This window comes from Acidovorax benzenivorans (genome assembly GCF_028680575.1).
Classification (GTDB): domain Bacteria; phylum Pseudomonadota; class Gammaproteobacteria; order Burkholderiales; family Burkholderiaceae_C; genus Acidovorax; species Acidovorax benzenivorans.
On sequence record NZ_JAPCKI010000012.1, the window covers coordinates 1 to 57671 of the forward strand.

Sequence of the window (57671 nt, forward strand, 5' to 3'; positions counted from 1 at the left end):
CCCAGGGTGTCGTTCAAGTCTTTGAAGTTATCCAGGTCGATGAACAGCAGGGCGCCGAGGTTCTTGCTGCGCTGGCAGGCGGCGATGGAGCGTTGCAGGCGATCGAGCAGCAGGCGCCGGTTGGGCAAACCCGTGAGCGCGTCAAAGAAGGCCAGGCGTTCGATCTCCTGTTCTGCTCGCTTGCGGTCTGTGATGTCACGGCACACGCCCAGCAGGCCGGTCACGCCGCCATGCAGGTCGCGGATGGGCGTCTTGATGGTCTCGAACTGGCCCTGGTAGCCGTCGTCGGCAAAGGTGAGCGTCTCTTCATACACCACAGGCTGCCAAGCCTGCATGGCGCGCTGGTCGTACTTGCGAAAGCGCTCAGCGTCGGCAGGAGGGAAAAGGTCGTAGTCATTGCATCCCACAATCAGTCGCTCGGGCCTACCCGCAAACCGCTCGCACACCGGGTTCGCCGATAGGTACACCCCGTTGGCGTCCTTCAGAAACACCATGTCGGGCATGGCGTTGACCACGCTGGCCAGGTGCGCCTTTTGCTGCGCCAGCTCCTGTTCGATGCGTTTGAGGGCCGTCAGATCGTAAGCAAACAACACCACGGCCGCCACCCCTTGCGCGGTGACACTTTCTGGCGCGATGGTGGTGTGGCGAAACTGCGTGCCATCAGGGCCATCGATGCGGTTTTCAAACACTGCTGTCTCGCCCGCAAAGGCTTTGTCCAGGTGCGGCTTGATGCGCGCAAACACTTCGGGCGGAATCACATCCTGGAGCCGCTGCCCTTCCAGGTCCTGCGGCGTGGTGAACAACCAGAGTGCCTGCTGTTCGTTGACGTACAACACGCGCAAATCCCGATCAATCCGCGACACACCGCCCGGCACATGGCGCAGTGTGTTGGCCATGAGCGCTTGTTGGGCGTGTGCGGCCTCTTCAGCCTGGTGGTGGGCGGTGATGTCGGTTTGCACGCCGTCCCACAGCACGCGTCCATCCTGCAACCGGCGCGGTGACGAACTCAGGTGCATCCAGCGCACCTGGCCGTCGGTGCGCCGCAACCGAAAGACCGCCTCCAGACTGGTCATGGACAGGTAGGACTGACGTTCGGCCTGGCGCAAGCGATCAATGTCCTCCGGGAGGATCTGCCGGTACAGCACGCGTGGGTCCTGCAGCACGTCTTCGACACTCACCCCGTTGAGCCGCTCGATGGCTTCGCCCATGTGCACAAAGTGCACCCGGCCATCTAGTTCGCGCACGACCTGGAACAACACGCTGTGCGGCAGGTTGCGCCCCAGCAACGACAAGCGGCCCTCGCTCTCTCGCAAACGGCTCTCGGCCTCCTGAATGCGCGCAAAGGGGCGGCGGATGCCCGCGTCAAACACCGCCTGGTACAGCAGTGCGTAGGCTACCACCCGAAAGCCATGGGCCAGCACCCCACCCAGCGTCGAATGTCCGCCCAGCACGCCCACAGTAACCTCGCCGCACACAAACGCCCCTGCCGCCCAGGCAAACAGGCGCTCGCGCGGGGCCGCATCGTGGCGGCTGCGGCGATGCAACAACACCGCGCTGGCGGCCAGCGCCAGGGCGAGCACCACGGCCACCACTTGGCGTAAGGCGCCGTCGGCGGCATGGGCAAACCACTGCGGAAGCGGCCCCAGCAACGAGCCTGCCAGCACCAGCGTGATGGCCCCCGCCACGCCCAGCCAGGCGCGGGCCGGGCCGGGGGCCGACAAGCGTGTGGCGGTGAGCCCCAAAGTCAGGACTTCGGCCACACGCGCCCAACTGCTCAACCACAACGACATATCGGCACTGCCCGAGGACATGTGCACAGGGCCGGAATGCACCAGCATCGCGTGCAGAAAATTGCAGGCCGCCGCCACGCCAAAACCCCCCACCAGCACATTGGCGCGCGCCTGCTCCTGCGCCTCCAGGGCATGCATAGACACCGACACCACCAGCAGCCCCAGCAGCACCGCCACCAGCTCCAGAAACGGCTCCAGCCCCTGCTGGGCACCAGCCCCGTCGCCCATCATTTGCGCCAGCGGCACCACGACCAACGCCAGCACTGCCACCACCAGCACCACGGTGATGGCGGGCGCATCCAACCAAGGCATGCGCACTGCCGAAGATCTGTTGGGAGGGGGCATGGGCAAAAGGGTGAAAGGCAGTGCCAGCAAAATGGCCGCACAACGCCACAAGTGTATCGACGCGTAAGGAAATGACCAGAGCGCCCGCCCCATGAAAAACGGGGCCGAAGCCCCGTCTGGGATAGCCTGGGACGGCGGTACACCCCGGCGTTGCGCGCACGCATCAGCGCAGGGCGCGACGCAGTGCTGCAGGAGGGTGCAGCGCGCCCTCAACCCTCCAGCAGTTGGCGCAGCACAAAGGGCAAGATGCCTCCGGCCTGGTAGTAGTCCACCTCGATGGGCGTGTCGATGCGCAGGGTTACCGTCACCTCCTGGCGTGTGCCGTCGGCACGGTGGATGACCAGCTTCGCGTCGCTCTGCGGGGTGAGTGCGGCGTCGGGCACCACGTCAATCACCTCGTTGCCCGTCAGGCCCAGGGCCTCCCACGAGTCGCCCGCCTTGAACTGCAGCGGCAGCACGCCCATACCTACCAGGTTGGACCGGTGGATGCGCTCAAAGCTGCGCGCCACCACAGCCTTGATGCCCAAGAGCTGCGTGCCCTTGGCGGCCCAGTCGCGACTGGAGCCTGTGCCGTACTCTTCCCCCGCAAAAATCACGGTGGGCGTGCTCTGCGCCATGTACTGCATGGCCGCGTCAAAGATGAACATCTTCTCGCCCTGCAGTGCACCCTCGTTCTGGAACACCGTCACACCCCCCTCCTCGCGCGAGCCATCGGCGGTGGCCGGGATCATCAGGTTCTTGATGCGCACATTGGCAAAGGTGCCACGCATCATCACGTCATGGTTGCCCCGGCGAGCGCCGTAGCTGTTGAAGTCCGCCTTTTGCACGCCGTGCTGCAGCAGCCACTGGCCTGCGGGTGAGCTCTCCTTGATGGAGCCTGCGGGCGAGATGTGGTCCGTGGTGATGGAATCGCCAAACAGCGCCATGATGCGCGCCCCCTGCACCGTCGACACCGCCGCCGCGCCCTTGTCGAGCGCGAACTGGGCAAAAAACGGCGGCTCGGCAATGTAGGTGCTGGCGGGCCAGGTATAGGCCGTGCCACTCACGCCCTTGATCTTTTCCCACAGCTTTCCGGGGTCGGTGGCCACCTTGGCGTAGTTCTCGCGGAAGGCCTTGCCGTTCATCGCGAATTGGAGCAGGGCGTGGACTTCGTCGCTGGTGGGCCAGATGTCGCCCAGGTAGATGTCTTTGCCGCCCTTGCCCTTGCCCACGGGTTCGGTCATCAGGTCCTTGAGTACCGTGCCCGCAATGGCATACGCCACCACCAGCGGCGGGCTGGCCAAAAAATTGGCCTTGAGGTTGGGATGAATGCGCGCCTCGAAGTTGCGGTTGCCCGACAGCACGGCCGCACAGACCAGGTCGTTGCTAGTGATGACCTCGTTCAACTCAGGCGTGAGGTCGCCCGCGTTGCCGATGCAGGTGGTGCAGCCGTAGCCCGCCAGCGCAAAGCCCAGCTTTTCCAGATAAGGCAACAGCCCGGTCTGCGTGAGGTATTCGGTGACGATGCGCGAGCCGGGCGCCAGCGAGGTCTTGATGTGCGGTTGCACCTTGAGGCCCGCCTCCACCGCCTTCTTGGCCAAGAGGCCTGCGGCCAGCAACACGCTGGGGTTGCTGGTGTTGGTGCAGCTGGTGATGGCGGCAATCAACACGTCGCCATTGCCCACGGTGGGGTCGGCCCCTTTGGTGGGCAGCGTGGCCAGGCGGGCTTCGTCGTGCGCAGTGGCCAGTGCAGGTTTGTTGGCCTCCATCTCCACCACCGAGCGCGGAGCGCCGACCGGCGTGGGCTTGCCGTCTGGCGTGGCCTCTTCGGCCACAGCTTCGCCATGGCGGTGGATGTGATGGCGCGTGTGCAGCAGTTCGGCCGGGCGGTTGAAGCCATTTTGTGCATTGGGCTTGCTGAACAGGTCGGCAAACTGGCTGCTGACCTTGCCCAGTTCGATGCGGTCTTGCGGGCGCTTGGGGCCCGCAAGGCTGGGGGTGACGCTGCCGAGATCGAGCTTGACGACCTGCGAGTAATCCACCTCACCGGCCAGCGGCACGCCAAACAGCCCCTGGGCCTTGAAGTAGGCCTCGAAGGCTTCGATTTCGCCCTTGGTACGGCCCGTGCCCTTGAAGTAGTCGATGGTCTTTTCGTCCACCGGGAAGAAACCCATGGTGGCGCCGTATTCGGGCGCCATGTTGCCGATGGTGGCGCGGTCGGGCAGCGCCAGGGTACGCGTGCCTTCGCCAAAGAACTCGACAAACTTGCCCACCACCTTGTGCTGGCGCAGCAGCTCGGTCACCGTCAGCACCAGGTCGGTGGCGGTCACGCCTTCGCGCAGTTGGCCGGTCATCTCAAAGCCCACCACATCGGGCGTGAGGAAATACACCGGCTGGCCCAGCATGGCGGCCTCGGCTTCGATGCCGCCCACGCCCCAGCCCACCACGCCAATGCCGTTGATCATGGTGGTGTGGCTGTCGGTGCCCACCAGGGTGTCGGGGTAGTACACGCCGTCCTTGCGCTTGTGCACGCCACGCGCCAGGTATTCGAGGTTGACCTGGTGCACGATGCCAAAGCCCGGGGGCACCACGCCAAAGGTGTCAAAGGCCTGCATGCCCCACTTCATGAACTCGTAGCGCTCTTTGTTGCGCTGAAATTCGAGCTTCATGTTCAGGTCGAGCGAATTTTTCTTGCCGTAGTGGTCGACCATGATGGAGTGGTCCACCACCAAGTCCACAGGCACGAGTGGTTCGATTTTCTTGGGATTCTTGCCGAGCTTGGCGGCCACGCTGCGCATGGCAGCCAGGTCGGCCAACAGTGGCACGCCGGTGAAGTCCTGCAGCACCACGCGCGAGACAACAAACGGGATCTCGTCGGTGCGCACGGCATTCGGCACCCAGTGCGCGAGCTGCTGCACATGTTCGGCCGTGACCTTGCGGCCATCGCAGTTGCGCAGCACCGATTCGAGCACGATGCGGATCGACACCGGCAGGCGCTGGATCTGCGGGAACTGCTTGGCCAGCGCGGGCAGCGAGTAGAACTGCCCTGCTTTGCCAGACGCTGTCTTGAAGCTCTTGAGGGTGTTGGCAAACGCGTGGCGGGCGGGCTTGGGCGACAACTTGCGTGATACGGCCATGGCGAACTCCTGTGAAAGGCAACAAGGCCTATTCTGGCAGTCCTGCATGACGATGCAATCGTGGGGCCATGCAAGCCCGGCCCCAAGCCCATGCGGCGCGGTGGGGGCGCTCAGCCCACGCCGCCCGCATCCAGAATCCGCATCAAAACCGCCCTTAGCGCTTGTTGTATAAGCGCATATAGCTATATATTTAGGAGCAATCAGCAGCGACCCATCAAGCTGCGGCCCAGGTAGGCAGGCGGAGCACCCCCATCCACTGCAGCTCGGCAATGAGTGCCACCGACACCACGTGCACCACCAAGTACGCCTGGCCCAGGAACGTGGGTGCCACGGCGTTACCCAGCAGCAGCGCCAGGCTGGCCAGCGCCCAGGCAAAGTTGCCCACGATCAGCACCCACAGCCAGCCACGCGGCATGGGCTCGGACCGCGCAACCGCAATGGCTATGGCGGCGTAGCCGAGCAGCATGGCGCCCGTCACCTGCAGCAGCCCCGGCGACAGACCGAGCGACTCGGCGAGGGGCTCGGTCAGCAGCAGATGCAGGGCACCGAGCAGAACCCCCGTGGAGGCGTCAAACCAGACCACGGCGCGCAGGAATCGGGGGGAGGACATCAGCTTGAACATGGAAAACTCCTTGGTTGAGGAAGAAAGAAGGCTCCATCGTTCCCGCCACGGCGCACCGCGTCGATGACCTGCCAGGTAATGGCCCGTGTGCGGTTAGCGCCTAGGATGGCGGCCATGACCTCCACCGCACCGTCCTCCCACCGCTCCCCGCGCCATCCTTTGCCGCACCGCGCGGCACCGGCGGGGCCCACCTCGTTTGGCGACCACCTGCGCACCTGGCGCCAGCAGCGGCACCTGAGCCAGCTGGAGCTGGCCGACGAGGCGGACATCTCCACGCGCCACGTGAGCTTCATGGAAACCGGCCGCACCAACCCCAGCCGCGACATGGTGCTGCGCCTGTGCGAGCGCCTGGCCATCCCGCTGCGCGAGCGCAACGCCCTGCTGGTCGCTGCAGGCTACGCCCCTATGTACCGCGAACGCGCGCTGGACGACCCAGCACTGGCGGCAGCGCGCCAGGCGGTGGAGTTGGTCCTTAAAGGGCATGAGCCTTGCCCCGCCATTGCGCTGGACCGCTGCTGGAACGTCATGGCCGCCAACCGCGCCGCGCAGGCCTTGTTGGCCGCGCATGTGAGCCCCGAACTGCTCGCGCCCCCCGTCAACGTGTTCCGCCTGAGCCTGCACCCACAGGGCCTGGCATCACGCATTGCCAATCTGGCGCAATGGCGCCACCACCTTTTCGAGCGCCTTCGCCAGCAGATTCAAGCCACGGCCGACCCGGCATTGCTCGCATTGCAAAGCGAATTGCTGGAATACCCCGTCCCCGATGAATCCGCCCCACTCGTCATGGAGGGAGAAATGCTGGGCGTGGTGATGCCCTTTTGTTTTGAGAGCGTGCACGGCATGCTGTCACTCATCAGCACCACCACGATATTCGGCACCCCGGTGGACGTGACGCTGCAGGAGCTGGCGGTGGAATCGTTTTTCCCGGCCGATGCATTTACTGCCCAGGTACTGCGGGAGATGGCGCAACAATATGGCGCTGATTGACCACCCGTGGGTTCACCAACCACACGCCTACGGCGGTTTTGGTGCCATGACCCGCCGCAGGCCTGGACGCCGTGTTTTCGATAACCACCCATTGAATGCTGGGTGTGGATTTCTTGCCGCCAGCGTCAGGTGCAGACGCTTCAGATACCAAGTCCGGCGTGGCACCCCTTCACCGAATGCGGGGCGGCACAAAAAAATAGCCCGCAACGGCGGGCTATTTTTCGAACACAGCGAATACTGGGTTTTTCAGATGGCGAACTTTTCGCGGTTTTCGTTCTGAATCCACTTGGGAGCCTTGCCACGGCCGGTCCAGGTCTGGCCGGTAGCTGGGTCACGGTACTTGGGGGCCACCTTGGTGCCTGCGGTAGAGCTACGGCCGGGTTTGCCTGCCGCCCGGCCCGCAGGGAACACGTCTTGAGCGGTCAGACCATATTCGGCCACCAGGGCGCGCACTTGGGCTACAGCGTCCGACAATTCTCGGCGACGGGCTTCGCTGATTTGTTGCTCAAGCGCTTCACGCTGCTTCAAAAGTTCTTTGTAGCTGGTCATAGTGTCTGAATAGGGAAATGAGGTTGGAGACAACCCGATTATATGGATAACCGCCCGCCGCACACGCTTTAAGCATTTTTTGCATTAAGAAACCACAAAATTTTGGCAGGGGCATATTCATCAACAGTCATCAGCCCATAGCCCAAGAGTTCGCTACCACCCAAAAGGCTCGTTCGGACTGCGCGAATACCCCGGCCAATGCGTTTTGCCCTCCAGGACCTGCACCTCGAATAACGGGCCGACACACAGTTGGCCCGCCTATGGCCGGTAAATGGCCCGTTTCTGCCATCAAAATACCATCGAGGTTGTTATAGCGGCCTCACTCCTCGCCGAGCAGGTACCAAATATCCCGACGCACCCTGCGTCGAGAACGACAGCCACCGCAGGGAAAGACTTGGTCACGCAGGGCATAGATCAAGCTACCGGGCGGAACAGAGCCTCCGGGCAAAACGGCCCGATGTTTTGGGGCGCCAGCTCGCCAAACTCGATAGCGACCCATGTGATGGCAGGGCCGACAGCGCGATCAGCAGAAAATCCACGCTTCACTCAATAAGAACCCGTTCAAAGACCACCATGGCAATTTATTGCATCGGCGACATCCAGGGCTGCGACGCCGCACTGGGCCGCCTGCTGGACACCATCGGCTTTTCTGCCAGCCGCGACACGGTCTACCTGCTGGGCGACCTCGTCAACCGAGGGCCCGACTCGGCCGCTGTGCTGCGCCGCTGCATGCGCCATGGCGACGCCATCCGCTGCCTGCTGGGCAACCACGACCTGCACCTGCTGGCCGCCGCGCACGGTGCGCGCAAGCCCTCGCGGCGCGACACGCTGGGCATGGTGCTGGACGCCCCCGACCGCGCTGTGCTGCTCGACTGGGTGCGCCAGCAGCCCCTGGCCCGCGCCCACACGCATGCCGGGCAGACGCTGCTGATGGTGCATGCCGGTGCGCTGCCCGCCTGGTCTGCCGCAGAGACCCTGGGATACGCAGACGAAGTGCATGCGGTATTGCGCGGCCCCAATCTGCCCGATTTTCTGCACGCGATGTACGGCAACACCCCCGACCACTGGCGCGACGACCTGACCGGCACAGATCGCCTGCGGGTGATCGTGAATGCGCTCACCCGGCTGCGTTTTTGCTCGACCGACGGCGTGATGGATTTTGAAAGCACCGAAAGCGCCAGCGCCGCCCCTCCCGGCCTCATGCCCTGGTTCGACGTGCCAGGGCGGCGCACAGCCGGTACGTTGATGGCCTTCGGCCACTGGTCCACGCTGGGCTGGCTCAATCGCTGCGATCTGCTCGGGCTGGACACGGGCTGCGTGTGGGGCGGCTGCCTGAGCGCCGTGCGCTTTGGCGCAACGCTGGCCGAACGCGAGCTGCTGCAAGTGCATTGCGAACAGGCCCAGGCCCTGGGCTGAATAAACCGCAGCAGGTTTAGGACGGCACAGGCTCCAGCAGGGCCGACATGGCGGTGGACTGCCAGACACCACCGTCCTGCCCGGCAATCAGCACCGCCAGCCCCGGCCTGCGCTGCGCCAGTGCCCTGCCCGCCTGCGGGCCCTGCACCATCAGCGCGGCGCCCAGACCGTTGACAGCCGCCACATCCCGCGCCACCAGGCTCACGCCATGCACGCCCGATGCCGGGCGCCCTGTGCGCGGATTGAGCACATGGTGCTGGCGCTGGCCTTCGTGGAAGAAAAACCGTTCATAGTCGCCCGACGAGGCCACCACACCAGCGCCCGCCACGGCCACCACACCCAGCAGACGCTCGGGGGAGCGCGGGTCGCGCAGCCCGACACGCCAGGGTCGGCCTTGCCACAGACCTTGGGTCAGCACATCGCCACCGCCATTGATCATGGCGTTCTCGACTCCCTCAGAGCGCAGCATGTTCATGCCGGCTTCCAGGATCGGAAGTTTGGCGATGCCGCCCAGGTCCAGCGCCATGCCCTGGCGGGCCAGGAAGGCAGTGCCTGCTGCCACGTCCAGCACCAGGCTGCGGGCATCCACCAGCGGCAGTTGCCGCGCGATTTCGCTGGCGCCGGGCACCACCTTTTCGCCCGGGCCAAAGTTCCAGGACTTGAAAGCACCCACAGTCACATCAAAGGCACCACGGCTTGTTGCCGAGACACGCTGTGCGCTCTGCAGCACCGCCATGACCTCGGCCGGAACCACCACCGGCGTCACGCCCGCCGCCAGGTTGATGCGACTGACCACGCTGCGTGGCTGGTAGCGGCTCATGAGCGCCTCCAGCCTCTGCATCTCTGCATAGGCCCGGTCCATGGCGCGGCGCAGCAGGGGCCCATCGACACCCTCCACCGCCATATCCACCTGCGTGCCCATCAGGGGGCGCGAACTGCGTTCAGACACCACCCGTGCGCCCGCTACCGCGTCAACACCCCAGACCGCGCCACCCAGCAAGGGCAGCGCCATCACCATGCGACGGCGCAACAGGCCGTGCGGGCGCAGAGAAGCTTGCTGCATGGCGCCTCCCGCTCAGAGCGACTTGTCGGCCATGTAATCCACGGCAGCCTTGACCTCGGCGTCGGTCAGGTTGGCAGCGCCCCCCTTGGCGGGCATCATGCCCTTGGCCCCGGTAAAGCCCTCGATCGCATGCTTGTACAGCGTGTCCTTGCCCTGGGCAATGCGCGGGCCCCAGTCGGCCTTGTCGCCTGGCTTGGGGGCACCGGCCACACCGGCGGCATGGCACATGGCGCAGGTCTTGCCAAACACACTCTTGCCCAGTTCATTTTCTGCAGCAGCCGGGGCGGCAGGGGCCGCCGCTGGTGCTGGGGCCGACACCGCAGCGGGTGCAGCAGCCGGGGTGGGCTCCGACTTCTTGTCGCCACAACCGGCCAACAGTGCGGCCAAGATCGCTACGGCGACCATCACGGTTTTCTTTTGCATCGCATACATCCTGTTCATGGGGTTAAAAATTGCCTGAGAGGGCCTGCGAGCGCGCGTGCAACGCGCCCAAGACCTGGCCTGGAAAACCTCTAGGGGCATTGCACAGGCACCGCTTCAGACCGGTGCATTGACTGTAGGTGCAAGAAGCACTTTTGGGCAGGTGCGACCCCTGCCAAAACATGATCCAGATCAAATTGATTCATATTATGTGAATCTATTATCCACACCATGCAAAGCCATCACACCCTGCGAACACTGCGCCTTTGGGTGCTGGCGTGGTTTGTCATGGCGCTGGGTGCAGCGGTGGCTTCTCCGCTGGTAGCACCCCGAAGTTTGGAGCTGGTCTGCTCCGGCTCCGGTGGCGCCCAGTTGGTGGTAAAGACCGCCGAGGGCCTGTTGGCGGCAGATGCCACAGCCCTCGATTGCCCTTTGTGCCTCGCAGCCGACACGCCACCCACCACCCCGCTCGCAGCAGCAACCACTGCCGCAGCCCCCACGTTCCAGCCCCGTTTTCACACATCACTTTCCGCACGCGACAGGGTGGCGCTCAGCCCCCCTGCACGCGCACCACCCCTTTTCAACTGAGCGATCCCAAAGAGGAAAACCATGACCGAGAGAAAAGACAGCCCCCTTCCCACTGCTGGCCTGGGCCGACGCAGTTTCATCAACACGGCCGCCCTGGTAGGGCTGACCGCAGGCGTCGCCGCCTGCAACGAAAAGCCCAGCGCGGCAACGCCTGCGGCCCCCGCCCCGGCGGCACCTGCGGCCAGCCATGCCGCCGCTGGCGCCAGCGTGCACCTCAAGCCCGGCGAGCTGGACACCTATTACGGCCTCTGGAGCGGCGGCCACACCGGCGACATGCGCGTGCTGGGCCTGCCCTCGGGCCGCGAGATCACACGCATCCCTTGCTTCGTGCCTGACGCCCTGGTGGGCTGGGGCATCACCAACGAGTCCAAGGCCGTGATGGGCACCAAGGCCGATGGTCACCTCGAATACACGGTGGCTGATACCCACCACACACACGCCTCGTACAAGGATGGCAACTACGACGGTCGCTACGCCTGGATCAACGACAAGATCAACAGCCGCATCGCCCGCATCCGCCTCGATTACTTCGTGTGCGACAAGATCACCAAGCTGCCCAACGTGCAGGGCTTCCACGGCATCTTCCCGGACAAGGCCGATCCGGTGGACCCGGCCATCAACTACACCACGCGCGTGTTCTGCGGCGGTGAGTTCGCCATTCCCCTGCCCAACACCGGCACGGAAGATTCCACCAAGTACCGCTCCATGTTCAGCTGCGTCGATGCAGAAACGATGGAAGTACGCTGGCAAGTGCTGATCGACGGCAACTGCGACCTGGTCGCCACGTCGTACGACGGCAAGCTGGCCGCCACCAACCAGTACAACGTGGAGATGGGCGCGAAGTACGAGGACATGATGTCTGCCGAACGCGACGCCTGCCTGTTCTTCAACGTGGGCCGCATCGAGGCCGCCGTGAAGGCCGGCAAGTTCAAGACCGTCGGCACCAGCAAGGTACCCGTGGTGGACGGCACCCATGAGGCCAACAAGGACCCCAAGACGGCCCTCACCGCGTACGTGTCGGTGCCCAAGAACCCCCACGGCGTGAACGCCAGCCCCGACGGCAAATACTTCATCTGCGCCGGCAAGCTCTCGCCCACCGGCACCGTGATCGAACTGGCCAAGGTGCTCGACTACTTTGAAGGCAAGCTCGAAAAGCTGGACTCCGCCATCGTGGCCGAAGTGGAGCTGGGCCTGGGCCCGCTGCACACCGCGTTCGACGGCCGTGGCAATGCCTACACCACCCTGTTCCTGGACAGCCAGGTCGTGAAGTGGAACGTGGAGGCTGCCATCAAGTTCCACGCTGGCGACAAGACCGCGAAGTACGTGGTGGACCGCCTGGACGTGCAATACCAGCCCGGCCACTTGAACGCCTCGCAGTCCGAGACCAAGGCCGCCGACGGCAAGATCCTGGCCGTGGGTTGCAAGTTCTCCAAGGACCGCTTCCTGCCTGTGGGCCCGCTGCACCCCGAGAACGAACAGCTCATCGACATCTCCGGCGAGAAGATGGTGCTGCTGGCCGACCACCCCGTGCGCGGCGAGCCCCATGACTTCATCATCTTCAAGCGCGACTTGGTGCGCCCCAAGCAGGTCTACACGCTCGACGAGTTCCCGCTGGCGGTCAAAGACCCCAAGGAATCCGGCGTGTTCCGCAGCGGCAAGAAGGTCACCGTGAAGATGACCTCGCAAGCCCCGGCCTTCAGCCTGCGCGAGTTCAAGCTCAAGAAGGGTGACGAGGTCACGCTGATCCTGACCAACCTGGACAAGATCGAAGACTTGACCCACGGCTTTGCGATCCCGAACTACAACGTGAACTTCATCGTGAACCCGCTGGAGACCAAGTCGGTGAGCTTTGTGGCCGACAAGCCTGGTGTGTTCTGGTGCTACTGCACGCACTTCTGCCATGCACTCCACCTGGAAATGCGCACGCGGATGATTGTGGAAGCTTGATTCGGAGCATCCCCCTGAGGCGCTGCGCGCCTTCCCCCTTCTCTCGGCTTCGCCGGGAAGGGGGACGCAGCCCTCGCTGCGGGGCGGCCCTTGCTCGGCTGCCCTCGCTTGGGCCGCGCCAGTTGCGCAGATTGCGCTTGTTACGGATCGCATTTGAGACATCCTCCAACCGTTCGGACTGAGCTTGTCGAAGCCCTGCGCAGCGCTCTGTGATGGCACATCTGTGAATTCTGAGCAGATATTTGAATGAAATTGGCCGCTAGCGCTTGATAGATAAGCGCCAGCAGCTATCAAAAAGATAGTCCCATGATTTCCCTCCGTCGGCAGTTCGCCACGCTTCTTCTGGTCTTGTTGGCAGCCCTTTGGCTAGCGCCGCGCGCGCATGCTGCGGCAGGCGCCTACGAGGCCGAGCTGCCTGCGGAACTCGCTACCGCGCGCGACATGTGCGCGCTGGTGCCGTGCAAGGACGTGTTTCCCGGCGCCAGTCATTTTTCTGAACGCAAGGGCCAGCCGCCCTACGTGGAGGCCTACGACAACAACAGTGCCCAGAAGAAGCTGCTGGGCTATGTGATGCTGTCTACCGACATCACGGACACCCCGGCCTACTCGGGCAAGCCCGTGGTCACGCTGATCGGCATGGACAAAGAGGGCCGCTTTGTGGGCGTGAAGGTGCTCAAGCATTCCGAGCCCATCCTGCTGCTGGGCATCCCAGAATCCGCGCTGCTCAAGTTCAACGCCCAGTACCTGGGCAAGTCGGTGGCCGACAAGATCGAGGTGGGCCAGTCGCGCCCCGACGAAAACGTGCTGGGCCTGGACGCCATCTCGGGCGCCACCGTCACCGTCATCGCGCAGAACCAGGTCATGATGGCCTCGGGCTCCGCCGTGGCGCGGCAGGTGGGCATCCTCGCGCCCACGGTGCGCGAACCGGCCCGTTATGCAGAAACCGGCAAGCGCCTGACCTGGGCTGAACTGGTGCAACAAGGCACCGTGCAGCGCCTGCGGGTGGCGCCCGAACAAGTGGGGCTGGACAAAGGCCCTGAGCCCTTCATCGAGCTGTGGTTTGGCGACCTGAACCACCCCGACCTGGGCAGGAGCGTGCTGGGCGAGAACGGCTGGAACAACCTGCGCCTGCAGCTCAAGGAGGGCGAACACGCCTTCTTCATCATCCGCACCGGCGGCAAGGAATCGTTCAAGGGCTCGGGCTTTGTGCGCGGCGGCATCTATGACCGCGTGCAGGTGCGCCAGGGGGCGGATTCGTTCACCTTCCGCGACCTGGACGCACTCAACCTGTATGGCATTGAGGCCGCAGGCGCGCCCAGCTACAACGAGTCGGTCATCTTCATCATCCGCTCCAGTGCGTTCTCGGCGGCCTATCCGTGGAAGCTGAGCTTTCTGGGCAACCGCGTGGACCGCGCCACGGGGGCGCGCAGCTTCACCAGCTTCGACACGCCCTACTGGCTGCCCGCCGCCACGCTGCAAGGCGGGCGCCCCACCATCAACGAGCCCGACGCTCCGTGGGTGCGCGTGTGGAAGTCGCGCGCCGTCGAGATCGCACTGTTCGCCGTGCTGCTGATCGCCGTGACCGTGGTGTACGCCCTGCGCGAGAAGCTCACGCGCCTGTCCACCCACAAGAACAAGTGGCCCGTCAACGGCTTCAAGTACATCTGCTGGGCACTCGCCGTGTTCTGGATCGGCTTTGGCGCCATGGCGCAGCCCTCCATCACGCAGGTGCTGACCTGGTTCCACTCGCTGCTGTTCCAGTGGACCTGGTCGCTGTTCCTGTCCGATCCATTCATCTTCCTGTTCTGGATCTTCATCATCGTCACCGTCTTCCTGTTCGGGCGTGGCCTGTTCTGCGGCTGGATGTGTCCGTTCGGCTCGCTGCAGGAAGCGATCTACAAGGTCGCCAGGCTGGTGGGTCTCAAGCGGTTCCAGACCCAGCTGCCGCAAAAGTGGCACGACCGGCTCAAGTGGGTCAAGTACGCGGTGTTCTTCGCTCTGCTGGTGGTGTCGATGTTCTCTATGGGCTTGGCTGAAAAGCTGGCCGAGGTAGAGCCGTTCAAGACCACCTTCCTGGTCGGCGTGATGAACCGCGCCTGGCCCTACAGCCTGTTTGTGGCGGCCATCCTGGGCGTGTCAATCTTCATCGAGCGGCCGTACTGCAAATACATCTGCCCACTGGGCGCCTCGCTGGCCATGCCCAGCACGTTCCGGTGGTTTGGCCTCAAGCGCAAGCAGGACTGCAACAGCTGCAAGGCCTGCGCCGTGGGCTGCGGCGCACAGGCGATTGACGCCGATGGCCGCATCGACCACCGCGAATGCCTACACTGCCTGGACTGCATGATTCTCTACACCGACACCAAGGGCTGCCCGCCCCTGGCCAAGGAGCGCAAGCGCCGCGAAAAGGACGGCCTGGAAATCACGCCCATCGGCGCCAATGGCTATTTCATCCCGATCCACCCCGCCACCGTGCAGGACCAGATCTCGGCCAAGGCCGCCAAGGGCCCCGACCCACGCATGCCCACTGTGCCTGCACACCCCGCCCACAAGGCTGGAAGCCAAGGTCTGCGCTGGATCTGGCTGGAGCTGGTGGATCACCTGTGGCCCTGGAGCCGCGAAGGCTGGGCATCAGGCCGTGGCCTGCAAATGGCAGGCGTCTCGCTGGCCATCGCCGCCAGCGTGGCCTGGGTGATGACCGCCCTGGGCACGTTGTCGTCGGGCGCCATCATTGGCTGGTGGTTTGGCTGGAGCGTGTACGAGGTGCTGATCCGCCTGTCGGGCAAGCGCTATGTGAAGGATGGCCCGTGGTGGCGCGACCAGTACCGCCGGGCGGGCGTGATGGACATGCTGAGCTACGTGGGCTTCAAAAACCTGCTGATCGGCGCAGCACTCTTCCTGGCCATCAAGACCGTGGTGGGGTTGGCGTGATGAAGCCCCCCCTTGCTGCCACCGCATTCACCGCATTCGTGGCGCTGGCTGCGTGCCTGGTGGCCCTGCCCGCCCACGCTGCCACCGTTCAGGTGCGCCCCGGGCAAGACCTGCAGGCCGCCATCAAGGCCGCCGCGCCGGGTGACACGGTGGAGGTGCAGCGTGGCTTCTACCGCGTGAACCTGCGCATCGACAAGGCCCTGACCCTGCGCGGCATCGACCGCCCCACGCTCAGCGGCGGCCAGACGGGCGACACCATCCGCGTCACCGCGCCCGACGTGGTGATCGAAGGCCTGATCGTGCGCGACTCGGGCACCAGCCTCAAGGACCAGAACGCGGGCATCTACATCTTCCCTGGCGCGCACCGCTCTGTGGTGCGCAACAACGACCTCACCTACAACCTGTTCGGCCTGTGGATCGAGAAGGCCAACGACGTGCAGGTGCTGCACAACACCATCACCGGCCTGCGCGACGTGGGCTCGTCGCAGCGCGGCAACGGGGTGCAGCTGTACAACACCACGGGCGCGCGCATTGAGGGCAACCACATCAGCTTTGTGCGCGACGCGCTGTACGTGGACGTGTCGCACCACGCCGTGTTTCGCGGCAACCGGCTGCACCACAGCCGCTACGGCACGCACTACATGAACTCCTACTACAACCTGTGGGAGGACAACGACACCTACTACAACCGGGGCGGCCTGGCGTTGATGGAGGTGCGCGACCAGGTGGTGCGCAACAACCGCGCCTGGGGTAACAGTGACCACGGCATCATGCTGCGCACCATGCAGGACTCGGTGATCGAGAACAACGTGGTGGCCGAGAACAACCGGGGCTTCTTCATCTATGACGTGGAGTACGTCACCCTGCGCGGCAACCTCGTCACACGCAATACCGTGGGCGTGCACCTGTCGGCGGGCTCCACCCGCAACAAGGTCGAAGGCAACGACTTCATCGGCAACCGCGAGCAGGTGCGCTATGTGGGCGCCCGCGACGAGCGCTGGGGCACCGAGGGCGGCAACCACTGGAGCAACTACCTGGGCTGGGACCGCGACGGCAACGGCGTGGGCGACGTGCCCTACGAAGCCAACGACATGGTGGACCGCTTGACCTGGCGCCACCCCACCATCAAGCTGCTGCTGGCCAGCCCTGCCGTGCAGGCCCTGCGCCTGGTGGGCCAACAGTTTCCGGTGCTGCGCGTGCCCACCGTGGTGGACCCCAAGCCCCGCATGCAACCGAACCAACCCCAACGGAATTTTCAGCGTGACACGCAACCCACCCCCCATTGACCTGAGCGAGCCCCCCGCCATCGAGGTGCGGGGCGTGCACAAGCACTACGGTGCACTGCACGCCGTGGACGGCATCGACCTGCGCATCGCACGCGGCGAGATCTTTGGCCTCATCGGCCACAACGGCGCGGGCAAGAGCACGCTGTTCAAGATGATCCTGGGCCTGGTGCCCGCCACCTCGGGCGAGATCCGGGTGGGCGGCGCCACCGTGCAGGGCCGCGACTTTCGCGCCGCGCGCCGCCACCTGGGCTACCTGCCCGAGAACGTGGTGCTGTACGACAACCTGAGCGGGCTGGAGACGCTGCACTTTTTTGCCCGCCTCAAGGGTGCACCCCTGGCGCAATGCCCCGCATTGCTCGAACAAGTGGGCCTGGCCCACGCGGGCAAGCGCCCCGTGCGTGAATACTCCAAGGGCATGCGCCAGCGCCTCGGGTTTGCCCAAGCGCTGCTGGGCGAGCCCCAGGTGCTGCTGCTGGACGAGCCCACCAATGGCCTGGACCCGCAGGCCATCCGCGACTTCTACGCCACGCTACGCGGCCTGCAGGCCCGGGGCGTGACCATCGTCATCACCTCGCACATCCTGGCCGAGCTGCAGGAGCGCGTGGACCGCCTGGCCATCCTGGCCGCAGGCAAGCTGCAGGCCCTGGGCAGCGTGCAGGCGCTGCGCGAACAGACGCATATGCCCCTGTCCATCGACCTCACACTGGCCACAGCCGACCAGGCAGCAGGTGTGCTGGCACTGGCCCCCCTGCCGGGCGTTACCACCAACACGACACCCGACGGCCTGCACGTGGACTGCCCCCGCAGCGCCAAGATGGCCGTGCTGGCCGCATTGGCGCCGCTGGGCACGCGGCTGCTGGATGTGAATATCCACGAGCCTTCGCTCGAAGACGTGTACTTCGGGCTGCGCGAGTCATGAAGCGACAACCCCCTGAGCGGCTGCGCCGCTTCCCCCTTCTCTCACGCTGCGCGTGGGAAGAGGGACGCCGCCCGTGCGGCGGAGCGGCCCGTGCACGGCGGCCCTGGCCCAGCATGCGCCAGTTTCAACAGCCGCTGGCGGCTTGCAACCCAACGGATCACTGATATGGAACTCACTCAAATCTTCACCATCGCGGGCAAGGAGTTCCGCGACCGCATGCGCAACCGCTGGGTGCTGGCCGTGGCGCTGGTGTTCACGGTGTTCTCGCTGGCCATCGCCTACTTTGGCGGCGCACAGCAGGGCACGGTGGGCTTTCGTTCCATCGAGTTCACCATCGCCAGCCTCGTCAGCCTGGTGATCTACCTGATCCCGCTGATCGCGCTGCTGCTGGGCTTTGACGCCATCGTGGGCGAACGCGAGCGCGGCTCGCTCGACCTGCTGCTGTCGTTGCCGATCACCCGGCTGGAGCTGCTGCTGGGCAAGTACCTGGGGTTGGCGGCGGCGCTCACACTGTCCACCCTCGCGGGCTTCGGTCTGGTGGCGGTGCTGCTGGTCCAGCAGTTCAGCGGGGCAGCGCTGTTCCACTACGGCGGCTTCATGCTCAGCTCGGTGCTGCTGGGGCTGGCGTTTTTGAGCATGGCGGTGCTGCTGTCGGTGCTCACGCACGAGCGCACACGCGCCTCGGGCCTGGCGATTGCCGCCTGGTTCTTTTTTGTGCTGGTGTTCGACCTGCTGCTGCTGGGCGCCCTGGTGGCCACGGGCGGCAGCGTGGGCGGCGAGGCCATGGCCTACCTGCTGCTGCTCAACCCGGCCGACGTTTTCCGCATCCTCAACGTGTTCTCGCTGGACGACGTGCGCACCCTGTACGGCCTGACCAGCATCGTGCCCCCAGCCTTGGCCAAGCCATGGCTGATGGGCGCGGTGATGGCGGGCTGGATCGTGGTGCCGCTGGGCCTGGCGAGCTGGAGATTCAAGCCATGACGAACAAATCCCATCACCCATACCAATGCGCCTGCGCCACGCGGCGCCAACTGCTGGGCTGGGCCACCCTCGCATCGCTGGGCACATTCACCAGCCTCGCGGGCCTGACCGGCTGCAGCCAGGCGAACAACAGCGCGCAGTCCCTCCAACCCGTGGAGATCGACCGCACCACCAGCTGCGAACTCGACGGCATGCTGCTGGCCGACTACCCCGGCCCCAAGGCGCAGGTGCGTTTCGTGGGGCAGGACAAGCCCTCGTTCTTTTGCGACACGGTGGAACTGTTCAGCACCCTGCTGGCCGGCGAACAGGTGCGCGCCGTGCAGGCCGTGTACGTCCAGGACATGGGCAAAGCCGACTGGAATGCACCGCAGGGCCACTGGATCGACGGCAAGACCGCCATCTACGTGGTGGGCGGTAAGCGCCACGGCTCCATGGGCCCCACCATCGGCAGCTTTGCGCAAGAGGCCGACGCGAAGAAGTTCGCCGCCGAATACGGTGGCAAGGTACTGCGTTTTGCCGAGATCACGCCCGCCATGGTCGACCTGAGCGGCGGGGCCCTGCACGACACGCGGATGTAAGCCGCCCATGCCTACGCCGAGACCACCCCCACCTCCCCCGCGCCCGGCCAGCCGACGCACTACCCTGGCAGCCCTGTTGCTGGGCTCGGCAGGCCTGGTGGCATGGCAATGGCCCCAGCGCACCCCGCCCCGCCCATCTGGCAACGCTGCCCTGGAGGGGATTGGCGACGATGTGTGTGTGGTGGCGCCGCCCACGCCCTACGACCCAGCGCTGGGCCAGCCCCTGACCGCAGCACGCGATGTACCCGCCGACGCGCGCTGCCCGGTGTGTGGCATGTACCCAGCCCGCGCACGTGCCTGGGCGGCACAGGTCATTTTTGCGGAAGGGGATGCGTACTTTTTCGACTCGCCGCTCAGCCTGATGCAGTACCTAGGCAACGTGGCCCACTACACGCGGGGCCGCACGGCCGACGCCATCGCGGCCCGGTATGTGACCGATACCGACACGGGTGGTTGGTTGAACGCGCACGAGGCGGTGTATGTGACGGGGTCTTCGGCCATGGGGCCGATGCGGGCGGGCAACCTGCCCGCGTTTGCCGATGCGGGGGCGGCACAGCGGTTTGTGCAGCAGCGTGGGGGGCGGGCCATTCTTTTCAGCGCCATCGATGCGCCCTTGCTGCGCGGACTGGCCCCGAACCTCCGAGCCGACCACCGCTTGCATTCAGGCTGAGGGCAAGCTCATTTGCTATTAAAAATATAGCTATTAGCGCTTATCCATCAAGCGCTACAGGCCTAAAAAGGCCTGATTTTTATCACTACACCGACGTCTCTGGCAAGGCCGCCTTGAACAGTGCCGCCACCTTGCGCTTGGGCTTGATGTTGGCAGAGATGCTGCTGCGTTGTGCAGACTTGGCCGCTTCCCAGGCGGGGGTTGCGTCGGCTGCTGCGCTGGCCTCGTACGGCTTCTCAAAGAAGGGATCGCGCGAGGCGACTGCGGGGCGAAAACCCCGGTGTTGTTCGCGCGGCTCGCGGGATTCGCGGCCACCACGGTGCTCGCGTTCGCGCTCACGGCGTGGGCCCGCCGAGAGAGCATCGCGCCCATCACCCGCCTCGTCGGCTTCGCGCCAGGCGCGGCGGCCGTCGTTGATGCGACCACGGGGCTGGTCTTCTGCGTATTCGATGGCTTCGAGTTCGATCTTTTTCTTGATCAGCTTCTCGATGTCGGCCACCAGGCGGGCATCGCTGCCCGACACCAGCGTGACGGCCAGGCCCGACGCACCCGCACGGCCCGTGCGGCCAATGCGGTGCACATAGTCTTCGGCGTTGAACGGCACGTCAAAGTTGAACACCGCTGGCACGTCCTTGATGTCCAGGCCACGCGCGGCCACATCGGTACACACCAGCAGATCGACTTCGCCGCTCTTGAAGGCTTCGAGGGCCTTCAGCCGCTCGTCCTGGCTCTTGTCGCCGTGCAGCGCTGCGGTCTTGAGGCCTTCGCGTTCCAGGCTGCGTGCCAGGCGGGCACAACCGAGCTTGCTGTTCACGAAGATGAACGCCTGCTTCAGGCCCCGCGTCTTGAGCACCTGGTGGATGGCACGGCGCTTATCGTCGTCGTTGGCGCTGTAAAAGCGCTGCTCCACCGTGGACGCCGTCTCGTTCGGGCGAGCCACCTCGATGGTGATGGGGTTTTGCAGGTAGCTGCTGGCCAGGCGCTTGATCTCGGGCGAGAACGTGGCGCTGAACAAGAGCGTGGTGCGCTGCTTGGGCAGGTAGCTCAGGATGCGCTGCAGGTCAGGCAGGAAACCGATGTCCAGCATGCGGTCAGCCTCGTCGAGCACCACATACTCCACCTGGTTGAGCACGGCATTCTTGGCCTCGATGTGGTCCAGCAAGCGGCCCGGCGTAGCCACCAGCACTTCGACGCCCTTTTTCAGCTCGATGGTCTGGGGCTTCATGTCCATGCCGCCAAACACCACGGTGCTGCGCAGCTTGGTGTACTTGGCATACAGCGCAATCTGCTGGGCCACCTGGTCGGCCAGCTCCCGCGTGGGCAACAGCACCAGCGCGCGCACAGGGTGGCGGGCGGGGGATGTGGAACTGCTCTCGTGCTTGAGCAGGCGTTGCAGCAGGGGCAGCGAGAACGCCGCCGTCTTGCCGGTGCCGGTCTGGGCTGCGCCCATCACGTCCTGGCCGGTGAGCACCACCGGGATGGCCTGCGCCTGGATGGGCGTCATGGACTCGTAGCCCATTTCGGCTACGGCGCGCGCCAGCGGCTCAGCCAGCGATAGATTGGAAAAGGAACTTGTCATTTAGCCCTCTATTGTCGCACCGGTGGCCCAAAAAACGATTTTTCGGGCTCAGAGCGGCCAAAAATGCAGTATGTGCAGTCAGCGGACAGGCAAACATATGCTATTTATTTGATAGCTATCAGCGCATATACATACGGCACTACCATCTGTTTTTATTCAAACTTGTGGCCTGGCAGGCAAGGCGCCGCAACACCCTGCGCCGCGTGCGGACGTTGCCTCACGGGCCGGGATATACCACCGACGGTGGACAAAACAAACGCCCCAAGAAAGGGCTCAACACGGGCGGGAAATAAAGCCACCGGGGTGGCCCCACCCCGGTTCTGGGCGCAGCACGTGACGCCCGTCTGCCCCATCTGACTACTCCACAGAGCGCCGCAGTGTGTCCACCACCGGGCGCAGCAGCACCTCGCGCAGGCCCCACCAGCCTGCGGCCAGTGCCAGCACTGCGCCTGCCAGCGCTCCGGCCAGAGGCACCCAGGGCGCGGCGGTCCAGGTGAAATCGAACACATAACGCGCCAGCGCCCAGCCCACGCCCACCGCCACCGCACTGGCCAAAAAGCCCGCCAGCAGGCCCACACCCACCAGTTCGGCCCGCTGCACCTGGCGCAGCAGGCTGGCGCGTGCGCCCACGGCACGCATGATGGCGTATTCACGCGCGCGCTCCTCCCGGGTGGCCGTGACGGCGGCAAACAGAACCACCAGACCGGCCGCGAGCGTGAAGGCAAACAAGAACTCTACCGCCCGGATCACCTGCTCCAGCACCCGCTGCACCTGGGCAATGGTGGCGCCCATGTCCACATTGGTGATGTTGGGAAACTGGCGCACCAGCGCGTTGTCAAAACCGTGGGCTTCGGGCGCCCGGTAGGCGGCCAGGTAGGTGACTGGCACGTCCTTGACCTCTGCCACCGGGTACATCACAAAGAAGTTGGCGCGCATGGAACCCCAGTCCACCTTGCGCAGGCTGGTGATGCGGGCCTCGTTCTGTACGCCGCCCATATCGAACTGCAAGCGGTCACCCAGCTGCAGGCCCAGCGTCTGGGCAATGCCCTCTTCCACACTGATGGCGCCCTCTTCACCCGGCGTCCAGCGCCCCGCCACCACCTGGTTATGGGGTGGCGCCTCCACAGCGTTGGACAGGTTGAACTCACGGTCCACCAGACGCTTGGCACGGTCGTCGGTGTAGCTGTCGGGGCCCACCGGCTTGCCGTTCACGGCCACCAGGCGGCCCCGGATCATGGGGTACCAGTCGTACCGGGTCACGCCGCTGTCCTTGAGCGTCTGCTGAAAGGCTGCGGACTGGTCTGGCATCACATTGATGACAAAACGGTTGGGCGCGTCGGGCGGGGTCGCCTTGCGCCAGCTGCTGATCAGGTCGGTACGCAGCAACACCAGCAGCACCAGGGCCAGCAGGCCCACCGCCAGACTGCTGACCTGCACCACGGCATAGGCCGGGCGCGCAGATATCTGCCGCGTGGCCAGCACGAGCCAGCGCGGTGCGGTGCTTTCGTTCACGCTCTTGCGCAGCAGCTTGACCGCCACCCATGACAGGCCCGCAAACAGCGCCACGGCACCCGCAAAGCCACCCACGGCAATCAGGCCCAGCTTGATGTCGCTGCTCACCGCCAGCAACAGCGCAGCAAAGCCCGCAATGCCGATACCCAGCACAGCCAGCGAGGCAGGCTTGAGCCCCCCCACATCACGCCGGATCACCCGCAACGGCGGCACCTGCGCCAACTGCAGCACCGGCGGCAAGCCAAACGCAAACAGCAGCGTGAGCCCCATGCCCAGGCCAAACACCACCGGCCACAGGCTGGGCGGCGGCAAGGCCGATTCCACCAAGCCCGCCAGCAGCAGCACAAAGGCGTAGTGCACCACATAGCCCAGCGCCACCCCCAGCGCGCTGGCAAACAGGCCAATCAGCGCGAACTCGGTGGTGTAGGCGCCTGCAATGGTGCGCTGGCTTTGCCCCAACACGCGCAGCATGGCCGAGGCATCGAGGTGCTCGGCCGCAAAGCCGCGTGCGGCCAGCGCCACGGCCACGGCCGACAGCAGCGCGGCCAGCAACGCCACCAGGCTCAGGAATTTTTGGGCGCGGTCGAGTGTCTGGCGCATCTCGGGGCGGCCGCTTTCGAGCGACTCCACGCGCACGCCATGCACTTCGGGCTTCTTGACCTCGGCCACCGCCCACTCGTTGAATGTCTTGATGGCCGATGCCGGGCCGACCACGGCAAAGCGGTGGGTCAGGCGGCTGGCAGGTTGCACCAGCCCAGTGGCGGGCAAATCGCGTTCATTGACCATCACACGCGGCGCAAAGCTCATGAAGCCCGCACCCCGGTCGGGCTCGATGACGATGATGCGCGCGATGCGCAGTTGCGCATCACCCAGCAACAGCTTGTCGCCCATGGCGAGGTTGAGCGATTCGAGCAGCGGTGCATCCACCCACACCTCGCCGGGCGCCGGGATGTCACGCGTCGGCTGCTCCAGCGCGCCGGGGGCATCCGCCACCGTGAGGCTGCCGCGCAGCGGGTAGCCCGGCTGCACACTCTTGAGTGCCACCAGCTTGCTGGCGCCGCCCTGTGCGTCGCTCGCGCGGCCCATGGTCGGAAAGCCCAGCGTGGTCACCGACTGCAACCCGAGCGCCTTGGCACGCTCCACAAAAGCAGCCGGCGTTGGGTTGTCGCTGGCCACCACGGCATCCCCCCCCAGCAGTTGCAGGGCATCGCGCTGCAGCCCGCCTTGCAGGCGATCGGCAAAAAAACCCACGGACGTGAGCGCGGCCACCGCCAGGGTGACAGCCACAATGAGCAGCCGCAGCTCGCCCGCGCGCAGGTCCCGGGCCAGGGTGCGCCAGCCAAGGCGCAGGAAAGACAGGTTCATGGGCAGACCTTAGCGCAAAGCGAACGGGCTGGCGGGCTGAGGGGTGTTAGACCGTGCTCAACGCGTCAGGGCCGCGGGGTAGTAGTTACGCCGGGTACGGTCGCCGCAGCTGTCGCCGCAGCTGTCGCCGCAGCTGTCGCCGACGCTGGGCCCGACGCGTCGGCCACCGCCGCAGGGGCTTCGTTGGAGGCGTCCGTTTTCACGGTCTGCAGCCGCTGCTCCAGCGCCTGCAACACCGGAGCAATCTGTTTGCCCACGCGGATCTGCGGGTTCGAGAAACCATCGGCCTTGCCCGCCTCGGTCTCGCGCTGCTGGATCAGCGGTACCGCCTTGGCAAACGCCTCGGAGAAGGAATGGGTCTGGCGCAATTGTTCATGAAACACGGCGCGGCCAAAAAAAGTCAGCTCAGACAGCCTGCCGCAGCCATACGAGGTGTGGGTGGCGTCGGCCGCCGTCATGATCAGGGTGCTGTCGGTGGCCAACGGTTCGACCCAGCCTCCTGAGAAGCAGGCGGACACCGCAATCACGCGGTTGCGGATACCCGCCTCGTCCAGCGCTGCGCGCAGCATCTCCGGCGTCACGGGCGGCACCTGCAGCGGCCAGTGCACCGCAGCCAGCTCATGGTTGCGCGCGCCATGCGAGGTCATGTAAATCACCAGCACATCGTGCTCGCGGTCCATGCGGGCGGCCAGCGCGGCAACGGCCCGCTGCAGGTTCTCGGGCGTCGCCCAGGGGTGGGTCTCGGCAGTTTCGGCATGGTTGAGCAGGTGCAGCACCCGGCCCTGGGCATCAAACCGCTCCTGCAGCAGCGTGCTGACCATGGTGCTTTCGCGGCGGAACACGTTTTCATCGGCATAAGGCGCGAACACCAGTCCATAGACATCCACGACACCGGGGCGCTCAGGCGCCAACGCATCCACCTGTTGTTGCCACAGCTGCTGCTGGTCTTCAAAGAGGCCCTGCGACAGCACCAGTGGCACCGGTTCTGGGGGCTGCGTCCCGTCGGCGGACGCAGCGGCGGCATCGGCCACGGCCTGAGCGTCTTCCTCCCAGGGCTGGTCCTGAAACTGCCACATGCCCACCCCGACCACCGCAGCCAACACCACCGCAAAAACCGCAGTGCGGACCCGCGAGCGAATGAAGCGTGCGCTCACCACCACCAGCGCGGCCAGCACCCATACCGTGAGCACGCCGTAGGCCACCCAGAAAAGAATGCTCGCCACCGTCCCATTCCACAACTCAGGCTGGTGAACCGCCACCCCCATCAGGGCATAAAGCGCCAGCAAGGGGGCGAGTGGCGCCCATGCCGACAGCACATACCAGGCCGCCAGCCCGCCCGAGGGGCCGGGCGCGCCAAGCTCTGGCGCCGGGGCAGGTGCGCGCTGTGCTGGCGCCATGGCCCACCAGGCCAGCCACAGCAGCACCAGACTGCTCCACATGGGTGTCAGCCAGCCACGCATGTTGAACTGCGCGGGGCCCAGCACCTGCAACCGGGCTGCCCCCACCAGCAACGCGCCGCTGATCAGCGACAACACCAGCAACTGCCATGGCGTGGGTGCAGCGGCCCCTGTGCGCGGCGAAAGGAACAGCGCAGCACGCAGCCCTTCGCGCATCCAGCCCCACAGTGAAAGGCGCTCCGGTGCGAAAACAGCCTTGATTGCAAACGGTGGTGGCAGGTCTTGCTGCGACCGGCTCAGCGAAACTTCAATCTCCGTGTGGGCCAGTTCTGGCCCCCACTGGCTGGGCAACGTGTCGGCCCAGGTGCTGCTGCTGGCGTTCAGGTCTTTCATGCGCGCATCATGCCATCGTGAGATGGCGCCTTCGGTGGTGGCCGGGTGGCGGAAGTACGAGGTATTGAGAGCGTGCGGGGCCAAGCCAGACGGCGATGAAGGACGATTGCCGGCCCCATCGTGCCAGAGCCAATCGGCGTTTGCATGAGGATTCAAGGCACTCTCACCGCCCCATTAAAACCAAAGATAATATTAACCACCAATTAAATAACAAATGACGTATACTCGGGCTAGTTGCCATCACTGCCCTTGACGCGAGCAGTCACCGCAACGCCAACGCCTACCTCAATGCGGTCTACCACCGCATGGCAGGCCGCCTTTTGCGACCGTTGTCGCCCAGTGGGTCTGAAGAGCTGCAACCCACCGAGTTTTTCGATGCTCACGCAGGTCGATGCAGGCCTGCGCCCCCGAATGCACCAGATTTCAAATACCGCCATTTCCATGGGCCAATACGTCGTTTCGCCCGCGACACACCCGACCGATTGCGGACGCTTCCGCGCCTCCTTTTCGGTCCATCGTTCCCAGGGCAACGGCAGCTACTGCCGAGTGTTCCGTTTTGACAAAGCCTTTGCCTCGCGCGAAGCTGCCCGGCTCTTTGCAGTCACCCAGGGCTGGCTGCAAACCTGCATGCCCCATCCCCCTGTGTGCTGAAGCTCTGCTGACCGCAGGCTGCATATCCCCATCCCAGTTGCTGCAGGCTCCCGCCCGCACTTCTGCATCCCAACGGTGCGCCCTTCGTTGCGCGCCATCCCTCAGAAAGGCTCCTCCATGAGCACCAAGATTTACGTGGGCAACCTGCCCTATTCCGTGACCGATTCCAGTCTGCAAAGCAACTTTGCAGAGTTCGGCAACGTGTCCTCTGCCAAGGTCATGATGGACCGCGAAACGGGCCGTTCCAAGGGCTTCGGCTTTGTGGAAATGGCGTCTGCTGAAGCAGCCCAAGCCGCCATCAGCGCGCTACACGGCATGTCCGTTGATGGACGCTCGATTGTGGTGAACCTCGCCCGCCCCCGTGAAGAAGGTGGCGGCGCAGGTGGCTACAGCGCCGGTGGTTACAGTGCGAGCAAACGCTCGGACATTGGCTATGGCACAGGCGGCTACGGCGGCGGTCGCTATTGAGCCCTGTGGCTTCATGAAAAAACCGACTCCCTGGAGCCGGTTTTTTTTGGTCTTGACCCATGTCTTTCGCAGAACATCAGACCACGGCAGGTCTCGCGTGCTTGACGCAGCAGCGGTATCTGACTCAAGGGCTGCACCGCTGCCGGTGCCTTTGCGCCAACCCATCAGCGGCGGGTGCCAACCATCCCGCTTCGCCCTCTCACATTTCGCCCCCAACCCGCGCGGGTGGCACTACCGGCGCCTGAGCCAGCTCCGGTTGCAGCACCAATCGGTGTGTGCCGCTGTAGCAGACAAACCGGCGGTTGGTCGCACGCCCGATGGCGCACAGGCCCAACTGCTGAGCCACGGCGTGGCCCATCTGGGTCATGCCGCTGCGGGACACCACGATGGGTACGCCCATCTGCGCGGATTTGATGACCATTTCACTGGTGAGTCGTCCCGTGGTGTAGAACACCTTGTCTGCACCCGACATGGGGACGGCCGTGGTGTCTGCAGCCACGTTGTCTGGGGCTGACGTTTCAGGATTCATCCACATCCAGCCAGCAATGGTGTCAATGGCATTGTGGCGGCCGACGTCTTCCACAAACGTCAGCAATTCCTCGCCCTTGAACAGGGCACAACCGTGCACCGAGCCGGACGATTTGTAGGTGGATTCCTTGAGGCGAATCGCGTTGACGATGCCGTACAACTGGCCCTGGGTAAGGAGGGCGTCGGGCAGCTGGATGCGGTCCACTTCGTCCATGAGCCCGCCAAACACACTGCCCTGGCCGCAGCCCGTGGTGACGACCTTGCTGGCCGTGCGCTCCTCAATGCGTGCAATGCCATGCCGCGTGCGCACGGCGGCGGCGTGGACCTCCCAATCGACGGTAATGGACTCGATGTCGAATACCGATTCGACCAGCCGCTGGTTGCGCAGATAACCCAGCACCAGCAGCTCGGGTTGCGCGCCCAGCGTCATCAGCGTGACGAGCTCGCGCTTATCCACGTAAATCGTGAGCGGTCGCTCGGCGGGGATCTGCACCTGCTCCCGCTCACCCAGTTCATTGACGATCTCCACCGCATGGGTCAGCGGAGCGTGGGCCTGCGTCAGACGCGGCAGCGAAGGCGTTGACAAAGCGGTGGGGGTGGACAAGGAACTCATGGGGCACATATGCGCAGTGTGGCACTACAGCGGTCAGCGCGCGGAAATGGACCGCTGCGCAGCCCGGTCAGCACACAAAAATAGCGCGGCCCTGCGTGGTAGCGCCTCGCCAGGCTGGCCCAGCAAAACGCGGGCACATCGCGGCCCAGTAAAAAAGCCGCGACCCCGACCGGGGAACGCGGCTTGGCGCCTGGCGCACACAGCGCGGTTCAGGACTTGGAGGCGGGTACAGCCGCAGCGGCAGGCACCTGCGTGCTGGGCGGGCTGCTGGCCGTGCCTGGGGGCGAATGTGCACCAGCGGCCTCGGCAGGCTTGGCAGCAGGCGGCGTGTAGGCGAATGGACCAGGGTCTGCACAGGCCGTGGCTGCGGCTGGCTTGGCCGACGGCGTGGTCTTGCGGTAGTGGGCCGCAACCTTGTCTTGCGACAGGCACAGCTTGTAGCTGTCCACCTTGCCAGCCCAGGCAGCCTTGGCCGCCGCCTCGGCAGCCTTTGCGGCGGCCTCTGGCGATGGCGCGGGCAATTTGGCGGATGCCAGGGTACAGAAGCTGGCTGTGCACAGCGCCAGCAGGGGGGATCGGAAAATTGACGTCATGGTGCGAGACCTCATACCTGTGCGGGCTGGCCCGCAGATGGTGTTGCTGCAGCATCGGCTGCCGATGGGTTGGCGCTGCGCTGGCGGGGGATCTTGCCCGCCTGGACATCGTCGTACCACAGCTCGTGGTGCTCCTTGGCCCACCCTTCGCTCACGTACCCCGTCTTCATGGCCTTGTAAGCGCCGCGCATGCCCACCGTACCCATGTAGATGTGACCGCAGATCAGCGCCATCATCCAGATCGCCAGGGTGGCATGGACCATGTGGGCAATCTGCATGTCGCCGCGCACGTCGCCAAAGCCGGGGATGAGCTTGTCGAGCACCAGACCCGTGGCCACCACAAAGATGCCAGGAATGGTGATGCCCCACCAGAACAGGCCCTTCTCGCCCGCGTTGAAACGGTGGGAGGGAACCTGATGGTCACCGCCCAGCATGCCGCCGCCTTTTGACAACCACACAAAGTCGGCCCGGTTGGCAATGTTGTCTTTGACGAAGGTGAGGATGATCACCAGCAGCGACACTGCAAACAACGGCCCCATGAAGTTGTGCACGTTCTTGAGCGCATAGGTGAGCCAGCCAAAAAGCGTAGCCCCCATGATGGGCAACAGGAAGAACTTGCCAAACGCCATGACGATGCCGGAGATGGCCAGCGCGATGAAAGCAAAGGCATTGGCCCAGTGCGCGGCACGCTCAAACGGCGTAAAGCGTTCGATGCGGCGAGGGCCTGTACCGTCGGGATGCTCATGCCCCAGGGGGCCCTTCACAAAGTAGAAGATGCCCAGCGCCAGCAGCACGATGGCAAACAGCGCCGCGCCGTAGGGAATGATCCATTGGTTGCGCACCTGGCGCCACGCCTCGCCCGCATTGGTGAAACGCGAGCCGGGGTACTGCACAAAGCGCTGGATCAGGTTGCCCGCCTCGGGCGCCTGCGTCACGGGCAGGCTGCTGTAGCCGGTCACGCCCTGCCCCACCTGGCGCCACATGGGTGCGTTGTTGCCGGGCTGCACCTTCATGCGTTCGCCGTTGGTCTGCTCGGCGTATTTGGGGTCGGCGCTGGCGTCGGGTTTGACCTGAAAGATGTTCTGGCTTTGCACGCCACCCACCGCAGCCGGTGCCGCTGTGGCGACCGGAGCCGCAGCGGATGCGTCTGGCGCAGCCGACGGCGTCTGAGCGCCCGACGTCCCCCATGCCAGGCTGGCCGCCAGGGCCATGGACCACACGATGTATTTCATGGTGGACCTCACTTCGCCTGGATGCGGGTGTATTCGTTCTGGCCGTACTGCTGGCGTGCTTTCAACTGCGCTTCCCAGCTGGTTTTGTCGCCAGCTTTCCAGCCAGGCTGTGTGAAGTTGCTGCCAGTGCCTGCGTATGGAGGGGCATCGCTGCGGATGCCCTGGCCCGTCTGCGGCTTCTCGCTGCAGGCGCTGAGCGACAACACGGCCACTGCGGCCGCCAGGGTCCATGGAACGGTGCGCCGCATCATGACTTGCCTCCTGCAGGCTGGCCTGCCTGTTGCGAACCGTAGGCCGTGCCCCAGCCCCATACTTCGGCGCCCTTGCCACGCTGCACCACACGGTTGCGGAAGATATCTGCCACCACATCGCCGTCACCGGCCAGCAGGGCCTTGGTGGAGCACATTTCTGCGCAGGCGGGCAGCTTGCCTTCGGCCAGGCGGTTGCGGCCGTATTTTTCAAACTCGGCCTGGCTGCCGTGGGCTTCGGGACCACCGGCGCAGAAGGTGCATTTGTCCATCTTGCCGCGTACACCGAAGGTGCCTTGCGACGGGAACTGCGGAGCACCAAAGGGGCAGGCATAGCTGCAGTAGCCGCAACCGATGCACACGTCCTTATCGTGCAGCACCACACCCTCTTCGGTGCGATAAAAACAGTTGACGGGGCAAACGGCCATGCAGGGCGCATCGCTGCAGTGCATACAAGCGACCGAGATGGATTTTTCGCCAGGTACACCGTCGTTGAGCGTGACCACGCGGCGGCGGTTCACACCCCAAGGTACCTCGTGTTCGTTCTTGCAGGCGGTCACGCAGCCATTGCATTCGATGCAGCGCTCTGCGTCACAGATGAATTTCATTCGTGCCATATGTGTCTCCTTGCGCGGCGCGATCAGGCGCGTTCCACGTTGCAGATCGTGGTCTTGGTTTCTTGCATCATGGTCACGCTGTCGTAGCCATAGGTGGTGGCCGTGTTCACGGCCTCGCCGCGCACCACAGGCGCCGCACCCTTGGGGTAATACGCCAGCAAATCCGCGCCCTGCCAGCGGCCCGAGAAGTGGAACGGCATCCACACCGTATCGGGTGCCACGCGCTCGGTGACCAGTGCCTGCACATTGAGGCGAGCACCCGTGGGCGAGCTGAGCCAGACACGCTCACCGTTGCGGATACCCCGGTCGGCAGCCGTCTTGGGGTTGATCTCGACAAACGCCTCCTGCTGCAGTTCCGCCAGCCAGGGGTTGGAACGGGTTTCCTCGCCACCGCCTTCGTACTCGACCAGACGGCCCGAGCTCATGATGAGCGGGAATTTCTCGCTCACCTTGTCGGCGATGTTCTTGTCCTGCACGGTCTTGTAGAGCGTGGGCAGACGCCAGAAGGCCTTCTTGTCAGCGTGCGTGGGGTACTTGGCCATGAGGTCAGGCCGCGTGCCATACAGAGGCTCGCGGTGCTGCGGAATGGCATCGGGGAAGTTCCACACCACAGCCCGCGCCTTGGCGTTGCCAAACGGGTGGCAGCCATGCTTCATGGCCACGCGGATGATCCCGCCCGTGGGGTCGGTCTTCCAGTTCTTGCCTTCTGCCTTGGCCTTCTCGGTGTCGCTCAGGTCGTCCCACCAGCCCAGCTTCTTGAGCAGCACGTGGTCAAACTCCGGGTAACCCGTCGTGATCTCGCTGCCCAACGAATGCGAGCCGTCCTCGGCCAGCAGGTTGACGCCGTCCTTTTCCACGCCGAAGTTGGCGCGGAAGTTGCCGCCGCCTTCCATCACGTGCTTGGAGGTGTCGTACAGATTGGGCGAGCCTGGGTGCTTGAGCTCCGGCGTGCCATAGCAAGGCCATGGCAGGCCGAAATAGTCGCCGGTGAAGTCGTAGCCGGTTTCCTTGTCCTTGCCACCCTTGGCCTTCAAGGTCTTCACATCGAACAAGTGCATGTTCTTCATGTGGGCCTTCAGGCGCTCAGGGCTTTGGCCGGTGTAGCCAATGGTCCAGACCGACTTGTTGATTTCGCGCAGGATGTCCTCGGGCACGGGCTCGTCCATGCCCTTGACCTTCTGCATCTTGTAGTTCTTCGACAGCTCTGTCGCAAACCCCAGCTTTTCGGCGAACTGGTGCATGATCATGTGGTCCGAGCGGCTCTCCCACAGCGGCTCGATCACCTTCTCGCGCCACTGGATGGAGCGGTTGGAAGCCGTGCAGGAACCGCTGGTTTCGAACTGCGTGGCAGCCGGCAGCAGGTACACCGCACGGTTGGGGTTCAGGTCCTCGGCCTTGCCGGGCATGGCGGCCATGGCTGCAGTGGCCGATGGGTACGGGTCTACCACCACCAGCAGGTCCAATTTGTCCATGGCCCGCTTCATCTCCAGACCACGGGTCTGCGAGTTGGGCGCATGGCCCCAGAAGAACACGCCGCGCAGGTTGGAGTCCTGGTCAATAAGCTCGTTGTTCTCCAGCACGCCATCAATCCAGCGCGACACGGTGATGCCGTTCTTGGACATCATCGCGGGCGTGGCGTACTGCTTCTTGATCCATTCAAAGTCCACGCCCCACACATTGGCGAAGTGCTTCCATGAGCCTTCGGCCAGGCCGTAATAGCCGGGCAGCGAGTCGGGGTTGGGGCCCACATCGGTAGCGCCTTGCACGTTGTCGTGGCCACGGAAGATGTTGGTGCCACCACCGCTCTTGCCCACATTGCCCAGGGCCAATTGCAAGATGCACGAAGCACGCACCATGGCGTTGCCGATGGTGTGCTGCGTCTGGCCCATGCACCACACAACGGTGCCGGGGTTGTTGTCGTGCAGCATCTTGGCGACCTTGAACATCTGGTCTTCCTTGACGCCGCAGGCCTCTTCCACCTTGTCGGGCGTCCACTTGGCCAGCACGTCCTCACGCACCTTGTCCATGCCATAGACACGGTCATTGATGTACTTTTTGTCTTCCCAGCCGTTCTTGAAGATGTGGTACAGCAAGCCAAACAGGAAGGGGATGTCGGTGCCCGAGCGAATGCGCACGTATTCATCGGCTTTGGCCGCCGTGCGCGTGAAGCGCGGGTCCACCACGATCATCTTGCAGCCGGTTTCCTTGGCGTGCAGCATGTGCAGCATGCTCACCGGGTGGGCCTCGGCCGCGTTGGAGCCGATGTACAGAGCGACCTTGCTGTTTTGCATGTCGTTGTACGAATTGGTCATGGCGCCGTAGCCCCATGTATTGGCCACACCCGCCACGGTGGTCGAATGGCAGATGCGCGCCTGGTGGTCACAGTTGTTGGAGCCCCAGAAGCTCACAAACTTGCGCAGCAGGTAGGCCTGCTCGTTGTTGTGCTTGGACGAGCCCACAAAGTACACGCTGTCGGGGCCACTGGCCTTGCGCAGCTCCTGCATCTTGGCCGTGATCTCGTTCAAGGCCGTATCCCAGCTGATGCGCTCGTACTTGCCGTTGACGAGCTTCATGGGGTAGCGCAGGCGGTATTCGCCATGGCCGTGTTCACGCAGGGCCGCACCCTTGGCACAGTGCGCGCCCAGGTTGATGGGCGAGTCGAACACCGCCTCCTGGCGAACCCACACACCGTTCTCGACCACGGCATCGACCGCGCAACCCACCGAGCAGTGGGTGCACACGGTGCGGCGCACTTCGATCTTGCTGTCGCCAATGCCAACCTTGGCACCTTCGGCGGCGTTGGATTTTTTGACCAGCGTGAGCTGCGAAGCAGCAATACCCACCCCCACACCCAGACCAGAGCGGCGCAGGAAGGAGCGCCGGTCCATCGTGGGCAGGGCCTGCGACAGGCCCCGGCGCAGGCTGTGAACAAAGGGAGATGCAGACGACGGTGCGACCTGCGCAGCGTGGGAGGACTTCTTGGTTAGCAACATGGCGCGCCCCGCTGTCAGAGTTGGGTGGTTTTGTAGTACTGCTTCACGTGGGCAGACAGGTGGTAGCCACCGCCTTTTTCTGGCGCCACGCGAGCTGGCTCAGCCACCGCTGCATCGGAGGGAACAACCTTGGGAAGCGCCACAACGGCTGCGGCTGCAGCCCCTACGGTGGCGGCGCCAGAGAAGAAGCTCCGGCGTGAGGAATTGGGCTGGCGGTTCTGCATGCTTGTCTCCAGAATGGCTGGCAGCTATGAAACGGAATTCATACAGTCTATGTCAGTGTGTAAAAGCCCGCAATCGAGCTTTACACCTCCGACTAACTAACTCATCTTTTGTAGCAACCTGAGCAGGCTCTTCGAGCCTCTCAGGGGCTAGTCGAGCATGTCGAAGCCCTGGGTTTCCACCGACACAAAGGCCCGTGTGAACTGGGCCAGCGCGGCATAGAAGCGCGCCTGCGGTTGGGCAGCAAGGGCATCGCACAGCTGCAACACCCAGGGCTGCAGATGCGTTGCAAAAAAGTCGCGCTGCGCCGTCAGGTTGCAGACAGCCATGTCATCCCCCGCGATCAGGTAGCGCATCACCTCGCACAGATAAGCGATGTGGTCTTCGGTTTCGGACATGGAATCGTCGCGCGCCAGCCCCAGCCGATCCAGGTCGGTGCGCAGGCGGGCCAACGGTTTCTCATTCAGAAAACCGCTCAGGTAATGCGATCCGTACAAAAACACCTCGGGCTTGCCCACACCACCAAAGAGGCGGTCGAATTCCTGGGCGATGGCGGCATCGCTTAGTTCACGGGCCGCGCCCACCAGCACCTGCCAGGGCTCTTGCAAAAACGCTCCGTCAGCGGGCGCCTCCGTCACGGCGACACGCAAGGCAGACAACAACTGTGCGTCTGGCGCGGCGTAGTACAGCTGCGACAGCAGACCATAGAGTTCGGCGCGTGCGGTTTCCTCGTCCAGCGCAGAGCTGCCGCCAGAGGGTGTCAAAGAAGCAGGTTGAGCGCTCACAGGTCCGTCACTTTCGTTTCGCTTTGGGAGGAATACAGGTCGATCACGCGGCAGTCACTGCACATCTTCAGGCGCTCCAGCGCCTCGCCCTGGAACATGGGGTGGCCCGACAGCTTGCCCAGCATGGCCTCGATGGCCTTGACCGTGCCAAACGGCTTGCTGCAGCGCACACAGGCCCAGGGCTTGGCCTCGTTGAGCACACGCAGTTGCGCACGCTCGGGTGTGAGCAGCAGGCGCGGCTGCAGGGTGATGGCGTCTTCGGGGCAGGTGGTGGCACACAGGCCACACTGCACGCAGTTCTTTTCGATGAAGCGCAGTTGGGGCAGCTGCGGGTTGTCTTGCAGCGCACTGGCGGGGCAGGCGCTCACGCAGCTCAGGCACAGGGTGCAGCGGTCTTTGTTGACCTCGATCGTGCCCAGGGGCGACCCCACGGCGGGCAAGACAATGGCCTCGGACCGCTCGGCCACGGGGGTGGGGGCCTGCTCGATGAGGTGGTCGAGCGCCATCTCCAGCGTGCTGCGTTTTTCCTGCGCCACCGCAAAACGTGCGGCCACGGCCGGGGTCTTCTGGCGCGTCTGGCCCAGGGCCTGCAATGAGGCGTCCAGCTCGGTGGGGTGCGCGGCGCGCAACAGTTGCACATGCGTGCCGGTATAGCCCAGCCCACGCAAGATCGCCTGCGCCACATCCATCTGCGCCTGCAGGCCATCCAGGTACTGCGGCGCCTCCTCCTGGGTCGCCAGCACCACCACCTGCGAGGCGCCGTAGGCAATGGCGCTGAGCCACAGGTCCACCCCGGTGCTGGCCGTGTGCCACAGCGCCACCGGAATCACGTTGGCAGGCACGCCCTGCGCCAGTTTCAACTGGGCGGCACGGCCCAGCTCTTCCACCAGCGCCTGGCCGCGCTCCTGGCTGTGCAGCAGCAGCACGGCGTCCTTGCCGCCTGCGGCGGTGTAGGTAGACAACAGGGTCTTGAGCTTTGTGCCCTGCTCGGTCGCACTGGGGTAGGCATAAGTCAGCGCGCCCGTCGGGCACACGGTGGTGCAGGCGCCGCAACCCACACACAGATTGGGGTTCACCTTGATTTGCTGGCGGCTTTTGTCGCTGGCAATGGCCTCCGCCGAGCAGATGTCCACGCAGGCGTTGCAGCCCACGGTGGCGTTGCGGCTGTGGGCGCAGAGCTTTTGTTTGTAGACAAAAAACTTGGGCTTCTCGAACTCGCCCACCAGCTCGCGCAGCTGGAGCAGTGTGGCCATATCACCACCACGGTGCCCATCCCAGCGCAGGTAGCCCTGCGGCAGCGCGTGCTGCAAGAAGGTGGGCGTGGCGGTGGGCGAGCGCAAGTCCAGCACCAGGTCAAAACGCTCGGTCTGCGCCGTGGCCTCGCGGGTGAAGTCGATGGCACCTGCCACCTGGCAGACCTTCACGCAGGCGCGGTGCGACTGGCAGGCAGCCAGGTCAATCTGGTAGTCGAGGCCAATGGCGTTCTCGGGACAGGCGGCCACGCAGGCGTTGCAGCGCGTGCACAAGTCCAGGTCGATAGGGTTATCCGCCGCCCATTGCAGCTCAAACGCGCCCAGCCAACCCGTGAGGCCCGTGATGCGCCCGCCCAGCACCGGGAAGCGCCGCGCCTGTGCACCACCGGCGTTGCCAGGGCCCTGCGTGAACAGGGTCACATCCAGCACATCCGACACCAGGGCAGCCACCTGCTCGGCCTGATCGAGCGGGCCAATGATGAGCAAGCGGCCCGTGCTCTTGTAGGTGACTGTGGGCACGGGCGGTGGGTCGGGCAACCGGGCTGCGGCCAGCAGCGCGGCGATCTTGGGGCTGGCCTTGGCTGCATCGCGGCTCCAGCCACCGGTTTCGCGGATATTCACAAACCGGATGGGCGACACCGCACCTTCGGTCTGTTGGCCCAGGTCGCCAAACAGCCTCTGCTCTTGCGTGCAGGCCACCACCACATCGTCACCCGACTGGATGGCCTTCTGAAAGGCCCCCGCTTCGCGCCGACACAGGGTGGAGTGGAGGGTCAGGTCTTCATGCAGTGCCGCGCCCAACGCCTTCGCGTTGAGGGGCATCGTCTGGTTGCAGTCGCAGATGAGCGTCGTGGTCATTTTGGGTGTGGCTGGCTGGCATGGCCACCGCGCCCGTGTGGGAGCGCGTGGCCATCTCAGGCTCGCTGGAGGGGGCGCTAGGAATAGCGTTGCATACCCCGGACTGTGCCACGGCTGAGGGAGTTTCCCCCTCCGCATCATCCCGAGGCTGAGCGATGGCAGGGGCTATTGCCTCTGCGTCCGCAGGGGTTTCTACGGCAGCACCACCGACCGGGACATCAGGCGCTGTATCAGCCTTCTTCTCATGGTCAAAAAAGCCCATCGCGTGGGCACTGGCCATCTTGCGCAACATGCCCTCGGGCAACGGGTCGGGCTGGGTGTAGTCGCCGATGTAGATATCGAGGCCATCCATCACGTTGAAGTGCGGGTCGGCAAACAGCTTTTTCATGGCCAGGTTGCGCACCTCGGGCGATACATCGCGCGCCACAAAAGACTTGAAATCGGACGCGGGCGTAAGCGCCTGGGCATCGGCCAGCGTGGGTGGCGGTGGCTCCTCGGGGGTGATGGGCGTCGGTGCAGTGGGCGCTGCCACAGCCACCGTCTGTGCTGGCGCCGGGGTTGCCACCTGGGGGGCCGGAGCGGGCGGCGGCTCCTCCACCGGCTTGCCCTCGCGCACCTCCTGCTTGCGGCGCGACCAGCGGCCCAGAAACCCGTCAGCCATGGCCGCCACCTCCACCACGCGTTTTTTCGGTGGACACGGAGGCCGGGTTGCCAAACCGGTCCTGCAGCGTGCGAAAGCTGTCCGGCCGCTTGCGGCGCTTGGGTTCGGGCTGGTAATGCTCGGCCACAAAGGCGCTCAGCGCTTCCACCACTTCGGGCGCCGCAGGCACCTGTTCCACCGTTTCCTGCGCGTCGAGCCAGCGACCCGCGTCGTGGTAGCTCAGGCTCACGGCCACGGGGCGGGCCAGCGGGATTTCGCCGGTGCCGGGGTCGTCATCGCGGCGCCACATCACAAACCAACACGGGGCAGGCGAAGTGAGGTTCAGGTGGTAGCCCTCGGCGTCGTCGCGGAACAGTTCCACACGAAAGCCCGGAAACAACCAGCGCTGCTCCCGCTCGTCCTGGATCAGCGGACGGGGTTCGGAGCCAAAGGTGGGCTCGTGGATCACCACCTCGGCCAGCGACCAGCGCCAGGGCTGCCAACGGTTGTCAATGTGCTCGCACCGCATGATCACGGCAACGTCGGTGTAGGGGCGCTCAGTCATGGGCGCTGACTTTACCCCGGCGCAAGGCCATCGGCGGCAATGCCCGCAAAGCCCCGCAACCCGCGTGCGGATCGCCCGGCGTCACACGATGTCACTGCCGCTGCCGTGCAGCACCTCCACCGCCACCGCGCAGTATTTGAACTCCGGGATCTTGCCAAACGGGTCCAGCGCCGCGTTGGTCAGCAGATTGGCCGCTGCCTCCACATAGGCAAACGGCATGAACACCGTGCCGCGCGGCGTGCCGTCGTCGCGGCGCACGCGCACCTGCACCATGCCGCGCCGCGAGCGGATGCCCACCAGCGCGCCGGGCGCCACACCCAGCCGCGCCAGTTCATCACCATGCAGCGACGCGGTGGCCATGGGCTCGATGGCGTCCAGCACCGTGCTGCGCCGCGTCATGCTGCCGGTGTGCCAGTGCTCCAGCTGGCGACCGGTGATGAGCACCAGGGGGTAGTCGGCATTGGGCTTTTCTGCCGCCGGGATCAAGCTGGCGGGCACCAGTTGCAGACGCCCCGTGGGCGTCGGGAATGTTTCGGTAAAGACGATGGGCTGGCCGGGGTCGTCAGCCGTGAGGCAGGGGTAGGTCACGCTGGAGTCGCGCTCCAGGCGGCTCCAGCTGATGCCCTCAATGCTGGCGTGCATGGCCTGGCGCATTTCGTCGTAAACAGCGGCCACGCCCGACTCTTCGCCTTCGTAGTTCCAGCCAAGCCCCATGCGCGCGGCAATCTGCTGAATGATCCACAGATCAGGCTGCGCATCGCCCGGCGGGTTCAGCGCGCGGCGGCCCATCTGCACCATGCGGTCGGTGTTGCTGGCGGTGCCGGTCTTTTCGGGCCAGGCGCTCGCGGGCAGCACCACGTCGGCCAGCCACGCGGTTTCGGTGAGGAAGATGTCCTGCACCACCAGGTGCGACAGGCTGGCCAGCGCGTGGCGCGCGTGGTTCAGGTCGGGGTCGCTCATGGCGGGGTTCTCGCCCATGATGTACATGCCGCGCACCTTGTGCGGGTCGCTGTCTGGCGCCAGGGCCTTGTGCATGATCTCGACCACGGTGTAGCCGGGCGTCTCATCGAGCTTGGTACCCCAGAAGCCCTCGAACCACGCATGCGCCCCGGAGTTGTCCACGCGCTGGTAGTTGGGGAACATCATGGGGATCAGCCCCGCGTCGCTCGCGCCCTGCACGTTGTTCTGGCCGCGCAGCGGGTGCAGGCCCGAGCCGGGCTTGCCGATCTGGCCGGTGACGGCGCACAGCGCGATCAGGCAGCGCGCGTTGTCGGTGCCGTGCACGTGCTGGCTCACACCCATGCCCCACAAAATCATCGACGCCTTGGACTGCGCAAACGCACGCGCCACCTCGCGCAGCCTCTCGGCCGGGACGCCGCACACGGGGGCCATGGCCTCGGGGCTGCAGCCCATCACGTTGGCCTTGAGCGCCTCGAAATTGTTGGCGCGGCCCTTGATGAAGGCTTCATCCACCAGACCTTCGTCGATCACGGTGTGGATCAGCGCGTTGAGCATGGCCACATCGGTGTCGGCCTTGAACTGCAGCGTGCGCCAGGCGTGGCGGCCGATGTCGGTCACGCGTGGGTCGGCCAGCACGATCTTGGCGCCGCGCTGTGCAGCGTTCTTCATCCAGGTGGCCGCCACCGGGTGGTTGGCCGTGGGGTTGGAGCCGATCACGAAGATCAGCTCGGCATGCTCCACGTCGTGCACCGGGTTGCTCACCGCGCCCGAGCCCACGCCTTCGAGCAGCGCGGCCACGCTGGACGCATGGCACAGCCGCGTGCAGTGGTCCACGTTGTTGCTGCCAAAGCCGGTGCGCACCAGCTTCTGGAACAGGTAGGCCTCTTCGTTACTGCCCTTGGCCGAGCCAAAGCCCGCGAGCGCTTTCGGGCCGTGGGTGTCGCGCAGTGACCTGAGCGTGCCCGCAGCAAGATCCAGCGCCTCATCCCAGGTCGCTTCGCGGAAGGTGCCCTGCCAGTCGGCACCGTAGGGGCGCACCTCCTTGGGCACGCCGGGCTTGCGGATCAGCGGCACGGTCAGGCGGTCGGGGTGGTGGGCGTAGTCGAAACCGAAGCGCCCTTTCACGCACAGGCGGCCATGGTTGGCCGGGCCGTCGCGGCCTTCGACGCTGATGATCTTTTCATCGCGCACGTTGTAGGTGATGAGGCAGCCCACGCCGCAGAACGGGCAGACCGAGTCGACCTTGCGGTCCACCTTTTGGGAACCGATGTGCGTCTTGGGACTGAGCGCGCCCGTGGGGCAGGCCTGCACACATTCGCCGCAGGCCACGCAGGTGCTCTCGGCCATGGGGTCGTCGAGGTCGAAGACGATCTTGGAGTCCGCGCCGCGCAGCGCGTAGCCGATCACGTCGTTGACTTGTTCCTCGCGGCAGGCGCGCACGCAGCGGTTGCACTGGATGCAGGCGTCCAGGTTCACCGCCATGGCCGGGTGGCTCAGGTCGGGCGCGGGCTGCTCGCGGCGCAGGGCTTTGAGGGCCGGGCGCACGGCCACGCCCAAGCGGTCGGCCCATTCGCTCAGTTCGCCATGCTGGCCTACCGTTTCAGAAGAATTTGAATCAAATTGGCCGCTAGCGCTTGATGAATAAGCACCACCAGCTATCAATTCAGGAGTATTGGCCTTTTGATCGTTCCACCGGTATCCCACGTCCGGCATGTCGGACAGCAGCATCTCCACCACCATCTGCTGGCTCTTGCGCGCGCGCGGGCTGGCCGCCTGCACCTTCATGCCTTCAGTCGGCGCGCGGCAGCAGCTGGGGGCCAGCGTGCGCTCGCCCGCGATCTCGACCACGCAGGCGCGGCAGTTGCCGTCGGGGCGCAGGCCGTCGGTGTAGCACAGGTGCGGAATGTCCACGCCGTGGCGCTGCGCGGCTTTCAAAATGGTTTCGCCAGCGTGGGCGGTGACGGGCTGACCGTCCAGCTCGAAGGCCACGCCGGGCTGCACGGCGGCAGATGTCAACACGGCGCTCATGGCTTCAACCCTCCGGGCAATTGTTCGGTCAGCGGGCTGTTGCGCGGCTTGGGCAGGTCACCCGGCCAAGGCCCCTCGCCCACCTCGTGCGGGAAGTATTTGTGGATGCAGCGGATGGGGTTGGGCGCGGCCTGCCCCAGGCCGCAGATGGACGCATCGGCCATCACCTGCGCCAGGTCGTCCAGCAGGTCGGCGTCCCACTGCGGTGCCTGCATCAACGCGGCGGCCTTGGCCGTGCCGACGCGGCAGGGCGTGCACTGGCCGCAGCTTTCGTGTTCAAAGAAGCGCATCACGTTCAGCGCGGCATCGCGCGCACTGTCGTGCTGGCTGAGCACGATGACGGCCGCCGATCCGATAAAGCAGCCGTAGGGCTGCAGCGTGTCGAAGTCGAGCGGGACGTTATTCAGGCTGGCGGGCAATATGCCGCCCGAGGCGCCGCCGGGCAGGTAGGCGTAAAGCTGGTGGCCGTCCAGCAAACCGCCGCAGTATTCGTCGATGAGCTCTTGCACGGTGATGCCTGCGGGCGCGAGCTTGACGCCGGGGTGCTTGACCCGCCCGCTCACGCTGAAACTGCGCAGCCCCTTGCGCCCGTGGCGGCCAAAGCTGGCAAACCACTGCGGCCCGCGCTCGACGATGTCGCGCACCCAGTACAGCGTCTCGAAGTTGTGCTCCAGCGTGGGGCGGCCGAACAGGCCCACCTGCGCGATGTAGGGCGGGCGCATGCGGGGTTCGCCACGTTTGCCTTCGATGCTTTCGATCATGGCCGACTCTTCGCCACAGATGTAGGCGCCCGCGCCGCGCCGCAACTCGATGTGCGGCAGGGGGCATGGCGGCTCGCGGTGCAGGTCGTCCAGCGCCTTTTGCAGCAGCGCGCGGCAGCCGTGGTATTCGTCGCGCAGGTAGATATAGATCGCCTCGGTGCCCACCACCTGGGCGGCGACGAGCACGCCTTCCAGAAAGCGGTGCGGGTCGCGTTCCAGATAGGTGCGGTCTTTGAAGGTGCCGGGCTCGCCCTCGTCGATGTTGACGGCCATCAGGCGTGGAGCGGGTTGATCCCTAACAATCCTCCACTTGCGCCCGGCCGGAAAGCCTGCGCCACCCAGGCCGCGCAAACCCGAGTCCTCCATGGCCGCGAGCACGGCCTCGGCGTCCATCTCGCCATTCACCAGTGCAGCGGCCGTCTGGTAGCCGCCGTGTGCGCAGTAGGTGGCCAGGTCGGTGTGGGCGGGGCTGACGCCTTCTGGCTGCGCAGGCACGCTTTGCTCCGCCAGCTCAGAAATATCAAAATTGATAGCTGCCAGCGCTTGTGGATGAAGCGCCAGAGCCCGATTTGGCTTCAAACCGATCGCGTCCAGCACCGCATCGACCGTGGCGTGTGGCACCGGGCATTGGTGCACCACCGCCACGGGCGCCTGCTCGCAGCGGCCCACGCAGGGCACGGCCTGCACCTGCACATCGCCCTGACCGGCCGCGCGCAGGCGTTCGGGCAACGCGGCCAGCAGCTCGCGCGCACCGGCCAGGCTGCAGCTCAGGCTGTCGCACACGCGCAGCACCAGGCGCGGGGCCTGGGCTTCGTCGCCGCGCACGATATCGAAGTGGTGATAGAAGCTGGCCACCTCATACACCTCGGCCATGGGCCGGTTCAGCTGCCGGGCCAGCGCCACCAGGTGGCGGTCGTGCAGCACGCCAAAGTGGTCGCTCAACCGGTGCAGGTATTCAATGAGCAGGTCGCGCCGGTAGCCCTCGGCTGGGCGCGGGCCCAGCAGCTGCGCCACATCGGCCATCGCGGCGTCTTCGGGCTGGCGGCCCTTGAGGCGGCTTTTGCGGCGGATGCGCTCGCGCATGTCGTTGACCGACACGGCGGCCACGGTGGGGGCTTCGGGGGCAAGGGGCATGGGGTGCTTTGTTTTTGTATGAAAGCGCCTGCATAGCTCGGCGCGCCGCCGCAGTGTCGGGCACCGCAGTGGCGGGCGTCAAATTGCCGATGCACATGGGTCGATCACAAAAACAAATGAAACCCTGTGTCCTGCGGCGTTTTGTGAATCAACCCGCGCCTGCAACCCGGCAGCAGCTCGTGCCGCGCAGGGGGGCTGCCGCCCGCCCCTTTCAAGGCCCCAGGAGCGCGAGAGTCACTGGCGGGCCAGCAACCCGCTGTGTGCCGTGGCGTGCCGCAACCAGTCCGCATCTTGCGCCAGCGCCAGCGCCGCATCCAGCGCCCGGGTGGGCTGCACCTGCCGGTGCGACATGAATCCGATGGGGGTGGTGAGCACCGGGCCCGTCAACGGCAAGGCCTCCAGCCCGTCATGGCCGCGCACGGCATCGACCAGCGCACCGGGCAAGACACTGCACACATTGCCAGCGACCACACTGAGCGCCAGGGTCAGCACCGAATCCGTTTCCATCGCAGGTGACACCGTGGCCCCCGCGCTGCGAAAGGCGCCATCGACCAGGCTGCGGTTGTGCATCTCGGGAGTAAGCAAGCACAGCGGCAGGGCCGCCGCATCCGCCCAGGCCATGGGCGGCCCCATCTGCAGACCGTGCGCCTGGCCTTGGGGCGGGCGCAGCGACCGGCGCAGCAGAAAGTAGTGCTCCACATACTGCGGCCAGGCCCGCAGCGGGCCGCCGCGTGCGGGCATGCGTTCGGTGTAGCCCAGCGCGAGGTCGAGCGCAATATTTTCGAGCCCCGCCTCCAGCGCCTGCGAGCTCATCGACAGCGCCACCGGCACGATGCCCGGGTGCCGCGCCTGCAACTGCGCCGCAAACCGCGCGAGGATGGGCATGGCCGTTGGCACGGCGCCCAGCCGCAACGTGCCGCGCGGGTGGGCGGCGTCGCTGCTCAGGTCCTGCTGCAGCACCTGGTGCTCGTGCAGCATGCGCTGGGCCGAGGCCAGCACGCGCTCACCTTCGGGCGTAAAGCCCTCAAAACTGCGACCTCGGCGCACCACCACCACGCCAAACTCTTTTTCCAGCGCGCGCAGGGCGTTGGAGAGGGCCGGCTGCGTGATGTGGCAGGCCTGCGCCGCCCGGCCAAAGTGCCGGTGCTCGTGCAGCGCCACCAAGTAGCGCAGGGACGCGAGCAGGTTCATGGCGCGGTGCGGCGGCTCAGAGAGATCAAGTGTTCTTGCTGATCGAGATGGAGGGGAACTTGTTGGAAAAGTCCTTGGCCTGCTGGGCGATCTTCACCGCCACATCGCGCGCCACCTTCTTGTAGATCTTGGCCACGTCCCCGTCCGGGTCGGCTACCACGGTGGGCTTGCCACTGTCGGCCTGCAGGCGGATGCTCATGTCCAGGGGCAGCGCGCCCAGGTAGTCCATGTTGTATTCGGCGGCCATCTTCTTGCCGCCATCGGCGCCAAAGATGTGCTCCACATGGCCGCAGTTGCTGCACACGTGCGCGGCCATGTTCTCGACGATGCCGAGGATGGGCACGCCCACCTTCTCAAACATCTTGATGCCCTTCTTGGCGTCCAGCAGCGCGATGTCTTGCGGGGTGGTCACGATGACAGCGCCGGTCATGGGCACGCGCTGGCTGAGCGTGAGCTGGATGTCGCCGGTGCCGGGCGGCATGTCGATGATGAGGTAGTCGAGGTCTTTCCAGTTGGTCTGGCGCAGCAGCTGCTCCAGCGCCTGGGTGGCCATGGGGCCGCGCCAGATCATGGCTTCGTCCTGGTCCACCAGAAAGCCGATGGACATGACCTGCACGCCGTAGTTTTCGAGCGGCTCCATGGTCTTGCCGTCTTCGCTCTCGGGGCGGCGGTTGATGCCCAGCATCATGGGCTGGCTGGGGCCGTAGATGTCGGCGTCCAGCACGCCTACGCTGGCGCCCTCGGCGGCCAGGGCCAGGGCCAGGTTGGCGGCCGTGGTGCTTTTGCCCACGCCGCCCTTGCCCGAGGCCACGGCGATGATGTTCTTGACCTGCGGCAACAGCTGCACGCCGCGCTGCACGGCATGCGCGATCACCTTGGTGGTGATGTTGACCGACACGTTGTCCACCCCGGCCACGCCCTTGGCGGCGGCCACCAGGCTGCGGCGCAGCTCGGGCACCAGGCTCTTGGCGGGGTAGCCCAGCTCTACATCAAAGGCCACATCGCCACCGGTGATCTGCACATTGCGCAAGGCGCGCGTGCTCACAAAATCCTTGCCCGTATGGGGGTCCAGCACGCTGGAAAGTGCGGCCAAAAGGCCCTGTTCGGTGACTGCCATTCAAATAACTCCTGTGGGGCCGGTAGTCTATTCCCAAGCTCCCGCCCCCTGCCGCTGAAGGACAATGCGCACCGCATTGCATCGTCGCTCTCTCCAAAAAAAGGCCTCCCGTGAAATTCAAGATGTCCGAGAACTCCCTGTTTGCCGTGCTGCTGCGCTCGCCGTGGTGGATCAGCTTTGTGGTGGTGGGCCTCATCACGCTGGCGGCCGGGGCGCTGCTGCCCAAGGAATACTTTGTGGTGGGTGCGCTGGCGGGTTTCCCCATCTTTGTGGTGGGTTGCATGGCCGCCTGGAAGCAGCTGCGCGCCCCCAACCCCGCCAAGGTGGTCGAGATGCTGGAGGCCGTGGGCAGCATGCCCTGGCGCAGTTTTGCCGACACCCTGGCCACCGCCTGGGAGCGCGCGGGCTACAGCGTGGAGCGCCTGACAGGCAACAACACCAACGGGGCCGACATGCGCCTGACCCAGGGCGGCAAGACCACCCTGGTCAGCGCCAAACGCTGGAAGGCCGCAACCCACGGCGTGGAACCCCTGCGCGAGCTGCACGCCGCCATGGTGGCCAGCGATGCACCGGCAGGCGTGTATGTGGCCGCCCAGGGCCAGGTCAGCGACAACGCCCAGGCGTTTGCCCGCGAGCACGGCATTGTGGTGCTGCAGGGCGACGCGGTGGCCCAGCTGCTGCTCAAGCAGCGCTGAGACCCTCGCTGCGCGTGCGGCGGCCCGCCCATGCGGGTTTTCCCACATGAATCGCCCCAGGCGCCCCGCCACACTTGGGGCATCGCCCCGACCGACCGTCCATGCACACCCCTACCCCCGCCGCAGCCCCTGACGCCGCCCATCCAACACCCGCCACGGGCCTGCTGCTGACCGGTGGTGGTGCCCGCGCCGCCTACCAGGTGGGCGTGCTCGAAGCCATTGCCGACCTGCGCCAGGCCTGTGGCGAGGGGAGTGGCCCCAACCCCTTTCCCATCATCACCGGGACCTCCGCCGGGGCCATCAACGCGGCGGCGCTGGCCTGTGGGGCCGACAACTTTGACCGCGCCGTGCGCCGCATTGCACGCGTGTGGCGGCAGTTCCACGCCAGCCAGGTGTATGGCGCCGACTCGCTCAGCGTGATGCGCAGCGGCGCGCGCTGGCTCACGCTGGTGTCGCTGGGCTGGGCGTTGGCGCGCTGGCGGCGCATGCGGCCGCGCTCGCTGCTGGACAACTCCCCGCTCGAAAAACTGCTGGTCAAAATGGTGCCGCTGGTGCGCCTGCCCCGGCTGATCCGCAAGGGCCACCTCACGGCGCTGGCCGTCACGGCGTCTAGCTACAGCTCGGGCGAACACGTCACCTTTTTTGAAGCGGCCACACCCGTCAAGCCCTGGGTGCGTTCGCAGCGCAAGGCCGCCAGCGACCGCATCACGCACGAACATTTGCTCGCGTCCTCAGCCATCCCGTTCATCTTTCCGGCCAAGGGCATCGAGGTGGACGACCATGTCGAATACTTTGGCGACGGCTCCATGCGCCAGTCGGCGCCCATTGCCCCGGCCATCCACCTGGGGGCCGAGCGCATCCTGGTGATCGGCGCGGGCCGCATGCACGAACCCAAGGGCGATGCCGCCGCCAACCCCACGACCAACTACCCCACCCTGGCGCAGATCGCGGGGCATGCGCTGTCCAACATCTTTCTGGATGCGCTGGCAGTGGACGTAGAGCGCGTGCAGCGCATCAACCAGACCCTGTCGCTCATCCCCGAAGAAAAGCGCCTGCACAGCGCGCTGCGCCCCATCGAGCTACTGGTGATTGCGCCCTCGCAGCGGCTGGACGCCGTGGCCGCGCGCCATGTGGGCGACCTGCCCGGCCCCGTGCGCACCATGCTGGGCGCCCTGGGCGTCACGTCCAACATGGCCGATGTGCGCGGCGCGGCGCTGGCCAGCTACCTGCTGTTCGAATCCGGCTACACGCAAGAGCTGATGGCCCTGGGCCGGGCGGACACCCTGGCCATGCGGGCCGAGGTGTGCCGATTTTTTGGCTGGACGGACAGCGGCGCCGAGGTAAAGACCCGGCACCATGGGGAACCCACCTGAAGCACCCGGCGCTGGTGCCTCAAGGCTTCGGCAACCAGCCCAGGCCGTGTGCGTGCAGGCTTTGCACATACAGCCGGTCGGCCGTCTCGGTGATGGCCGTGGTCTCGGGGTAGGCGCCGCTCGGGTCCTGCAGGTCTGCCACCACCTTGCCATCGTCGGTGAACGCGATCACGTGGCCGTAGGGCTGGGGAATGGGCCACAGCGCACGCGGCAGGCGCAGGGTCAGGCTGCGCAGCCCGGGCTTGCCGGACATGTTGTCGATGGCCGCCCCACGCGGCTTGGCAAAACCCAGCCACACCTTATCGCCCTGCCCTCGCATCAGGTTGTCGGGGTAACCGGGCAAGTTGTCGAGCAGCACGCTGGCCTGGGGGCTGGGCTGGGCAACATCCAGATCACGGGCCTCTACTGCAATCTTCCACACGCGGTATTTGCCGGTTTCGTTGACGAACAAGTGCTTTTCGTCCTGGCTCAGCGCCACACCATTGGCAAAGCTGATGCCCCGGGCCACCACGCGCGTGGCGCGGGTGGCGGGGTCGTATTCAATAACCCGGCCAGTGCTGGCCTGCTCCAGGATGTCGAGCACGCTCGCTTCAAACGTGCCGCCCCAGTCCTTGGGGGCAAAACGGGTGGAGGCGTCGCTCAGGTACATCTTGCCGCTCTGGGCCACCACCACGGCGTCGGCGTAGCGGATGGGGTCGTTGACGCCCACTTTGTCGGCCAACACGGTGACCTTGCTGTCGGGCGCAATGGACAGCAGGCCCTTGACCGCATCGGCCGCAATCAGGTTGCCTGCCGCATCAAAGTCAAACCCCAGCACCCGCCCGCCGGTGTTGGCAAACACCTCCTGGCCCGATCCATCGGCGTTCATGCGCAGAATGTTGCCGCTGAGCACGGTGGTGTAGAGCTTGCCGTCCTTGCCAAAGGCAATGTGCTCGGGGCCCACCTCGCCTTTCAGGTCAATCATCTGCAGCTTGGCCAGGCGCTGGTTGGGTGCGTGCACGCCCTGGTAACCGGGCGCGGCGGGCGCGCTCCAGGCCACCGGCTGGATGGGCACAGGCCACGCCGCCAGGTAAGCGGCCACCACCAAGACGGCGCCACCCACGCCCCACCCCACCCGTTTCACCCATGTTCTGGCCATGTTGTCTCCTCATTGCATACTGGAATGAAGGGCATTGTGGTGCCATCGGCGGCCCGAGCGCACGCCCTGATTGGCACCTGAGCGACGCAGGCAAGCGGCTTGAGCGCCGCCGACGGCAAAGGGCGGGATCAAACGCCTAAAATCATGGGTTCCGCCTGAGAAAGCCGCTTTTCATGACGTCATCCGCACGCAAACTCTTCGTTACCACCGCCCTGCCGTACGCCAACGGCAACTTCCACATCGGCCACATCATGGAATACATCCAGGCCGACATCTGGGTGCGGTACCAGCGCATGCAGGGCAACGCGGTCAACTTCTGCGGAGCCGACGACACCCACGGCGCGCCCATCATGATTGCCGCCGAAAAGGCGGGCAAAACGCCCCAGCAGTTCGTGGCCGACATCGCTGCGGGCCGCAAGCAGTACCTGGACGGCTTTCACATCAGCTTTGACAACTGGCACAGCACCGATGCGCCCGAAAACCACGAGCTGGCCCGCCAGATCTACCGCGACCTGCGCGACCGCGCCGACGGCAGCCTGATCGAGGTTCGCACCATCGAACAGTTCTTCGACCCCGAGAAGAACATGTTCCTGCCCGACCGCTACATCAAGGGCGAATGCCCCAAGTGCCACGCCAAGGACCAGTACGGCGACAACTGCGAGGTGTGCGGCACCGTGTACGCCCCCACCGACCTGATCAACCCCTTCTCGGCCCTGAGCGGCGCCAAGCCCGAGCTCAAGCACTCCGAGCATTTCTTCTTCAAGCTATCTGACCCGCGCTGCGTGGAGTTTCTGGAAAACTGGACTCAAGACGGCAAACTGCAGCCCGAGGTGGCCAACAAGATCAAGGAATGGTTCACCGTCCGCACCAACCCCGATGGCACGCAAAGCGAAGGCCTGGGCGACTGGGACATCAGCCGTGACGCGCCCTACTTCGGCATCGAGATCCCCGACGCACCGGGCAAATACTTCTACGTGTGGCTGGACGCCCCCGTGGGCTACCTCGCATCGCTGAAGAACCTGCTGGAAAAGCGCGGCGAAAGCTACGACGCCTACATGGCCGACCCGGCGATGGAGCAGTACCACTTTATCGGCAAGGACATCGTCACCTTCCACACGCTGTTCTGGCCCGCCATGCTGCACTTCAGCGGCCGCAAGACGCCCAACAACGTGTTCGTGCACGGCTTCTTGACCGTGAACAACGGCGAGAAGATGAGCAAGAGCCGGGGCACGGGCCTGGACCCGCTCAAGTACCTGAGCCTGGGCATGAACGCCGAGTGGCTGCGCTACTACCTGGCGGCCAAGCTCAGCGCGCGCAACGAAGACATCGACTTCAATGCCGAAGACTTCATGCTGCGCGTGAACAGCGACCTGATCGGCAAGTACGTGAACATCGCCAGCCGCGCAGCGGGCTTCTTGACCAAACGCTTTGGCGGCCAACTGACCACCAATTTCGGCACCACCGGAGCCGCACTGCTGGCCGACGTACGCGGCGCGGGCGATGCCATCTCGCAGATGTACGAAACGCGCGAGTACAGCAAGGCCACGCGCGAGATCATGCAACTGGCCGACAAGGTCAACGCCTACGTGGACCAGAACAAGCCCTGGGACCTGGCCAAGGACGCCGCCAACAACGAGGCACTGCACCAGGTGTGCTCGGTGCTGATCAACACCTTTGCCACGCTCACCCGCTACCTGGCCCCGGTGCTGCCAGGCCTGGCCCAGGCCGTGCAAGGCTTTGTGGGCGTGAACATGCAGCAGTGGAGCGTGGCGGGTGATGTGCAGGCCATCCAGCCCTATCAGCACCTGATGCAGCGCGTGACCCCAGAACAGCTTGAAGCATTGTTTGAGGCCCCAGCGCAGGCAGAACAAGCGCCGGCAGCTACAAAAACAATAGCAACACCCGGTGGAGAGGAAATCGCCCCCACCATCACCATCGACGACTTCACCAAGATCGACCTGCGCATTGCGCTGATCGTGAACTGCGAGGCGGTGGAGGGCTCGACCAAGCTGCTGCGCCTGACGCTGGACGTGGGCGAGGGCCGCCACCGCAACGTCTTCAGCGGCATCGCCAGCGCCTACAAGCCCGAAGACCTGGTGGGCAAGCACACCGTGATGGTGGCCAACCTGGCCCCGCGCAAGATGAAGTTTGGCGTGAGCGAAGGCATGGTGCTGGCCGCTAGCCACGGTGATGAAAAAGCCAACCCCGGCATCTACGTGCTCAACCCCTGGCCCGGCGCCACGCCCGGCATGCGGGTGCGCTAACGCGCGCAGACTTTGCAGATCAGGCGGCGGTCAAAGGCGCTGAAGGGTGCTGAACTGCGCTGAGGGCCTCCGCCCCCAGGCGACAAAGGAAGGAAGGGGCAGGACATCCACCCGCCCCGTTCCACAACGCAACGCAACGCCTCAGTACAGGTACACCGCGCCCGCGTTGGTTCTGCTTTCGTCGATCTGGTTGCCTCCAACTCCGTTCGACCCACCGTCTTCCGTCGATGCCCCCACGGCCAGTGTGGTGCCATCGCCTGACAACGCAACGCGGCCACCAAAACGGTCACCGGCACCCGTATTGGGTGCCTTCAGGTAGGTCTGCTGTGCCCAAGTGCCTGCGCTGCGGCGAAACACCAGCACAGCGCCTGCATCGGTTGCCGTAGTGTCGGCCTGGTCTCCATTGAATCCGCGCGCATTGCTGTCGTCCCGGTACGACGGCACCACCAGCGTGTTGCCGTCGCTGGACATGGCCAGGTTGTTGCCGAATCGGTGGGGCGTACGGGTATTGGAGGCCTTCAAATAGGCCTGTGACTGCCACACGCCGCCCGCACGGATGAACACAAACACCGCGCCAGAGTTGAGCGCGAGGGTGTTGCTCGCTGGAGGCACCACGAATGTGCCGGTGTAATTGCTGCTGTCGCCGTCCATTCCAACGGCCAGCGTGTTGCCGTCGCCCGACAGATTGACCGCGACACCGAAGCGGTCCTGCGCCTTGGGACTCGGAGCCTTCAGATAGGCCTGCTGCGACCATGCCCCCGCATTGCGCTGGAACACGTAGGCCGCACCGGCGTTGGTCAAGGTGTCGTCCGCCGGATCGCTTGCCAGGGCGCTGCGCTCAAAGAACGCCCCCACCGCCAGGGTGTTGCCCACCCCGGACAAACTGAGGTAGATCCCAAAGAAATCTCCCGAGCCCGCGTTAGAGGCCTTGAGGTAGCTTTGCTGCGCCCAGTTGGTGCCCGTGCGGGTAAAAACATAGGCGGCCCCGGACGCAGAATAGGCCGCGTTGCCGTGCGTTCCGGTCAAGTCGCCGTCCTCGTTGTAGGCTGCAACGGCCAGTGTGTTGCCATCGTTCGAGAGGGCGACGAATGAACCGAATAGATCGCTGGCATCCGCGTTGTTCGCCTTGATGAAGGCCTGCTGCGACCAGGCTGCACCCGTGCGGGCATACACATAGACGGCACCTGAGCTGCTGGCCAGGTTGTTGGTGGCCGGCATCGTCGCAAACGTGCCCTTCTGATCGCCGCTCTCGCCGTCCGCGCCGATGGCCAGCGTATTGCCGTCGGCAGACAAGGCCAGGGCGTTTCCAAAATAGTCGTTGGCCTCGCCATTGGGGGCCACAATGCGCGCCTGCTGCGACCACGTGGCGCCACTTTTCGTAAACACGTACACCGCGCCGGTGTTGCCGCCCTCCCCATAGGCCCCAACGGCCAGGGTGGCACCGCTGCTGGACAGGGCCACACGGTTTCCAAACCGGCCTTCGACTGTGGTGGTGGAGGCCTTGAAGTAGCCAACGGCGCGCACCATGTCTGCCGCCACAGAGGCGGATGGCGCACTGCACCCACCCTCGTTGCAGGCTTGCACCGTGTACGTGGCATTCAGCCGAAGGTGCAGCAGCACCGGCACTGCGTAGGTCAGCCCGGTGGCAGCGGTCGACCCAATTTGCGCGGGCGCCAGCGGGCCCACGCCGTCCGGGTCTTCATACACCGTGTAGCGGGTTGCGCCGGGCGCCGAGGTCCAGGAAAAGACCAACGCCTTCGTCCCATAGGTAATGCCCAGGCCACCGGGCGTGGGGGGCGCCGGTGGAGGGGGCGGAGGGGGTGGCGGAGGCGAAGAGACCGTGCTGCAACGCACTCTCACTGGGGTCACGGGCGCCACAGCAACCCCGGTGCCAGCCTCTACCGTACAAACCTGGTCCACGGGCTGCGCATACACCGTGACGGCGTAGGAGCGGCCATGGGACAGCGGCAGGGAAAACCGGAAAACGCCATCGGCAGTCACCAACAGATCCGCAACGCCGTTGAGCTGCAACCTCACGGTACCCACCAGGCCTGTGACCGATCCACCGACGGTGTAGGTATTGGTGGTGCAGGTCACCAGGATGTTGGAAACCGGACCTGCCACCACACCCGAGCCGTTTTCCACCACGCAGGTCTGCCCGACGGGCTGGGTGCGGACAACGATGTGGTAGGCCAGGCCCTGAGAAACGCGGGTGGCATAGCTGCCGCTGGCCGTGATGGTCAGCTCCGCTTCTGTGCCATTGGCCAGGACGAGGGTGCCGACCAGCCCCGTCACGGTGCCGCCCACGGAATGTTGCGCTACGGGTGGCGGTGGCGGTGGGGGCGCAGCAGGGTCTTCGCCACCGCCGCAGGCCATCAGGGCTCCACTCGCAACCAGAAGAAATAGCCTTGCTGCCCCAACAAGCCTCGCCCACAGTGCCTCAGAAAAAGTTCGGTACATCGATGATTCTCCGGGCATGTGAACGGGGTGGGCGCTTCACCCCCCTCAGAAAGCGCGGGCGAGCCCGGCTCCCCTGGTGCGAGGGCAGGCGGGCTGACAGGGACTCTAGTGCGGGGGGACGCGCAAGCGCACCCCACTGAAGCAGGGTTGACAGATGCAACGGATTCGCCAGGGGCGTTTAGCGGGGGCTCAGAACCCCGAGGACTCGGTCGCGACCTGAGACAGGCGGCCGCTGCGCTGGCGGCCCTTACCTCAATGGCCCACGTAGCGCCCCGGCCGGTGGCTGATCCACAAGAACCCGCTCATCACCAGCACTGCCAGCACCGAATACGCCACCCGGTCCACCGGCACCACAAACAGCGCCAGCAGCACCACGGTGCCGTCAATCATCATCTGCACCTTGCCCGCGCGCATGCCATAGCGGCCTTGCAGATACAGCGACACCACGGTGGCCCCGCCCAGACTGGAGCGGTGGCGCGCCAGAAACAGGCAGCCCGTGCCCAGCAGCAACCCGCCCAGCAGCGAGGCGAACAGCGGGTTCAAATAGTCCACGTGCATCACGTGCGGGAACAGCTCGGTCAGCAACGACAGCAGGCCCACGCAGACAAAGGTCTTGATGGTGAACTCGCGCCCCATGCGCGTCCAGGCGAACCAGTAGAACGGCAGGTTGACCACAAAGAACAGCTTGCCGAACGAGATGCCCGTGACGTAGTGCAGCAAAAACGCCGCGCCCGCCGTGCCGCCCACCAGCAGCCCCGCCTGGTTGAACAGCATGAGCGCCATGGCCACAAACAAGGTGCCCGCAAACAGGGCCTGGGCGTCTTCAAAGGCGCCATGGCGCAAGGTGGCGGTGTGGGTGGCGGCGGGGTCCACGGCGGGGGGTGGGGTGTCGGGCATTGGCGGTGGTTCAGGCAAGCGTCAAAAAAATCAAACCCTCTGAGACCGTGTTGGCGATCTCCAGGGTGCCGTGCACACCCAGCAGGCAGCGTAGGGGCCAGCAAGCAATATGCCAAGGGCCCAGAGCCCCCAAGGGGGGTGTTCCACAAGTCCATCCAGCTACACAAATGGTCATTTTGTCTTTAAGCGCCGGAGGATACTGCCCCTTTAGCTATCAATATTGAAGCGCCGTGCTATCCACCGGAAAGGCGCGCCATACAAAGCGGCATGCCTTGCGTGCGGTACGGCACCTGTTCTGCGCCTTTTCCGCAACTGTTTTGCGCCTGTTCCGCGCCATTGCACTTCGCAGACAGCTCTCTACACTGGAGCCAGCCCCGCGCGCCCCACGAGTGAAAGCCTCGCACGGGGCGCCGCTCAGAACAGAAAGCACCCGCCCCATGCAGTTTTCATTCGTGTTCCACCCCCGCCTGCGCGATGCGCTGCGCGGCTACGACAAGGGCCGATGGTTGGCCGATGTGGGTGCGGGCGTCACAGTAGGCATCGTGGCACTGCCGCTGGCCATGGCGTTCGCGATCGCCAGCGGCCTCAAGCCCGAGGCCGGGTTGTGGACCGCCATCATCGCGGGCTTTCTGATCTCGGCCCTGGGGGGCAGCAACGCGCAAATTGGCGGACCGGCGGGTGCGTTCATCGTCATTGTGTACGGCATCGTCGAGCGCTATGGCGTGGCCAACCTGCTCATCTCCACAGCCTGCGCGGGCGTGTTGCTCGTGTTGCTGGGGCTCTTCAGGCTGGGCACGCTGGTGCGGTTTGTGCCAGTCAGCATCGTGATCGGCTTTACCAACGGCATCGCGGTGCTGATTGCGTTGTCGCAGGTCAAGGACTGGCTGGGCTTGTCCATCGACCGCATGCCGGGCAACTTTTTCTCGCAGATCGATGCGCTGGTGCGGCACGCAGACAGCGTCAACCCCTATGCCTTTGGCCTGGGTACGGCCTGTGTGGCGGGGTTGTTCCTCTGGCCCCGGCTCATGATGAAGGGCTCGCCGGTCATGCAGGTGATGGAGCAGCACACGGTGCGTACGTTCGCCCGCGTGCCCGCGCCGGTGGTGGCCCTGGTCACGTTGAGCCTGCTGGCCTGGGGGATGGAGTTCCCGGTGGAGACCATCGGCTCGCGGTTTGGCGGTATTCCGCAGGCGCTGCCGGTGTTTGCACTGCCCGACTTTTCGTGGGACACGGTGCGGCTGCTGGTCACGCCCACGCTCACCATCGCCCTGCTGGGCGCCATCGAATCGCTGCTGTGTGCCCGCGTGGCCGACCAACTGGCCACCGACCCGCACCACAAGAATCACGACCCCAACCAGGAGCTCATGGCCCAGGGCGTGGCCAACCTGGTGGTGCCGTTTTTTGGCGGCATGCCCGCCACGGGCACCATTGCGCGCACCGTCACCAACATGCGTGCGGGCGCCACGTCGCCGGTGGCGGGCATGGTGCATGCGCTCACGCTGCTGGTGATCGTGCTGGTGGCCGCGCCGCTGGCGCTGCACATCCCACTGGCGGTGCTGGCGGGCATACTGCTGCACGTGGCCTGGAACATGGGCGAGTGGCACGAGTTTGTGCGCCTGCGCCACTTCAGCAACCACTACCGACTGCTGATGCTGGGCACGTTTTTCCTCACCGTGGTGTTCGACCTGACGGTGGCGGTGGAGGTGGGCCTGTTCATGGCCTGCGCACTGTTTGTGCGGCGGATGAGCGGGCTCTTTCGCGTGGTGCGCCAGCCGCAGGCCGAAGGTGCACCAGCCACCGGGCATCCCGTGGCCACCTGGCGCCTGCACGGCGCGCTGTTCTTTGGGGCCGCCGCCAAGATCGACCCCATCATCCAGGCCGTGGAGAGCGGCCCGCCCGGCATGGACGTGGTGCTGGACGCGAGCGAACTGGTGGCGCTGGACACCACGGGACTGGACTCGCTGGCGCAAATCCTCAAGGCCGTGGCCGCACGCGGCGGGCGGCTGAGCCTGGTGCACCTGCACGAGCAGCCACGCTCGCTGATCGAGCGCTCGGGCTTTGGCGCCCGGCTGGCGGCGCAGGGGCTGGAAGACCTGCCGGTGTAAGAACCTGTTGACGCCCCGGCTACTTGCCGCCCTTGAACTCCGGCGCATCCAGGTCAGCGCCTGCTTGCGTGCGCAGCACGAACTGGTCGGGCCCGTAGACCACCGTGAAGACCTTGGCCTGGTTGGGCGCCTCCAGGTAGCGCCAGTCGGCCCAGGTCTCTTTCTTCAGCTCATAGGGCGTGACCTTAGCGGGCTTGCCCAGCAGGCGGCGCACCTCGTCCATGCGCATGCCGGGCGACACGCGCGCAAAGGTCTCGGGCGTGAGCACCTGGCGCAGCGCGGTCATGCGGCCGTCGGTACCAATGGTGATCATGTAGTTGACCTGGCCTGCGGGCTGGCGGTTGTACTCGAAGGTGCGGGCACCGCCGGGTTCGTCCCACACGTTCTCGGGGGCACCAAAGCGGTCGCGCACGTCGGCTTCGGTCGAGACGCCCTCCTTGAGTTCGCTGATGCGCTGGGGGTCGCAGGCGGTGAGGGCGATCAGGGAAAAGGCGGCAGCAACGCAATATATCAAGCGCATAAATTCGTCCCGGTAAAATCTTGGACCTTTGGTGCGTCACTGTGCCTGACGCGTTCCAAGAAAGAGATTCACAGTCCATGTCTATTTTCCGCCGCCCCGACTACCAGTCCGACGCCACCCAGTTCATCAACCAGCTCAAAGCGAGCCGTCCCGAACTGGACCAGCAACAACGAGCCGGCCGTGCCCTGCTTTGGGACAAGAAGGTGGACCGCAGCATCTGGAACGAATACCGCGAAGGCCAGGTCGAGCAGAAACCGTACGTCTACCAGACCAACGCAGATTGAACATAAAAATGGCCTCTAGCGCTTATC

The 57671-nt window shown here is 65.2% G+C and carries 44 protein-coding genes; 16 read left to right on the forward strand and 28 right to left on the reverse strand.

The genetic code is table 11. The features are described from left to right. From OIN59_RS17880 to OIN59_RS17890, 3 genes are all read right to left on the reverse strand, one after another. Nucleotides 1-2135, reverse strand: a 2135-nt coding sequence (locus OIN59_RS17880) for a PAS domain-containing protein (protein ID WP_274112419.1), incomplete at its 3' end; no start/stop codon positions are given. Nucleotides 2136-2344: 209 nt separating this feature from the next. Continuing rightward, entirely contained in the window at nucleotides 2345-5251 is a 2907-nt protein-coding gene (locus OIN59_RS17885; RefSeq protein WP_274112420.1) for an aconitate hydratase, read from the reverse strand. 214 nt (nucleotides 5252-5465) lie between these two features. Further along, nucleotides 5466-5873: a hypothetical protein gene (locus tag OIN59_RS17890; RefSeq protein ID WP_274112421.1), complete on the reverse strand. Its 408-nt coding sequence runs from the start codon at nucleotides 5871-5873 to the stop codon at nucleotides 5466-5468. A 114-nt stretch (nucleotides 5874-5987) separates the two neighbouring features. On the opposite strand from OIN59_RS17890, the gene OIN59_RS17895 reads away from it, so the two are divergent. Beyond that, nucleotides 5988-6860, forward strand: a complete 873-nt coding sequence (locus tag OIN59_RS17895) for a helix-turn-helix domain-containing protein (protein ID WP_274112422.1) — start codon at nucleotides 5988-5990, stop codon at nucleotides 6858-6860. A 246-nt stretch (nucleotides 6861-7106) separates the two neighbouring features. On the opposite strand, the gene OIN59_RS17900 is transcribed toward OIN59_RS17895, so the two are convergent. Next, complete coding sequence (locus OIN59_RS17900; protein WP_274112423.1) at nucleotides 7107-7409, reverse strand: H-NS histone family protein; 303 nt, start codon at nucleotides 7407-7409, stop codon at nucleotides 7107-7109. Between the two features lie 573 nt (nucleotides 7410-7982). Between OIN59_RS17900 and OIN59_RS17905 the strand changes: the two genes are divergently transcribed. After that, entirely contained in the window at nucleotides 7983-8825 is an 843-nt protein-coding gene (locus tag OIN59_RS17905) for a symmetrical bis(5'-nucleosyl)-tetraphosphatase (protein WP_274112424.1), read from the forward strand. Nucleotides 8826-8841: 16 nt separating this feature from the next. On the opposite strand, the gene OIN59_RS17910 is transcribed toward OIN59_RS17905, so the two are convergent. Both OIN59_RS17910 and OIN59_RS17915 read right to left on the reverse strand, forming a co-directional pair. After that, nucleotides 8842-9888: an FAD:protein FMN transferase gene (locus tag OIN59_RS17910; protein WP_274112425.1), complete on the reverse strand. Its 1047-nt coding sequence runs from the start codon at nucleotides 9886-9888 to the stop codon at nucleotides 8842-8844. 12 nt (nucleotides 9889-9900) lie between these two features. After that, entirely contained in the window at nucleotides 9901-10311 is a 411-nt protein-coding gene (locus OIN59_RS17915; RefSeq protein ID WP_274112426.1) for a c-type cytochrome, read from the reverse strand. 606 nt (nucleotides 10312-10917) lie between these two features. Here OIN59_RS17915 and nosZ point away from each other — a divergent pair. The 7 genes from nosZ to OIN59_RS17950 all read left to right on the forward strand — a co-directional run bounded on the left by nosZ (nucleotide 10918) and on the right by OIN59_RS17950 (nucleotide 20205). After that, nucleotides 10918-12843 carry a TAT-dependent nitrous-oxide reductase gene (gene nosZ / locus OIN59_RS17920; protein WP_274112427.1) on the forward strand — a complete coding sequence of 642 codons (1926 nt, stop codon included), beginning with the start codon at nucleotides 10918-10920 and terminating at the stop codon, nucleotides 12841-12843. A 306-nt stretch (nucleotides 12844-13149) separates the two neighbouring features. Continuing rightward, complete coding sequence (locus OIN59_RS17925) at nucleotides 13150-15771, forward strand: 4Fe-4S binding protein (protein WP_274112428.1); 2622 nt, start codon at nucleotides 13150-13152, stop codon at nucleotides 15769-15771. Next, on the forward strand, nucleotides 15771-17057 hold the full coding sequence (locus OIN59_RS17930; protein WP_274112429.1) for a nitrous oxide reductase family maturation protein NosD: 1287 nt from the start codon (nucleotides 15771-15773) through the stop codon (nucleotides 17055-17057). Before OIN59_RS17925 ends, OIN59_RS17930 begins: the two co-directional genes overlap by 1 nt. After that, the gene (locus tag OIN59_RS17935) at nucleotides 17032-17976 is read left to right on the forward strand and encodes an ABC transporter ATP-binding protein (RefSeq protein ID WP_274112430.1); all 945 of its coding nucleotides are present in this window, start codon (nucleotides 17032-17034) and stop codon (nucleotides 17974-17976) included. The genes OIN59_RS17930 and OIN59_RS17935 overlap by 26 nt, the downstream gene beginning before the upstream one ends. Nucleotides 17977-18141: 165 nt before the next feature. Continuing rightward, nucleotides 18142-18957 carry an ABC transporter permease gene (locus OIN59_RS17940; RefSeq protein ID WP_274112431.1) on the forward strand — a complete coding sequence of 272 codons (816 nt, stop codon included), beginning with the start codon at nucleotides 18142-18144 and terminating at the stop codon, nucleotides 18955-18957. Next, nucleotides 18954-19535 (forward strand): nitrous oxide reductase accessory protein NosL, encoded by a 582-nt coding sequence (locus tag OIN59_RS17945; protein ID WP_274112432.1) that lies wholly within the window; start codon nucleotides 18954-18956, stop codon nucleotides 19533-19535. The genes OIN59_RS17940 and OIN59_RS17945 overlap by 4 nt, the downstream gene beginning before the upstream one ends. A gap of 7 nt (nucleotides 19536-19542) precedes the next feature. Further along, nucleotides 19543-20205 carry a nitrous oxide reductase accessory protein NosL gene (locus OIN59_RS17950; protein WP_274112433.1) on the forward strand — a complete coding sequence of 221 codons (663 nt, stop codon included), beginning with the start codon at nucleotides 19543-19545 and terminating at the stop codon, nucleotides 20203-20205. Nucleotides 20206-20290: 85 nt separating this feature from the next. Here the strand turns inward: OIN59_RS17950 and OIN59_RS17955 are convergent, their stop codons facing one another. The 3 genes from OIN59_RS17955 to OIN59_RS17965 form a co-directional block, all read right to left on the reverse strand. Further along, nucleotides 20291-21784 (reverse strand): DEAD/DEAH box helicase, encoded by a 1494-nt coding sequence (locus tag OIN59_RS17955; protein ID WP_274112434.1) that lies wholly within the window; start codon nucleotides 21782-21784, stop codon nucleotides 20291-20293. A gap of 357 nt (nucleotides 21785-22141) precedes the next feature. Continuing rightward, entirely contained in the window at nucleotides 22142-24661 is a 2520-nt protein-coding gene (locus tag OIN59_RS17960) for an ABC transporter permease (RefSeq protein WP_274112435.1), read from the reverse strand. Between the two features lie 65 nt (nucleotides 24662-24726). Beyond that, nucleotides 24727-26451 carry a C13 family peptidase gene (locus tag OIN59_RS17965; RefSeq protein WP_274112527.1) on the reverse strand — a complete coding sequence of 575 codons (1725 nt, stop codon included), beginning with the start codon at nucleotides 26449-26451 and terminating at the stop codon, nucleotides 24727-24729. Nucleotides 26452-26862: 411 nt separating this feature from the next. Between OIN59_RS17965 and OIN59_RS17970 the strand changes: the two genes are divergently transcribed. Together OIN59_RS17970 and OIN59_RS17975 are read left to right on the forward strand one after the other, a co-directional pair. Further along, nucleotides 26863-27102 (forward strand): hypothetical protein, encoded by a 240-nt coding sequence (locus OIN59_RS17970; RefSeq protein ID WP_274112529.1) that lies wholly within the window; start codon nucleotides 26863-26865, stop codon nucleotides 27100-27102. 117 nt (nucleotides 27103-27219) lie between these two features. Continuing rightward, on the forward strand, nucleotides 27220-27570 hold the full coding sequence (locus tag OIN59_RS17975) for an RNA recognition motif domain-containing protein (protein WP_274112436.1): 351 nt from the start codon (nucleotides 27220-27222) through the stop codon (nucleotides 27568-27570). 199 nt (nucleotides 27571-27769) lie between these two features. On the opposite strand, the gene OIN59_RS17980 is transcribed toward OIN59_RS17975, so the two are convergent. The 15 genes from OIN59_RS17980 to apbC form a co-directional block, all read right to left on the reverse strand. Continuing rightward, on the reverse strand, nucleotides 27770-28711 hold the full coding sequence (locus OIN59_RS17980) for a formate dehydrogenase accessory sulfurtransferase FdhD (protein WP_274112437.1): 942 nt from the start codon (nucleotides 28709-28711) through the stop codon (nucleotides 27770-27772). Between the two features lie 209 nt (nucleotides 28712-28920). Further along, a complete protein-coding gene (locus OIN59_RS17985) occupies nucleotides 28921-29304 on the reverse strand; it encodes a hypothetical protein (protein ID WP_274112438.1) in 384 nt (127 codons plus the stop codon). Between the two features lie 11 nt (nucleotides 29305-29315). Then, nucleotides 29316-30536: a formate dehydrogenase subunit gamma gene (locus tag OIN59_RS17990; RefSeq protein ID WP_274112439.1), complete on the reverse strand. Its 1221-nt coding sequence runs from the start codon at nucleotides 30534-30536 to the stop codon at nucleotides 29316-29318. Nucleotides 30537-30544: 8 nt separating this feature from the next. Then, nucleotides 30545-30787, reverse strand: coding sequence for a hypothetical protein (locus OIN59_RS17995; RefSeq protein WP_274112440.1), 243 nt, complete (start codon nucleotides 30785-30787; stop codon nucleotides 30545-30547). Beyond that, a complete protein-coding gene (gene fdh3B, locus OIN59_RS18000; protein WP_094291273.1) occupies nucleotides 30784-31401 on the reverse strand; it encodes a formate dehydrogenase FDH3 subunit beta in 618 nt (205 codons plus the stop codon). Before fdh3B ends, OIN59_RS17995 begins: the two co-directional genes overlap by 4 nt. 23 nt (nucleotides 31402-31424) lie before the next feature. Further along, nucleotides 31425-34394, reverse strand: a complete 2970-nt coding sequence (locus OIN59_RS18005; RefSeq protein WP_274112441.1) for a formate dehydrogenase subunit alpha — start codon at nucleotides 34392-34394, stop codon at nucleotides 31425-31427. A 14-nt stretch (nucleotides 34395-34408) separates the two neighbouring features. Further along, nucleotides 34409-34618, reverse strand: coding sequence for a formate dehydrogenase (locus OIN59_RS18010; RefSeq protein ID WP_274112442.1), 210 nt, complete (start codon nucleotides 34616-34618; stop codon nucleotides 34409-34411). A gap of 147 nt (nucleotides 34619-34765) precedes the next feature. Next, nucleotides 34766-35401 carry a TorD/DmsD family molecular chaperone gene (locus OIN59_RS18015; RefSeq protein WP_274112443.1) on the reverse strand — a complete coding sequence of 212 codons (636 nt, stop codon included), beginning with the start codon at nucleotides 35399-35401 and terminating at the stop codon, nucleotides 34766-34768. Next, nucleotides 35398-37476 carry a 4Fe-4S binding protein gene (locus OIN59_RS18020; protein WP_274112532.1) on the reverse strand — a complete coding sequence of 693 codons (2079 nt, stop codon included), beginning with the start codon at nucleotides 37474-37476 and terminating at the stop codon, nucleotides 35398-35400. The genes OIN59_RS18015 and OIN59_RS18020 overlap by 4 nt, the downstream gene beginning before the upstream one ends. Then, a complete protein-coding gene (locus tag OIN59_RS18025) occupies nucleotides 37436-38173 on the reverse strand; it encodes a DUF3306 domain-containing protein (protein ID WP_274112444.1) in 738 nt (245 codons plus the stop codon). The genes OIN59_RS18020 and OIN59_RS18025 overlap by 41 nt, the downstream gene beginning before the upstream one ends. Then, entirely contained in the window at nucleotides 38166-38717 is a 552-nt protein-coding gene (locus OIN59_RS18030; protein WP_274112445.1) for a DUF3305 domain-containing protein, read from the reverse strand. Before OIN59_RS18030 ends, OIN59_RS18025 begins: the two co-directional genes overlap by 8 nt. Before the next feature lie 81 nt (nucleotides 38718-38798). Then, a complete protein-coding gene (gene fdhF, locus OIN59_RS18035; RefSeq protein WP_274112446.1) occupies nucleotides 38799-41705 on the reverse strand; it encodes a formate dehydrogenase subunit alpha in 2907 nt (968 codons plus the stop codon). Continuing rightward, nucleotides 41702-43600, reverse strand: coding sequence for an NADH-ubiquinone oxidoreductase-F iron-sulfur binding region domain-containing protein (locus OIN59_RS18040; protein ID WP_274112447.1), 1899 nt, complete (start codon nucleotides 43598-43600; stop codon nucleotides 41702-41704). The genes fdhF and OIN59_RS18040 overlap by 4 nt, the downstream gene beginning before the upstream one ends. A gap of 234 nt (nucleotides 43601-43834) precedes the next feature. Beyond that, nucleotides 43835-44791: a LysR substrate-binding domain-containing protein gene (locus tag OIN59_RS18045; RefSeq protein WP_274112448.1), complete on the reverse strand. Its 957-nt coding sequence runs from the start codon at nucleotides 44789-44791 to the stop codon at nucleotides 43835-43837. Nucleotides 44792-44816: 25 nt separating this feature from the next. After that, nucleotides 44817-45908 carry an iron-sulfur cluster carrier protein ApbC gene (gene apbC / locus OIN59_RS18050; RefSeq protein ID WP_274112449.1) on the reverse strand — a complete coding sequence of 364 codons (1092 nt, stop codon included), beginning with the start codon at nucleotides 45906-45908 and terminating at the stop codon, nucleotides 44817-44819. Nucleotides 45909-46030: 122 nt separating this feature from the next. Here apbC and OIN59_RS18055 point away from each other — a divergent pair, with 122 nt between their 5' ends. Both OIN59_RS18055 and OIN59_RS18060 read left to right on the forward strand, forming a co-directional pair. Then, nucleotides 46031-46603, forward strand: a complete 573-nt coding sequence (locus OIN59_RS18055) for a restriction endonuclease (RefSeq protein WP_274112534.1) — start codon at nucleotides 46031-46033, stop codon at nucleotides 46601-46603. A 101-nt stretch (nucleotides 46604-46704) separates the two neighbouring features. After that, nucleotides 46705-47976 (forward strand): patatin-like phospholipase family protein, encoded by a 1272-nt coding sequence (locus OIN59_RS18060; protein WP_274112450.1) that lies wholly within the window; start codon nucleotides 46705-46707, stop codon nucleotides 47974-47976. 19 nt (nucleotides 47977-47995) lie between these two features. On the opposite strand, the gene OIN59_RS18065 is transcribed toward OIN59_RS18060, so the two are convergent. Then, nucleotides 47996-49114 carry an SMP-30/gluconolactonase/LRE family protein gene (locus tag OIN59_RS18065; RefSeq protein ID WP_274112451.1) on the reverse strand — a complete coding sequence of 373 codons (1119 nt, stop codon included), beginning with the start codon at nucleotides 49112-49114 and terminating at the stop codon, nucleotides 47996-47998. A gap of 173 nt (nucleotides 49115-49287) precedes the next feature. On the opposite strand from OIN59_RS18065, the gene metG reads away from it, so the two are divergent. Then, nucleotides 49288-51378 (forward strand): methionine--tRNA ligase, encoded by a 2091-nt coding sequence (gene metG, locus OIN59_RS18070; protein ID WP_274112452.1) that lies wholly within the window; start codon nucleotides 49288-49290, stop codon nucleotides 51376-51378. Between the two features lie 141 nt (nucleotides 51379-51519). Here the strand turns inward: metG and OIN59_RS18075 are convergent, their stop codons facing one another. Both OIN59_RS18075 and OIN59_RS18080 read right to left on the reverse strand, forming a co-directional pair. After that, nucleotides 51520-53754 (reverse strand): integrin, encoded by a 2235-nt coding sequence (locus OIN59_RS18075; protein WP_274112453.1) that lies wholly within the window; start codon nucleotides 53752-53754, stop codon nucleotides 51520-51522. 336 nt (nucleotides 53755-54090) lie between these two features. Continuing rightward, a complete protein-coding gene (locus OIN59_RS18080) occupies nucleotides 54091-54735 on the reverse strand; it encodes a YitT family protein (RefSeq protein ID WP_274112454.1) in 645 nt (214 codons plus the stop codon). Between the two features lie 437 nt (nucleotides 54736-55172). On the opposite strand from OIN59_RS18080, the gene OIN59_RS18085 reads away from it, so the two are divergent. Further along, on the forward strand, nucleotides 55173-56840 hold the full coding sequence (locus OIN59_RS18085; protein ID WP_274112455.1) for a SulP family inorganic anion transporter: 1668 nt from the start codon (nucleotides 55173-55175) through the stop codon (nucleotides 56838-56840). Nucleotides 56841-56859: 19 nt separating this feature from the next. Here the strand turns inward: OIN59_RS18085 and OIN59_RS18090 are convergent, their stop codons facing one another. Beyond that, a complete protein-coding gene (locus OIN59_RS18090) occupies nucleotides 56860-57360 on the reverse strand; it encodes an outer membrane protein assembly factor BamE (protein WP_274112456.1) in 501 nt (166 codons plus the stop codon). A 77-nt stretch (nucleotides 57361-57437) separates the two neighbouring features. Between OIN59_RS18090 and OIN59_RS18095 the strand changes: the two genes are divergently transcribed. Continuing rightward, nucleotides 57438-57644, forward strand: a complete 207-nt coding sequence (locus OIN59_RS18095) for a DUF3460 family protein (protein ID WP_274112457.1) — start codon at nucleotides 57438-57440, stop codon at nucleotides 57642-57644. Nucleotides 57645-57671 lie beyond the last annotated feature (27 nt).

What these genes read in the sequence shown, in the direction of transcription:
- OIN59_RS17885 (WP_274112420.1), bottom strand. Translation starts at nt 5,251, where the DNA reads ATGGCCGTATCACGCAAGTTGTCGCCCAAGCCCGCCCGCCACGCGTTT.
- OIN59_RS17890 (WP_274112421.1), bottom strand. Translation starts at nt 5,873, where the DNA reads ATGTTCAAGCTGATGTCCTCCCCCCGATTCCTGCGCGCCGTGGTCTGG.
- OIN59_RS17895 (WP_274112422.1), top strand. Translation starts at nt 5,988, where the DNA reads ATGACCTCCACCGCACCGTCCTCCCACCGCTCCCCGCGCCATCCTTTG.
- OIN59_RS17900 (WP_274112423.1), bottom strand. Translation starts at nt 7,409, where the DNA reads ATGACCAGCTACAAAGAACTTTTGAAGCAGCGTGAAGCGCTTGAGCAA.
- OIN59_RS17905 (WP_274112424.1), top strand. Translation starts at nt 7,983, where the DNA reads ATGGCAATTTATTGCATCGGCGACATCCAGGGCTGCGACGCCGCACTG.
- OIN59_RS17910 (WP_274112425.1), bottom strand. Translation starts at nt 9,888, where the DNA reads ATGCAGCAAGCTTCTCTGCGCCCGCACGGCCTGTTGCGCCGTCGCATG.
- OIN59_RS17915 (WP_274112426.1), bottom strand. Translation starts at nt 10,311, where the DNA reads ATGCAAAAGAAAACCGTGATGGTCGCCGTAGCGATCTTGGCCGCACTG.
- nosZ (WP_274112427.1), top strand. Translation starts at nt 10,918, where the DNA reads ATGACCGAGAGAAAAGACAGCCCCCTTCCCACTGCTGGCCTGGGCCGA.
- OIN59_RS17925 (WP_274112428.1), top strand. Translation starts at nt 13,150, where the DNA reads ATGATTTCCCTCCGTCGGCAGTTCGCCACGCTTCTTCTGGTCTTGTTG.
- OIN59_RS17930 (WP_274112429.1), top strand. Translation starts at nt 15,771, where the DNA reads ATGAAGCCCCCCCTTGCTGCCACCGCATTCACCGCATTCGTGGCGCTG.
- OIN59_RS17940 (WP_274112431.1), top strand. Translation starts at nt 18,142, where the DNA reads ATGGAACTCACTCAAATCTTCACCATCGCGGGCAAGGAGTTCCGCGAC.
- OIN59_RS17945 (WP_274112432.1), top strand. Translation starts at nt 18,954, where the DNA reads ATGACGAACAAATCCCATCACCCATACCAATGCGCCTGCGCCACGCGG.
- OIN59_RS17950 (WP_274112433.1), top strand. Translation starts at nt 19,543, where the DNA reads ATGCCTACGCCGAGACCACCCCCACCTCCCCCGCGCCCGGCCAGCCGA.
- OIN59_RS17955 (WP_274112434.1), bottom strand. Translation starts at nt 21,784, where the DNA reads ATGACAAGTTCCTTTTCCAATCTATCGCTGGCTGAGCCGCTGGCGCGC.
- OIN59_RS17960 (WP_274112435.1), bottom strand. Translation starts at nt 24,661, where the DNA reads ATGAACCTGTCTTTCCTGCGCCTTGGCTGGCGCACCCTGGCCCGGGAC.
- OIN59_RS17965 (WP_274112527.1), bottom strand. Translation starts at nt 26,451, where the DNA reads ATGAAAGACCTGAACGCCAGCAGCAGCACCTGGGCCGACACGTTGCCC.
- OIN59_RS17970 (WP_274112529.1), top strand. Translation starts at nt 26,863, where the DNA reads ATGCACCAGATTTCAAATACCGCCATTTCCATGGGCCAATACGTCGTT.
- OIN59_RS17975 (WP_274112436.1), top strand. Translation starts at nt 27,220, where the DNA reads ATGAGCACCAAGATTTACGTGGGCAACCTGCCCTATTCCGTGACCGAT.
- OIN59_RS17980 (WP_274112437.1), bottom strand. Translation starts at nt 28,711, where the DNA reads ATGAGTTCCTTGTCCACCCCCACCGCTTTGTCAACGCCTTCGCTGCCG.
- OIN59_RS17985 (WP_274112438.1), bottom strand. Translation starts at nt 29,304, where the DNA reads ATGACGTCAATTTTCCGATCCCCCCTGCTGGCGCTGTGCACAGCCAGC.
- OIN59_RS17990 (WP_274112439.1), bottom strand. Translation starts at nt 30,536, where the DNA reads ATGAAATACATCGTGTGGTCCATGGCCCTGGCGGCCAGCCTGGCATGG.
- OIN59_RS17995 (WP_274112440.1), bottom strand. Translation starts at nt 30,787, where the DNA reads ATGATGCGGCGCACCGTTCCATGGACCCTGGCGGCCGCAGTGGCCGTG.
- fdh3B (WP_094291273.1), bottom strand. Translation starts at nt 31,401, where the DNA reads ATGGCACGAATGAAATTCATCTGTGACGCAGAGCGCTGCATCGAATGC.
- OIN59_RS18005 (WP_274112441.1), bottom strand. Translation starts at nt 34,394, where the DNA reads ATGTTGCTAACCAAGAAGTCCTCCCACGCTGCGCAGGTCGCACCGTCG.
- OIN59_RS18010 (WP_274112442.1), bottom strand. Translation starts at nt 34,618, where the DNA reads ATGCAGAACCGCCAGCCCAATTCCTCACGCCGGAGCTTCTTCTCTGGC.
- OIN59_RS18020 (WP_274112532.1), bottom strand. Translation starts at nt 37,476, where the DNA reads ATGCCCCTCAACGCGAAGGCGTTGGGCGCGGCACTGCATGAAGACCTG.
- OIN59_RS18025 (WP_274112444.1), bottom strand. Translation starts at nt 38,173, where the DNA reads ATGGCTGACGGGTTTCTGGGCCGCTGGTCGCGCCGCAAGCAGGAGGTG.
- OIN59_RS18030 (WP_274112445.1), bottom strand. Translation starts at nt 38,717, where the DNA reads ATGACTGAGCGCCCCTACACCGACGTTGCCGTGATCATGCGGTGCGAG.
- fdhF (WP_274112446.1), bottom strand. Translation starts at nt 41,705, where the DNA reads ATGAGCGCCGTGTTGACATCTGCCGCCGTGCAGCCCGGCGTGGCCTTC.
- OIN59_RS18040 (WP_274112447.1), bottom strand. Translation starts at nt 43,600, where the DNA reads ATGCCCCTTGCCCCCGAAGCCCCCACCGTGGCCGCCGTGTCGGTCAAC.
- OIN59_RS18045 (WP_274112448.1), bottom strand. Translation starts at nt 44,791, where the DNA reads ATGAACCTGCTCGCGTCCCTGCGCTACTTGGTGGCGCTGCACGAGCAC.
- apbC (WP_274112449.1), bottom strand. Translation starts at nt 45,908, where the DNA reads ATGGCAGTCACCGAACAGGGCCTTTTGGCCGCACTTTCCAGCGTGCTG.
- OIN59_RS18055 (WP_274112534.1), top strand. Translation starts at nt 46,031, where the DNA reads ATGTCCGAGAACTCCCTGTTTGCCGTGCTGCTGCGCTCGCCGTGGTGG.
- OIN59_RS18060 (WP_274112450.1), top strand. Translation starts at nt 46,705, where the DNA reads ATGCACACCCCTACCCCCGCCGCAGCCCCTGACGCCGCCCATCCAACA.
- OIN59_RS18065 (WP_274112451.1), bottom strand. Translation starts at nt 49,114, where the DNA reads ATGGCCAGAACATGGGTGAAACGGGTGGGGTGGGGCGTGGGTGGCGCC.
- metG (WP_274112452.1), top strand. Translation starts at nt 49,288, where the DNA reads ATGACGTCATCCGCACGCAAACTCTTCGTTACCACCGCCCTGCCGTAC.
- OIN59_RS18075 (WP_274112453.1), bottom strand. Translation starts at nt 53,754, where the DNA reads ATGGCCTGCGGCGGTGGCGAAGACCCTGCTGCGCCCCCACCGCCACCG.
- OIN59_RS18080 (WP_274112454.1), bottom strand. Translation starts at nt 54,735, where the DNA reads ATGCCCGACACCCCACCCCCCGCCGTGGACCCCGCCGCCACCCACACC.
- OIN59_RS18085 (WP_274112455.1), top strand. Translation starts at nt 55,173, where the DNA reads ATGCAGTTTTCATTCGTGTTCCACCCCCGCCTGCGCGATGCGCTGCGC.
- OIN59_RS18090 (WP_274112456.1), bottom strand. Translation starts at nt 57,360, where the DNA reads ATGCGCTTGATATATTGCGTTGCTGCCGCCTTTTCCCTGATCGCCCTC.
- OIN59_RS18095 (WP_274112457.1), top strand. Translation starts at nt 57,438, where the DNA reads ATGTCTATTTTCCGCCGCCCCGACTACCAGTCCGACGCCACCCAGTTC.